Source organism: Streptomyces sp. NBC_00158 (assembly GCF_045160885.1).
GTDB lineage: Bacteria > Actinomycetota > Actinomycetes > Streptomycetales > Streptomycetaceae > Streptomyces.
Window position 1 is genome coordinate 4567672 of the sequence record NZ_CP108161.1, and the last position, 56981, is coordinate 4624652.

The following is a 56981-nucleotide window of genomic DNA, read 5'->3' on the forward strand; positions in this document are numbered from 1 at the left end:
TTCCTCTACATCGGAACCTTCGGTTCCTTCATCGGCTACAGCTTCGCCTTCGGGCTCGTCCTCCAGACCCAGTTCGGACGCACCCCGCTCCAGGCCGCCTCCCTGACCTTCATCGGCCCGCTCCTCGGCTCCCTCGTCCGGCCCGTCGGCGGAGCGCTCGCCGACCGCTTCGGCGGGGCCCGGATCACCCTCGCCACCTTCGTGGCGATGGCTGCCGCGACCGGAGTGGTCCTGCTGGCCTCCGTACGCGAATCCCTGCCGGTGTTCCTCGTCGGCTTCACCGCGCTGTTCGCCCTCAGCGGGCTCGGCAACGGCTCCACCTACAAGATGATCCCCGGCATCTTCGCCGCCAAGGCCCTCGCCCGCGGCCTCGACGGCGAAGCCGCCGCCGCCCACGGAAGGCGGCTCTCCGGCGCCTCCATGGGACTCATCGGAGCCGTCGGCGCGCTCGGCGGCCTCGCCATCAACCTGGTGTTCCGCTCGGCCTTCCTCGACTCCGGCTCCGGAACGGCCGCCTTCACCACCTTCCTCGGCTTCTACGCGGTGTGCTGCGCCGTCACCTGGGCGGTATACCTTCGCCGGCCCGCCGCCGCCCCGGCCCCCGCCGCCGACGGGCAGGGGGAGAGGAAGCCGCAGCTCACCTCGGTGTGAGGTGTGCGGTGTGAGTGTGCGGTGTGAGGTGTGAGAGGTCACCGGGCTGGTTGCGGGCCGGTTAACTGGCCCGAAATGCGGTGGAACCGAGCCTGACACGACGCGTTGGCAGGCTCGGAACATCCCCGACGCAAACCTTCTGGGCAAGGCAGGTCACCACGATGGACGACGCTACGCACGGCCCCCTCGCCGGATTCACCGTCGGAGTCACCGCCGCCCGCCGGGCGGACGAACTGATCGCCCTGCTCCGCAGGCGCGGAGCCGCCGTCATCCACGCCCCCGCCCTGCGGATCGTGCCCCTCGCCGACGACAGCGAGCTGATGGCCGCCACCAAGGAACTCCTCGACACCCCGCCCGACGCCGTCGTCGCCACCACCGCCATCGGATTCCGCGGCTGGATCGAAGCCGCCGACGGCTGGGGCATCGGCGAACAGCTCCTGGAGCGCCTGCACACCACCGAACTGCTCGCTCGCGGCCCCAAGGTCAAGGGCGCCGTACGGGCCGCCGGGCTCGTGGAAGCCTGGTCCCCCCAGTCTGAATCGCTCGCCGAGGTACTGGACCGGCTGCTCGCCGGCGGCGTCGCCGGACGCCGCATCGCGCTCCAGCTGCACGGGGAACCCCTCCCCGGGTTCGTGGAAGCCCTCCGCGACGGCGGGGCCGAGGTGGTGCCCGTACCGGTCTACCGGTGGATGCCGCCCGAGGACCTCGCACCCCTCGACCGCCTGCTCGACGCCATCGCCGTCGGATCCGTCGACGCCGTCAGCTTCACCTCCGCCCCGGCCGCCGCCTCCCTGCTGTCCCGGGCCGCCGAACGGGGACTGCGCGAAGCGGTCCTGGAAGCCCTGCGCGGACCCGTCACCTCGGCGTGCGTGGGACCCGTCACCGCGCTGCCGCTCCAGGCCGAAGGGATCGAGACCGTACAGCCGGAGCGGTTCCGGCTCGGGCCGCTGGTACAGGTGCTGTGCCGCGAACTCCCCGGCCGGGCACGGGTACTGCCCGTCGCCGGACACCGCCTGGAGATCCGCGGGCACGCCGTCCTCGTCGACGACGGGCTGCGCCCCGTCCCGCCCGCCGGCATGGCCCTGCTGGCCACGCTCGCCCGGCGGCCCGGCTGGGTGGTGTCCCGGGCGGAACTGCTGAGGGCGCTGCCGGGGGCGGGCACCGACGAACACGCCGTCGAGACCGCCATGGCCCGGCTGCGGGCGGCCCTCGGGGCGCCGCGGCTGATCCAGACGGTGGTCAAGCGGGGGTACCGGCTGTCGCTGGACGCCGGGGAGGGCGAGGGCTGGAGCACGGGCGCGGAGGTCCGCTAGCGGGAGCCCACGGAGGGGTCCGATAGCGTGATCCGATGATCATCAACGGGGTGGAGATGAAGGGCCTGGCGGTCGGGCACGCCGCCGGACTGGCCGACGTACTGACCCGCAACCGGGCCGCCATGAAACCGTACGAGCCCCTGCGGAGCGAAGCCTTCTACACCGAGGCCGGGCAGCTGGCACGCATCGAGGGGATGCTGGAGGAGCGCGACGGGGGACGGCTCGTGCCGTACGTCTTCGTGGAGGCGGCGAGCGGTGCCGTGGTCGGCGCGATGAACCTCGGCAGCATCGCGCACGGGCCCCTGTGCAGCGGCGGCGTCGGCTACTGGATCGACCGGGCCTGGCACGGCAAGGGCCTGGCCACCGCCGGACTCGCCGAGGTCCTCCGGGCCGCCCGCGAGGACCTCGGGCTGCACCGGGTGGAGGCGCAGACGCTCGTCGACAACCGGGCCTCCATACGGGTCCTGGCCAAGAACGGCTTCACCGAGATCGGACTCGCCCCCCGGTACCTCCACATCGACGGAGCCTGGCGCGACCACCGCCTCTTCCAGCGGGTCCTGCACGACGAGGCCCCCTCCGCCTAGGGCCGCCCCGCCCCGCGCGGGGGCTTCCGCTTCACGGCCGTCGGCGGCACTCTGGGGAGGCGGTCCGGCGGTCCGGTCCCACGGCGACGAGGCGGTGACGGGCATGTGGTTCGACTCCGGGCGGGTCTGTCTGGACCTGCTGGCGACGGACGGCCTCGAAGGGGCCGGTTCCGGATGCGGAGAGGGCATCCGCGACACCGACGAGCTGCGGCTGTGGCTCGTCGGCGCCGGCCTGGTCCCCGACCGGACCCCGCTCGGCCGGCTCGGGCCCGACTGGGTGGAAGCCTTCCGCGCGCTGCGCGACGACGTGGGCACCCTCGTACGGGCCGAACTGGCCGGCACCGGCCCGGAGGAGGCCGCACTCGCCCGGGTGAACGCGGCCGCCGCAGGACCACCCCCGGGCGTGTGCGCGGTACGGGACCAGGAGGGCCACCTCGTCCGGGAACTCTGCGGCGGGGTGGAGTGCGCCGGGATGCTGGCCGCGGTCGCCCGGGACGCGGTGGAGCTCCTCACCGACCCCGGCGACCTGGCCCTGATCCGGTCCTGCGAGGGCGACGGCTGCGCCCGCCTCTACCTCGACACCTCCCGCGGCCACCGCCGCCGGTGGTGCTCCAGCGAACTGTGCGGCAACAGGGAACGCGTGGCCCGGCACCGGAGGCGGGTGCGGGAGGTGGCGGGGGTGGAGGGGTAGGGGGGCGCGGTGGGGGCCCGGTATCTGCCCCTCGAGGGGGTGGGGTTGGGCGGTGCCCCCTCGGGCGGTCTCTGAGCGGCCTTGGGGGTTTCCCGTCAGTCCCATCGTCCTTCCGTGTCGGGCCGGCCCGTCAAGGGCGCTCCCTTCGGTCGCGTCGCTTCGCGATGGCCTTCGGCCACCCTTGACAGACCGACCCGCCCCGGAAAGCCGAAGAACTGCCGGGAAACCCCCAAAAGAACGGTCACGGGGGGAGGAGGGGAGGAGCGGGTCAGTCAGTGCCGAGGCGAGGGGCCGGGAGTCGGCCCGGCGGGCATCCGGGTCCTCGGATGTTCTGATTCCGGGCCGGGTGCGCGGCTACCCGCACGAAAGGCCGATCAGAGCGACCTGCGGAGCCCCCAGGCGCGTCGGATCGCTACGCGCTCCTCTCGTTCGGCGTCCGACGACCGTCCTGGGCTGATAACCGCACCAAAGGACGATCAGAGCGGCCCGGGGAGCCGACGGGCGCGCCAGATCGCTACGCGCTTCTCAGATCTCGGCGGCTGGCCGCCGTCCGGGGCTGGTATCCGGTGACAATGGGCAGTCGGCGTCGCCAGGGTGCCTGGACGATCACGACTGCGATCGCCGGGTACAGAGCAGGAGCCCTGTGTCGTGACTGCACACCCCACCCACTTCGCGGTACCTCCGATGCCGCAGTGCACGCCTGTGGCACTGCGGCTTGCCATTCAGGAACACGCGCCTCATTTGCTGGTGGACTTCGACTCCCACTGGCTGCGGGTGATCGGGCCGGCCTTCGAGGCGGCGTTCATGCGGCTGTGGTGGACTGAGTACGCCATCGTTCGAGACCCGGGCTTGGAGGAGCGCCTACACGTTCTCGAAGCTCGTGCTGCGGGATGTGAAGACCCTGCCGAGTCGGTCCGGCTCCTGGCCGAGTACAGCCGGCTGCGTCGGGGCGCGTGGGCCGTGGAACCGGGGCATTGAGGCGCCCGAGCTCACCCACCGGCAGCGCGCGGCCTAGGATTCGGGGCGTGAACGACACGACACGTGGCATACGGATCCGGCCCGGCCGTCTCGCGGACTCGGGGGTCGTGCTCGGGATGCTCGACGGGGCCGTTGCTTGGATGAACTCCCGTGGGAACACCGAGCAGTGGGGGACCACCCCGTACTCGCAGAAGCCCGGCGGGGTGGAGCGGGTCGAGCGGTACCTGACCGAGAACGCGCCGTGGATCGCGGAGCTCGACGGGGTTCCCGTCGGGGCCATGGTGCTGGACTCCGGGCCCAGTCCGCAGATGCCGATCCCGGCGGCCGGGGAGGCCGAGGTGTACGTCCGGCTGCTCGTTTCCGACCGGGCGCGGGTCGGTGCGGGCATCGGGGCGGCTCTGCTGGCGCATGCCGGTGACGAGGCGCGGCGGGCCGGTCTGGGGTTGTTGCGGGTGGACTGCTGGGCGGGTGGCGGGGGCGAGCTGGTCGCCTTCTACGAGCGCAACGGCTTCACCCCGACCGAGGCGTTCCTGTCGGGTGACTGGCCGGGCCAGGTGCTGGCCCGCCGACTGGTCTGAGTCAGCTCGCGGGTTCGACGTTGGTGATCGCGGTGGTGAACTCGCGGCCGGACGCGCCGCGGATGTAGGCCAGTTCCACCCAGTGCTCGTGGAGGTCCGAGTCCGAGACGTTCTCGTGGATGACGGCCATCAGCACCCCCTCGGCGCCGGAGGCGGCGTCGCGCACCTGCCGACGGAGGAGCCGGTGGGGGACGTACTCGTAGCGGTCGGTCGTCGCAGGGCTCATGGGTGGCTCCTCGCTCCAGGGGGACGGTCAACTCCCGCACGGTCACCGGTTGGTGTGACGAGGTAACCGCGCGGGCCCCCCGCGCGAGTACCGTTGGAGCGTCGGAGAAGCATGCAAGCCATGCACCTGTGGGGAGTTGCTCATGGCGCGACGCTCACGCACACCCAACACCGGCCTGCCGACGCTCCTTGAGCAGGCCGGATGGTCAAGAAGCCAGTTCGCCTCGATCGTGAACCGCATCGGCGCGGAGGCCGGTCTCCTGCTCAAGTACGGGCAGCCCGCCGTGTCGCAGTGGGTGGCCGGACACCAGCCGAGGCCGCAGGTCAGGGCGCTGATCATCGAGGCGTTCGAACGGAAGCTGGCACGGCCGGTCACCTACGCCGAGGCGGGGCTCACGCTCCCCGGCGGGGCGGCGGAAGCGGACACTGTGCGGGAACTCGTAGACCTCGGAAGGGCCGACATGGATCCGTCCCGACGCCGTGTGATCGCGGCCGGAGTCTTCTCCGCAGCACTCAGCATCCCGCTGTTCCCGACCCTCGCGCGGGCCGACGGCCCGGACCCGGCAGGGCCCGGGAAGGCGACGACACGGGTCGGGCAGGCGCAGGTGACCGCCGTGGAGGCGATGACGGACCGGATCGCCGACATCCTCGACGAGCTCGGCGCGGGCCACGCCCGGCCGATGGCGGCGGCGTTCCTCGTGAACACCGTCGGCCCGTGGCTGAAGGCCGAGGCGGCGGCCCCGGTGCGGCGCAGCCTGCTCGCCGCCGCCTCGGACCTCGTCTACCTGACCGGGTGGATGGCGATGTACGAACGGCAGCACCGGCTGGGCCAGGACTACTACGTGTCCGCGCTCAAGCTGGCCGGGGAGGCGGAGGAGCACGTCACGTACTGCCGGACCCTGCGCGGCATGTCGCTCCAGGCCTCCAACCTCGGCTACGGCAGGCGGGCCCTGGAACTCGCCGACTCGGCGGCGGAAGCGGCACCCTCCGCCGGCCCGCGCCTGGTGGCGTTCCTGCGCGGGCAGCAGGCCCACGGCGCGGCCATGGTCGGAGACAAGCGGCAGGCCTTCGTCCGCCTGCGGGAGGCCGAGGAGGCCCTCGGCAGGGCCGACGACCGCCGGGAGTCGATCGGCGGCTACGACCGCACGGCCTACCTGTTCCACGTCGCGCACGTCCTGAACGAGACGAAGGACGTCCCCGGATCGGTCCGCACCCTGCGCGAATCGATCCGGCTCCAGCCCGCCAACGAGCGGCAGGGCCGCTTGCACGCGTACGGGGTCCTCGCCCAGCGGCAGCTGTCCATCGGCCACGTCGAGGCCGCCTGCGAATCGTGGGGGCGCTTCCTGGACGAGTACGAGGCCCTGTCCTCGGCCCGGGGAGACGAACACTTCGAGGTGATGAACCTCCGCCTCCGCCCCCACGCCACCGTCCGTGCCGTACGAGACCTCCGCGAGCGCGCCCACTTGGTGGGCACCCTCAAGGCCTGACGACTCCAAGGAGGGCGCAGCCCACCCCGGCACACCCCGCCCCGGCGAAGACTGCGCCCTCCCTTCCTGAACTGCTCTGTTCGTCCTCTCGTGCGGGTATCAGCCACAGGCGGTCGCCGGACGCCGAGACGAGAGGAGCGCGTAGCGATCCGTCGCGCCGACCGGCTCCCTGAGCCACGCCGGTCGTCCTTTGGTGCGGGTATCAGCCCAGGACGGTCGTCGGACGCCGAGACGAGAGGAGCGCGTAGCGATCTGGCGCGTCTCTCGGCTTCCCTGGGGGCTCTGATCAACCTTTGGTGCGGGTAGCCGCGCACCTGGCCCCGAATCGGGACTTTGAGGGCCCGGATGCCGGGCCGGCCGACGCCCGGCCCCTCGCCTCATCGCTGACGTACCCGCCCCTCACCCTCTCCCCCGTGACCGTTCTTTTGGGGGTTTCCCGGCAGTTCTTCGGCTTTCCGGGCCGGCCCGACACGGAAGGACGATGGGACTGACGGGAAACCCCCAAACCAACCCGGATCCCGCCCGAGGGAGCACCGCCCCCCACCCCACCGCCCCGAACCGTGTCCCCCGAACCGCCCGTCTCCCAAGACCGGCGTGCGGAGACGGGCCGGATTCGCGTACGGTTGACGGTCGCCCATGCACGTCAGAAGGGGGCCTTGGTGGCCGCGCAGAATGCCGCTGTCGACAGCACGGCGGATTCCGTCCGCGATCGGGAGATCGCGGTCGAGCAGACGCATCTCGATCAGGTGTACCGACGCCTTGAGGAGAAGATCCACGAGGCCGAGTTCCTCATGAACGACGCCGCCAAGCGCGGCCAGGTCGGGACGCCCGGGGCGCTCGCCGAGCGGGACGCGCAGGTGTTCCGTGCCGGGATCCACCTCAACCGGCTCAACAACGAGTTCGAGGACTTCCTCTTCGGCCGGATCGACCTCGTCCTCGGCAAGGAGAGGGAGCGGGGCCCCGACGGGGCCTACACCTCCATCGATCCCGCCGACGACGCGATCCGCGCCGACCTCACCGCCGACATCGCGGAGACCCTGCACATCGGCCGCATCGGCGTGCTCGACTCCGACTACTCGCCCCTCGTCATCGACTGGCGCGCCCCCGCGGCGGCGCCGTTCTACCGTTCGACCCCGAAGGACCCCGGCCGCGTCATCCGCCGCCGGGTGATCCGTTCCAAGGGCCGCAAGGTGCTCGGTGTCGAGGACGACCTGATGCGTCCGGAGGTCACCGCGTCCCTCGACGGCCGGGAGCTGCCCGCCATCGGCGACGGCGCGCTGATGGCCGCCCTCGGGCGGGCCCGTACGCACACCATGCGGGACATCGTGTCGTCCATCCAGGCCGAGCAGGACCTGGTCATCCGGGCCCCCGCCGCCTCCGTCGCGGAGGTGGCCGGCGGGCCGGGCACCGGCAAGACGGCCGTCGCCCTGCACCGGGCCGCGTACCTCCTCTACCAGGACCGCCGCCGCTACTCGGGCGGCATCCTGATCGTCTCCCCGACCCCTCTCCTCGTCGCCTACACCGAGGGCGTCCTGCCCTCGCTCGGCGAGGAGGGCCAGGTCGCCATCCGGGCGCTCGGCTCGCTCGTCGACGGCGCCGAGGCGAGCACGTACGACGACCCGCCCGTGGCCCGGATCAAGGGCTCCTCCCGCATGCTGAAGGTGCTCCGCAAGGCGGTGCGCGGCGCGCTGGAGCTGGGCGACGCGCCCGAGCGGCTGCGCGTGGTGGCGTTCGGCCGGCGCGTGGAGCTGGAGGCGCCGGAGCTGAACCGGATCCGGCAGAACGTGCTCGGCGGCACCGCTCCCGTGAACCTGCTGCGCCCGCGCGCCCGCAAGCTCCTCCTCGACGCCCTGTACGCGAAGACGGGCGCGTCCGGCCGGCACAGCGATCCGGAGCTGGCGGCGGAGCTGCGCAGCGCGTTCGACGAGGACATCTCCACCGAGGACGACTTCCTCGGCTTCCTGAACGCCTGGTGGCCGGAGCTGACCCCCCGCCGGGTGCTGGCGGCGATGGCGGACGAGCGGCGGCTGGGCCGCTGGTCGCGGCGGGACCTGAACCCGCGCGAGACGCGCCAGCTGGCGCGTTCGCTGCGCCGGGTCGGCGCGGACGGCTCGGGACCGCTGTCGGTGCACGACGTGGCGCTGCTGGACGAACTGAACCAGCTCCTCGGCGCGCCGGCGCGGCCCAGGCGGAAGCGGGAGATGGACCCGTTGGACCAGCTCAGCGGGCTGGAGGAGCTGATGCCGACCCGTGAGGAGACCCAGTGGGAGCGGGCCGAGCGGATCGCGGCCGAGCGGACCGAGTACGCGCACGTGATCGTGGACGAGGCGCAGGACCTGACGCCGATGCAGTGGCGGATGGTGGGCCGGCGCGGCCGGACGGGTACCTGGACGGTGGTCGGGGACCCGGCGCAGTCCTCGTGGACGGACCCGGACGAGGCGGCGGCGGCGCGGGACGAGGCGCTCGGTTCCCGGCCGCGCAGGCGGTTCACGCTGACCGTGAACTACCGCAACCCGGCCGAGGTCGCCGAGGTGGCGGCCCGGGTGCTGGAGCTGGCGATGCCGGGCATGGAGCCGCCGACGGCGGTGCGCTCGACGGGTCTGGAGCCCCGGTTCACGGCGGCCGGTGAGGACCTGGGCGCGACGGTGCGGGAGGAGACCCGGCGGCTGCTGGAGCAGGTGGACGGCACGGTCGGCGTGGTCGTGGCCATGGACCGGCGCGCGGAGGCCGCGGGCTGGCTGGCGGACCTGGGCGAGCGGGCGGTGGCGCTGGGCAGCCTGGAGGCGAAGGGCCTGGAGTACGACGCCACGGTGGTGGTCTCCCCGGCGGAGATCGCGGAGGAGTCCCCGGCGGGCCTGCGGGTGCTGTACGTGGCGCTGACGCGTGCGACGCAGCAGCTGACGGTGGTCTCGGCGGCGGGCGACAAGCCGGGCGCGGACGGCGTCCCGGAGCTCCTGCGCCCCTGATGCCCGCCCCGGCCGCCCCGGCGGGCCCGTCAGCCGCTGACGTGCCCGCCCGCAGCCGCCCCCGCCGCCCCGGCGGGCCCGCGCACAGCCATCCCGCCGGGCCCGCCCACGGCCCCGGCAGGCCGGCCCGCGGCCCCGCCCACGGCGCCCCGCCGCAGCCCCGCCGGAGCCGTGACGGAGCCGTGGCGGAGATCCGCCGGGGCTGCCCGGGACGCGCCGCTGCGCTGACCGTGCGTGACCTCCGCCGGCACCCCGTACGACCTGCCGCGGCCCGTCCCCGGACGGCTCGCGGCCAGGCGCGTGATCCGGGGTGTCCAACTCGCGGGAGGGGGGATCGCTTCCGGCGATCCTTTGTTAGCCTGGGTACGACACCGGCTCGATCCAAGCCCCCGGGCCCAACCTTCGTCGCTTAGAGCGACCACTTGCCGCGAGGCGAGCATGGCGGGTCGGTGTCTTAGTCGTGAACACCAGGTCCGCGCCCTCCACCGAGTGGGGGGCGCGGACCTGTTTTGTATTAACCCACCATTCCAGGCGGCCAACTTCTCTCGTATGGTGGAAGAGTCTTTCCGAAATTTGTAGCTGGTTACCTTGTACCGGCTGGTAGGTGGGACGATCGGACAACAGGTCCTGCCCGCCTGCCCATCGCTGGACGGTGTCGGGCCGGATCCGTGTACAGCGAAACCAGGGACAGAAGAGGAAACACGGCCATGGCAACGGCGCCCAGCGTCTCGTATTCGATGACGGTCCGCCTGGAAGTGCCCGCGAGCGGAACCGCGGTCTCCCAGCTCACCACCGCCGTGGAGTCTTCCGGAGGGTCGGTCACCGGCCTCGACGTCACCGCCTCCGGGCACGAGAAGCTCCGCATCGACGTCACCATCGCCGCCACCTCCACCGCGCACGCCGACGAGATCGTCGAGAAGCTCCGCGGCATCGAGGGCGTCAGCCTCGGCAAGGTCTCCGACCGAACCTTCCTGATGCACCTCGGCGGCAAGATCGAGATGTCGTCCAAGCACCCCATCCGCAACCGTGACGATCTCTCGATGATCTACACCCCGGGCGTGGCCCGCGTGTGCATGGCCATCGCGGAGAACCCCGAGGACGCGCGCCGCCTCACCATCAAGCGCAACTCCGTCGCAGTCGTGACCGACGGCTCCGCCGTCCTGGGTCTCGGCAACATCGGCCCGATGGCCGCGCTGCCCGTCATGGAGGGCAAGGCCGCCCTCTTCAAGCGCTTCGCCGGCATCGACGCCTGGCCGATCTGCCTCGACACCCAGGACGCCGACGAGATCGTCGCCATCGTCAAGGCCATGGCCCCGGGCTTCGCCGGCATCAACCTGGAGGACATCTCCGCGCCGCGCTGCTTCGAGATCGAGGCCCGCCTGCGCGAGGCCCTCGACATCCCCGTCTTCCACGACGACCAGCACGGCACCGCCATCGTCGTCCTCGCCGCCCTCACCAACGCACTTCGCGTCGTGGGCAAGGCAGTTGAGGACGTCAAGGTCGTCATGTCCGGTGCCGGCGCGGCCGGTACGGCCATCCTCAAGCTGCTCCTCGCCGCGGGCGTCAAGAACGCCGTCAGCGCCGACATCCACGGTGTCGTGCACGCCGGCCGCCCCGACCTGGTCGACGCCGCGCCGGACTCCCCGCTGCGCTGGATCGCCGACAACACCAACCCCGAGGGCTACACCGGCACCCTCAAGGAGGCCGTGGTCGGCGCCGACGTCTTCATCGGCGTCTCCGCCCCGAACGTGCTCTCGGGCGAGGACGTCGCGGCCATGGCCGAGGGCGCCATCGTGTTCGCGCTCGCGAACCCGGACCCGGAGGTCGACCCGGCCGTCGCGCGCCAGACCGCCGCCGTCGTGGCCACCGGCCGCTCGGACTTCCCGAACCAGATCAACAACGTGCTGGTCTTCCCCGGCGTCTTCCGCGGCCTGCTCGACGCCCAGTCGCGGACCGTGAACACCGACATGATGCTGGCCGCCGCGACCGCCCTCGCCGACGTGGTCGGCCAGGACGAGCTGAACGCGAACTACATCATCCCGTCCGTCTTCAACGACAAGGTCGCCGGAGCCGTCGCGGGCGCCGTCCGCAAGGCCGCGCAGGCCGCCCAGGCCCCCGCTGTGACGGGGCCCACGGCCTGACACCGGCGCGTCGCGGGATGCGGGCCCGGCAGGGCGCCCATAGGGTTGCGGGGATGCCCGCGTGGCCCGCGGTCCGCATCCACCGGAGCCACCCACCGGAGCCCCGGGTGCGGACGGAGCGTCACCGCGGCGTGACTGTGGCGCTTTTCGTGTGACCCTGGCGGGTGCCGGATTGGCTTTCCCGCCGCTGGTGGGGGCAGGATGCGTAACCGGGCGAGAGGGTCTGACGTTCAGACCCGGGTCCGGGGACTGTCCTAGGGCCCTGGCAGCATCGGCTTCGATCTCACGCCTCTAAGGCAAGTTGAACACGGGAGTACAACATGAACCGCAGTGAGCTGGTGGCCGCTCTGTCCGAGCGCGCCGAGGTGACCCGCAAGGACGCCGACGCCGTTCTGGCCGCGCTCGCCGAGACCGTCGGCGAGATCGTCGCCAAGGGCGACGAGAAGGTCACCATCCCCGGCTTCCTGACCTTCGAGCGCACCCACCGTGCCGCTCGCACCGCGCGCAACCCGCAGACCGGCGACCCCATCCAGATCCCGGCCGGCTACAGCGTGAAGGTCTCCGCGGGCTCCAAGCTCAAGGAAGCCGCCAAGGGCAAGTAGTACCGCCCTTGTGCCGAGGGCCGCAGAGGCCCTCGGGACGGCAGTGGTACGTAGAACGGCCGAGGGCGGCCACCCCGTACGGGGTGGCCGCCCTCAGGCCTTTCCAGGGCCCCGCAGGGGGCCCGGCAGGGGCCCCGTGGGGCCCCCGCGGGGGGATGATCAGACCAGGTCGCCGTTGGGCAGCTCGACCTTGGCGCCGAGCTCCTGGAGCTTCTCCATGAAGTTCTCGTAGCCGCGGTTGATCAGGTCGATGCCGTGGACGCGCGAGGTGCCCTCGGCCGCCAGCGCCGCGATCAGGTACGAGAACCCGCCGCGCAGGTCGGGGATGACCAGGTCGGCGCCCTGCAGCTTGGTGGGGCCGGAGACGACCGCCGAGTGCAGGAAGTTGCGCTGGCCGAAGCGGCAGGCGCTACCGCCCAGGCACTCGCGGTACAGCTGGATGTGAGCACCCATCTGGTTCAGCGCGGAGGTGAAGCCGAGGCGGGACTCGTAGACCGTCTCGTGCACGATCGACAGGCCCGTGGCCTGCGTCAGGGCGACGACCAGCGGCTGCTGCCAGTCGGTCTGGAAGCCGGGGTGCACGTCCGTCTCCAGCGCGATGGCCTTCAGCGGGCCGCCCGGGTGCCAGAAGCGGATGCCCTCGTCGTCGATCTCGAAGGCGCCGCCGACCTTCCGGTACGTGTTCAGGAAGGTCATCATCGAGCGCTGCTGGGCGCCGCGCACGTAGATGTTGCCGCCGGTCGCCAGGGCCGCGGAAGCCCAGGACGCGGCCTCCAGACGGTCCGGGAGCGCCTTGTGGTTGTAGCCGCTCAGACGGTCGACACCGGTGATCCGGATGGTCCGGTCGGTGTCCACGGAGATGATCGCGCCCATCTTCTGCAGCACGCAGATGAGGTCTTCGATCTCCGGTTCGACGGCGGCGTTGCTGAGCTCGGTCACGCCCTCGGCCAGGACGGCCGTCAGCAGGACCTGCTCGGTCGAGCCGACCGAGGGGTAGGGCAGGCGGATCTTGCACCCGCGCAGGCGCTGCGGGGCCTCCAGGTACTGGCCGCCTTCGCGCTTCTCGATGGTCGCGCCGAACTGGCGGAGCACGTCGAAGTGGAAGTCGATCGGCCGGCCGCCGATGTCGCAGCCGCCCAGGCCCGGGATGAAGGCGTGGCCGAGGCGGTGCAGCAGCGGGCCGCAGAAGAGGATCGGGATGCGGGAGGAGCCCGCGTGCGCGTCGATGTCGGCGACGTTCGCGCTCTCGACGTAGGTCGGGTCGAGGATCAGCTCGCCCGGCTCTTCGCCGGGGCGCACGGTGACGCCGTGCAGCTGGAGCAGACCGCGCACGACCCGCACGTCACGGATGTCGGGAACATTGCGCAGCCGGCTCGGCTCGCTGCCGAGCAGGGCGGCCACCATGGCCTTCGGCACGAGGTTCTTCGCACCGCGGACACGGATCTCGCCCTCGAGCGGGGTTCCGCCGTGGACAAGCAGGACATCGTTGCCGGTCATGGATCTCGCGTTCCGGAGTGGATGGGCAGGGGACCAGACGTAAGGGTAAGGGCCACCACCCCCATGTTTGTATGGGTGACGGGGCCGTAGGACTGTCATGAATACGGCACAGCACCCTCGGTGTCCGCCAGGTAGCGGAGTGTTGCGTTCCGGCGTGCGGGGCGGCGCGCGCTCCTCTCTGCCGCCGTGCGCCCTGAGCTGCGCTTGATCCGGTACCGCCGCCCGCTCCCCCCGAGGGGCGATTGTGCGAGATCATGTGCCCATGACCGAGGTGTCCTCCCTCACAGGGCGGCTGCTCGTGGCCACCCCCGCCCTCGCGGACCCGAACTTCGACCGCGCGGTGGTGCTGCTGCTCGACCACGACGAGCAGGGCTCGCTCGGCGTGGTCCTCAACCGGCCCACCCCCGTGGACGTCCGCGACATCCTGCTCCCCTGGGCCCCGCTGGCCGGCGATCCGGGGGTGGTGTTCCAGGGCGGCCCCGTCGCACTGGACTCGGCCCTGGGGGTCGCCGTGATACCCGGCGGGGAAGGCCCGCTCGGCTGGCGCCGGGTGCACGGGGCGATCGGCCTCGTCGACCTGGAGGCCCCGCCCGAACTCCTCGCCACCGCCCTCGGGGCCCTGCGCATCTTCGCCGGGTACTCCGGCTGGGGCCCCGGCCAGCTGGAGGACGAGCTCGGCGACGGCGCCTGGTACGTGGTCGACTCCGAACCCGGCGACGTCTCCTACCCGGACCCCGAACGGCTGTGGCGGGCGGTGCTGCGGCGACAGCGCAGCGAGCTCGCGATGGTCGCCACCTATCTGGACGACCCGTCGCTGAACTGAGCCCGGCGGGGTTCAGTACCCTGGATTTATGAGCACTCTTGAGCCCGAGCGCGGGACTGGTACGGGGACCCTCGTAGAACCGACGCCGCAGGTTTCCCACGGCGACGGCGACCACGAGCGCTTCGCCCACTACGTCCAGAAGGACAAGATCATGGCGAGCGCGCTCGACGGCACCCCCGTCGTCGCGCTCTGCGGCAAGGTCTGGGTCCCGGGCCGCGACCCGAAGAAGTACCCCGTCTGCCCCATGTGCAAGGAGATCTACGAGTCCATGGGCGCCGGCGGCGACAAGGACAAGGGCGGCAAGGACAAGTAGCAAGGTCCTGACTTCCGCCGCCGAAGGCCCCCGATGCGCGTGAGCGCGTCCGGGGGCCTTCGCCGTGCGCGCGGGGCGGGTTAGGGTCGGCGCGACGAGCGTCGCCCCGCGGGACGGGTGCCGGGCGGGACCGCCGCGGACCGGCCGCCGCCGCCTCCGCGCGGGCGACCGGCCGGCTGCCGCGGAGGGCTGACGCATGGACCTGATCCCGCTCCCCGAGAGCGCCGTCCCCGATCCTGAGGGACGCCGCCACACCTTCGGGCCCGAACCCGTGCTCGACGCCGGGCCCGGCACCGGGGGCGTCGCGCGCTGGCTGCGCCGGGAGGTCGGCGCCGCCACCGGATGGGCCCTGCCCGCGCCCGCCCCCGGCGCGCGGGGCGACGTACGGCTGCGGATCGCGCCCCGGGGAGCGGACGGGGGAGCCGGCGGGCTGCGGCCCGAGGCGTACCGGCTCGACATCGGCGCCGGCGGCGTGGAACTGACCGGCGGGGACGCCGCCGGGCTGTTCTGGGGCGCCCAGACGCTGCGTCAGCTGCTCGGCCCCGACGCCTACCGGCGGGCCCCGCTGCGGCCCGGACGGGCCTGGAGCCTGCCGTACGCGGCGATCACCGACGCCCCCCGCTTCGGATGGCGCGGCCTGATGCTCGACACCGCCCGGCACTTCACCCCCAAGGACGGGGTGCTGCGCACCATCGACCTGCTCGCCGCCCACAAGCTGAACGTGCTCCACCTGCACCTGACGGACGACCAGGGCTGGCGGATCGAGATCGAGCGCCACCCCCGGCTCACCGAGGTGGGCGCCTGGCGGGCCCGCAGCCGGTGGGGACACCGGGCCTCCCCGCTGTGGAACGAGACCCCGCACGGCGGCTTCTACACCCACGACGACATCCGCGAGATCGTCGCGTACGCGGCCGAACGGCACGTCCGCCTCGTCCCCGAGATCGACGTGCCCGGCCATTCGCAGGCCGCCATCGCCGCCTACCCGTGGCTGGGCAACACCGACGTGGTGGACACCGCCGCGCTGGGCGTGTGGGACGACTGGGGCATCAGCAAGAACGTCCTCGCCCCGACCGAGCGGGTACTGCGCTTCTACGAGGGGGTCTTCGAGGAGCTGCTGGAGCTCTTCCCGGCCGAGGTCTCGCCGTTCGTCCACGTCGGCGGCGACGAGTGCCCCAAGGAGCAGTGGCGCTCCTCGCCCGCCGCGCAGGCGCGCATCGGCGAACTGGGCGTGGACGGGGAGGACGGGCTGCAGTCCTGGTTCATCCGGCACTTCGACGGCTGGCTCGCAGCCCGCGGCCGCCGGCTCATCGGCTGGGACGAGATCCTGGAGGGCGGACTCGCCGACGGCGCCGCCGTGTCCTCCTGGCGCGGCTACGCGGGCGGCGTCGCCGCCGCCGAGGCCGGGCACGACGTGGTGATGTGCCCCGAGCAGCAGGTGTACCTGGACCACCGTCAGGCGGACGGCCCCGACGAGCCGATGCCCATCGGCTACGTGCGCACCCTGGAGGACGTCTACCGCTTCGAGCCGGTGCCGCCGAAGCTGTCGCCGGAGGCCGCCGCGCACGTGCTGGGCGCCCAGGCCAACGTGTGGACCGAGGTGATGGAGAACCAGGCCCGCGTGGACTACCAGGTGTTCCCCCGGCTCGCCGCCTTCGCCGAGACGGTGTGGTCGCGGCTGCCGGAACCGGAATCCCGTGACTGGGACGGGTTCGAGGCGCGCGCGAGCGGCCATCTGGCACGCCTGGACGCCCTCGGGGTCGACTATCGGCCACCGGCCGGACCGTTGCCGTGGCAGCGGCGTCCCGGGGTCGTGGGACGCCCGATCGAGGGCGCGCCCCCGATCGTGTGACCCGGGGGCACGGGGGCGCTCCGGCGCCGCCTGTCCGGAAGCGGAACTCTTCGGGAACCTTTGGAACTCTCGCTCAAAGGAGGCCGATACGGGGAAAAACGGACGTTCGGGTGGAGGGTGGACGGACCCTGCCGCGGGCGGTGCCAGGCCCGCCCGCACGTCCCGCCCGCAGGTCCGGCCCGGTCGCGCGCGGGCGGCTCCGGTGCGCGGTCCGGCGCCCGGTACGCGGGCGACCCTCGCGCCGGGCGGTCCCGAAGATGTGCCAGAGTTGCCACGTCCCGGCGGTGAGCACGTACCGTACGGCGGACAGGCGTGAGCGCCGGGACCGGGACATCGGGAAGGGGCAGCCGGGTTGACCACGCACGCACCGCACACACCGCATTCGGCTCAGGGGCCGCACGCACCGCACTCGGCTCTCGGGCCGCAGGCGGAGCGGGCGCAGTCCGTGATGCTGCCGGCCTCGCTCGACGAGGCCGTCGCGGCACTCGCCGCCATGCCCGCGGCCGTGCCCGTGGCGGGCGGCACCGACCTCATGGCCGCCGTCAACGCCGGGCTGCTGCGCCCCGCCGCCCTGGTCGGCCTCGGCCGGATCAGCGAGATCCGCGGCTGGCAGTACCAGGACGGGCACGCGCTCCTCGGCGCCGGACTGACGCACGCCCGGATGGGACGGCCGGATTTCGCCGCTCTGATCCCGGCGCTGGCCGCCGCCGCCCGGGCCGCCGGCCCGCCGCAGATCCGCAACGCGGGCACCCTCGGCGGGAACATCGCCTCGGCCGCGCCGACCGGAGACGCCCTGCCGGTGCTGGCCGCACTGGAGGCGGAACTGGTCATCGTCGGCCCCGGCAGCCTCGGGGACACCGGATGCTCGCAGCGCGAGATCCCCGTCTCCCACCTGCTGGCCGGCCGCGACATGCTCCGGCCCGGCGAGCTGATCGGCTTCGTGCGGGTGCCGCTGCTGCACGCCCCGCAGGTGTTCCTGAAGGCCACGGGGCGTACCGGCCCGGGCCGCGCGGTGGCGTCCGTGGGACTCGTGCTGGACCCGGCGCGCCGCGGTGTGCGGTGCGCGATCGGCGCGGTGGCCCCGATGCCGCTGCGGCCGCTGGAGGCCGAGCAGTGGGTGGCCTCGCTGATCGACTGGGACGGGGACCGCAGCCTGGCCCCCGAGGCGCTGGAGGCCTTCGGCGAGTACGTCGCGGCCGCCTGCGTGCCCGACCAGGGGGAGCAGGTGTCCTCGGCGGTACTGCACCTGCGGCGGACGGTGGCCGTGCTGGCGCGCAGGGCCCTGGGGAGGGCGCTGACCTCATGAGCGAGAACGAGAACGTGAGCGGAACGACGGGGAACGCGGGGCAGCCCGCCGGGGCCGGCAACGGCTGGGGCTGGGAGCCGGTCCCGCAGGGCGGCGAGTACGACAACGAGGCCACGGCCTTCGTGCAGCTCCCGCAGGAGATGCTGGACGCGCTCGACAGCGGGGAGCCGCTGGCGGCGCCCGGGCACGGCTTCGTGCCGCCGCCGATGATCGTGCCGCTGGGGTCGGGCAGCGCGGACCCCACCGCCACCGGCACCTGGACGATGCCGGTGCAGTGGCCGGACGCCGGTTCGGGGACGGCTCCCGGGGCGGGCGCCGGCCCGGGCGGCGGTGCCGCCGCGCAGGCGCCCGCCCGCGCGCCGATCCCGGCCTCGATCCCGCTCCCGGCGTCGGTGGCGGCCGCCTTCGCGCCGCCCGCGGGCGAGGCGGAGGCCGAGCAGCAGGGCGCCGCCGCGCACGCGGAGCAGCCCGGCGGCGGGACGCACGGCACCCTGGGGGGTGCGCACGGCGCCCTCGGGGGCGGGCACGGCACGCTGGGCGGGGGGCTGCACTTCGACCCGTCGGGCGGTGGCCTGCACGGGGAGCTGTCGGGTGGTTCCCTGCACTCGGACACGTCCGGTGGTTCCCTGCACGGGGACACGTCCGGTGGTTCCCTGCACGGGCAGCTGTCGGGTGGTTCCCTGCACACGGACACGTCCGGTGGTTCCCTGCACGGGGACCCCGCGGGTGGTTCCCCGCACGGGGGCTCGTCGGGCGGTGGCCCGCACGGGGGCGCATCCGGTGGTGCCCTGCACGGGGAGCCGTCGGGTGGGCCGCACGCCGAGCCGCAGGGCATGCCGCACGGCGCCCCGCACGGCGGTGCGCCGCACGCCGGGCCGGCCGCCGGCGGGCCGCACGGGACGCTGGGCGGCGGGCTGCACCTCGGCCCGCAGCCCGACCCCTACTCCGGCCCCCACACCGACCCGGATCCCGGCGCGACCGCCGAGTGGCACTTCCCCGAGGCGGTGCACCGCCCGGAGGACGCGATGGCCACCGGGCAGTGGACGCTGCCCGGCGGCTCCGGCGACCCCGCCCCGGACGGCGGCTGGGCCCGGCCCGACCCGGCGCTCCCGCCCGGCGGGGCCTCCGCCCCCTGGGCCCCGCCCGTGGCGCCCGAGGCGGCTCCCGGGGTGCTGCTGAGCTCCGGCGTGCTCCCGGGCGGCGCCGCCGGCGCGCCCGCGGGCACCCCGTCGGCCGGACGCGGTCCCAGGGTGCTGGGCGGCCCCGGCGTGGGCACCCCGCTGCCCGAGGGCTACCTCCAGGCCGGGCCGGAGCCCGAGGCCGTGCCCGAGGCGGCCCCGGACATCGAGGCCTCCCACGGCCCGGCCGAGATGCCGGCCGGGATGCCCGCGGAGGGCGAGCGGCCGCGTCCCGTGGAGGCCGACGGCGCCGACGGGACCGCCGCGCCCATGGAGCCCGCCGCGACCGCCGGGACGGCCGCGACCGCCGGACACGGCTTCGCGGAGCCCCCGGCCGCGGCTCCGGCCGAAGCCGAGGCCGCGCCCGTGCCGGGTGACGGCGGTGCCGACGGCGCCGTACCGGCCCCGGCCGAGGGCGACACCGGGAGTTTCCCGGTCCAGGAGACGTCGTACGAGGAAGAGCGGATCCCCGCCGTCGCCCAGCACGAGCACCCGTCGGCGTCGTACGTCCTCCGGGTCAACGGCGCCGACCGGCCCGTCACCGGCGCGTGGATCGGCGAGTCCCTGCTGTACGTGCTGCGCGAGCGCCTCGGCCTGGCCGGCGCCAAGGACGGCTGCTCGCAGGGCGAGTGCGGAGCCTGCGCGGTCCAGGTCGACGGGCGGCTCGTCGCCTCCTGCCTGGTCCCGGCGGCGACGGCGGCCGGCAGTGAGGTGCGCACCGTCGAGGGCCTCGCGAGCGGCGGGGAACTCTCCGACGTGCAGCAGGCGTTGTGCAGGTCGGGCGGGGTGCAGTGCGGGTTCTGCGTGCCCGGCATGGCCATGACCATCCATGACCTGCTGGAGGGCAACCACGCCCCCAGCGACCTGGAGACCCGCCAGGCGCTGTGCGGCAACCTCTGCCGCTGCTCGGGCTACAAGGGCGTCATCGAGGCGGTCCGCGAGGTCGTCGCCGAGCGCGAGGCGAACGCGGCGGAGGCCGAGGCGCTCATCCCGCACCAGGCGCAGCCCGGTGAGGGCGGGATCCACCCGGCGCACCCGGCGGCACACGGGACGGAGGGCTTCGACCCCTTCGGCTCCAACCCGGGATCCGGCGTGTTCGACGCCGGCCGGCCGGCCTACGACGGCGGCCAGCCCGGCTTCGACGGCCAGCCCGGCTTCGACGGCCAGCCCGGCTTCGACGGCCAGCCCGGCTTCGACGGGCAGCCCGGCTTCGGCGGCCAGCCCGGCTTCGACGGGCAGACGGGCCCGAACGGGACCGACGGCCGGGGCGGCCCGCTCGGCCTCCCCGGACCGGACGGATTCCCCGGACCGAACGGTCTCCCCGGACCGAGCGGTCCCACCGGCCCCGACGGACTCACCGGCCCCGACGGATTCAACGGCCTGAACGGATTCGGCGGGGACCAGCACAACGGAGGCATGGCGTGAGCGGTCAGGACGCGGCCACGGCGACGGCCGGCACCACCACGACCACCACCATGGCGACGGTCAGCCTCGGCACCGACGGCGACGCCGAACAGCCGCGCCCCCTGCGCGGAATCGGCGTCTCCGTCCCCTCCGCGGACGCCCGCGCCAAGGCGGAGGGCACCTTCCCCTACGCCGCCGACCTCTGGGCCGAGGGCCTGCTGTGGGCCGCCGTGCTGCGCTCCCCGCACGCCCACGCCCGCATCCGCTCCATCGACACCTCGGCCGCGGCCGAGATGCCCGGCGTGCGCGCCGTCATCACCCACGCCGACGTCCCCGGCGCCGCCACCCACGGCCGGCGCATCGCCGACCGGCCGGTCTTCGCCCACGACGTCGTACGCCACCACGGCGAGCCCATCGCCGCCGTCGCCGCCGACCACCCCGACACGGCACGCCTCGCGGCCGCCGCGATCATCGTCGAGTACGAACTCCTCGACGCCGTCACCGACCCCGAGCAGTCCTTCGGCGCGGCCCCGCTGCACCCGGACGGCAACCTGATCCGGCACATCCCGCTGCGCTACGGGGACCCCGAGGCGACGGGCGAGGTCGTCGTCGAGGGCCTGTACCGGATCGGCCGCCAGGACCCCGCTCCCATCGGCGCCGAGGCCGGCCTGGCCGTGCCCCGGCCCGACGGCGGCGTGGAGATCTACACCGCCTCCACCGACCCGCACACCGACCGCGACCTCGCCGCCGCCTGCTTCGGCCTGGAACCGGACCGCGTCCGCGTCGTCGTCACCGGCGTCCCCGGCGCCACCGCCGACCGCGAGGACGCCGCCTTCCAGCTCCCGCTCGGCCTGCTGGCCCTGCGCACGGGCTGCCCGGTGAAGCTGGCCGCCACCCGCGAGGAGTCCTTCCTCGGCCACGCCCACCGGCACCCGACCCTGCTGCGCTACCGCCACCACGCGGACGCCGAGGGCCGGCTGGTCAAGGTCGAGGCCCAGATCCTGATGGACGCCGGCGCCTACGCCGACGCCTCCGCCGAGTCCCTCGCGGCGGCCGTGGCCTTCGCCTGCGGCCCGTACGTCGTCCCGCACGCCTTCGTCGAGGGCTGGGCGGTCCGCACGAACAACCCGCCCTCCGGCCACGTCCGAGGCGAGGGCGCGATGCAGGTCTGCGCCGCGTACGAGGGCCAGATGGACAAGCTCGCCGCCGCCCTCGGCATCGACGGCGCGGAGCTGCGCCTGCGCAACGTCCTGGCCACCGGCGACCTGCTCCCCACCGGCCAGACCGTCACCTGCCCCGCCCCCGTCGCGGAACTCCTCCGCGCCGTCCGCGACTTCCCCCTGCCCTCCCTCCCCAAGGACACCCCGGAGGAGGAGTGGCTGCTGCCCGGCGGCCCCGAGGGCGCGGGCGAACCGGGCGCCGTGCGGCGCGGCGTCGGCTACGGCGTCGGCATGGTCCACATGCTCGGCGCCGAGGGTGCGGACGAGGTCTCCACCGCCACCGTGAAGGTGGTCGGCGGCACCGCCACCGTCATCTGCGCCGCCGTCGACACCGGCCAGGGCTTCGCCACCCTCGCCCGCCAGATCGTCCAGGAGGTCCTCGGCATCGACGAGGTGGCCTGCGCCCCCGTCGACACCGACCAGCCGCCGGCGGGCCCCGCCGCCCACGGCCGGCACACCTGGGTCTCGGGCGGGGCCGTCGAGCGGGCCGCGAAGATGGTCCGTACGCAACTCCTCCAGCCCATGGCCCACAAGCTGGGCATGTCCACGGAACTCCTCCAGATCCAGGACGGCCGGATCACCTCGTACGACGGGGCCTTCTCCATGACGGTCTCGGAGGCCATAGAGGGCAAGGAGCTCTGGGCGACCGCCCAGTGCCGCCCCCACCCCACCGAACCGCTGGACGAGCACGGCCAGGGCGACGCCTTCGTCGGCCTCGCCTTCTGCGCGATCCGCGCGGTCGTCGACGTGGACATCGAGCTCGGCTCGGTACGGGTCGTGGAACTGGCCGTCGCCCAGGACGTCGGCCGCGTCCTCAACCCCCGCCAGCTGGAGGCCCGCATCGAAGCGGGCGTCACCCAGGGCGTCGGCGCGGCCCTGACGGAGAACCTCCGCTCGGTCGCCGGCCTGGTCCGCCACCCCGACCTGACGGGCTACGCCCTGCCGACGTCCCTGGACGCCCCGGCGGTGCGGATCGTCCGCCTGGTGGAGGAGCGGGACGTGGTGGCCCCGTTCGGCGCGAAGGCGGCGAGCGCGGTGCCGGTGGTGACCACCCCGGCGGCGGTCGCCTCGGCGGTCCGCGCGGCTACGGGCCGCCCCGTGAACAGGATCCCGATCCGGCCGTCGGCGGCGGTCGCGGCGCCGGCGCCGGCGCCGGGCGCGTAGCGGCGGGCGCCGGTGGAGAACGCGAGGGCCCTCGCGGTCGAGTACGAGTCGATGACCGCCTACAAGAAGCGGGTCGACGCGTTACTGAGGACCCTCGACGGCTCGGAGGCCGACGCCGGCAGGCTGGCCCACGGCACCCTGCCGACGGGCACCCTGGGCACGGGCTTCGCGGAGGCGGACGCCCTGTTCGCGGCGTACGCGACGGTCCACGGCGAGCTGCGGAAGCTGTCCGCGGGCCTGGCGGGCCAGATCGAGGCGCTGGGCATCGCCGTCCGGACGGCGGGCCGCGGCTACGGCGGCGTGGACGAGGAGACTCAGGCCCGGATGCGGGCCCTCGTCAAGGACTCGAAGGACGCCTACGTCCACTCCCGCGACCCCCTGGCCCGCGGGCAGGGCGACGACGCGGCCGCCAGGCAGCAGGGCAGGGGCACGATCTGATGGCACCGCCGCCGCGGACGGACTTCGAGGGCCGCTCGCACGAACAGCTGCTCGCGATGCTCGCGTCGCTCGACCCGGAGACGGTCAGGGCGCGGGCGACGCAGCTGGCGGAGGCGGCGGCCGCGATCAGGGAGATCGGCGACAGCCTGAAGAAGCACCGGGTCGCCGGCTGGGAGGGTGAGGCCGCGCACGCCTTCCAGGACTGGGTGAACCGCGCGGGCAACGCGACGCTGCTGCTGGCGGACTACGGCGCGGCGGGCGGCCGGTGGATGACGCAGGCGGCGCAGACGATGATCGAGGTCCGGGCCAACACCCCGGAGTACGACACGGCGTCGGCCGAAACCCTCGCGGCGGCGCACCGCTACCACAACGACCCGGACGCCCAGCGGCTCGGCCGCACCGCGTACGCAAAGCTGACGACGGACCACCAGCAGGCGGTACAGCAGCTGACGAAGCTGGCGCAGTCGTACGAACTGGCGACGACGGAGATGAACCGAGCCGAAATCCCGACGTACCCGCCGCCGCCGGCCGATTTCGTGCCGCCAGCTGGGGTGGAGCAGGGAACCTATCTCGCGCGACCGGGTGACGACTCTGTAAGTGCTGGTGCGGTTGGCTCTGGCCGAGGGGCCTACTCGTCGCCGGTGAGCGGTCTCTCGCATGAGTCCAGCCACGTGTCAGGCCGTCCGATGCTGCGCGACAGCATGGTGCTTCCCGCGGCAGGGCCCCCGCCGACCGTACTCCCAGACAGTGGTGCGTACGTGAGTCTTGACCGTACCGCTGTTCTCCCGGACAAACCTCTGCCACCGCCCACAGGCCTGCCTGTTGCTCCTGGCCCAAGCACCCTTGGCGACGGCTGGAATCCTCCCAGTGCTTCTGTTTCACCTTTGACGCCTCCATCAGCTGGCAGGGGGGCACTGCCAATCACACAGCCGCCTGTTGGAATTGGTGGGAAGATTGGCAGCATTCCGGAGTTATCTCCCCGAGACAGCGGGATCGTAGGCGGACGGCCGATCGCCACCGGCGGCCCGAGCGCAGGTATCCCACGTGGCACGGTCATTGGTGCGGACGGGCATTACGGCGGTGGGCGCGCCGTGCCCGGGATGATGGGCGGTGCGTTCGGCAGCCCGTATCGCTCTCCGGGCACCCCTCCGACCGGTCGACGTCTGGAAGCGGATCCCGTCGGTGGCCGTCAGGCGGCATCTGGCAGCCAACCGTTCACGCAGGGTGGTTCGGGTCTCGTACGCGGCGCAGGAATTGGCGCGGTGGGGCATGGTGGCATTGCTGCACCGCCTCCAGGCCGAGGGCGGGGAGGTCAGACGGGGGGTCGCCCTGACTATTTGGTCGAAGACGAAGAGACTTGGCAGAGCAACCGTCGTGTTGTCCCGCCGGTGATCGACTGAGCGAAACGGATGTTCAGGAGATGCGCACGCGAAAGGTGGTCTCGGCCCTCCTGGGTTTGCTGCTTGCTGGAATTGCCGCGACCCCAGCCCACGCGGAAACGGTGCGGTCCAGGCAGTGGCACCTCGAAGCCATGAAGGCCGACGAGGCGTGGAAGATCAGCACGGGTAAAGGTGTCACCGTTGCGGTGATCGATACCGGCGTCGCCCCCATCCCCGAACTTGAGGGTCAGGTCCTGCCCGGAAAGGACTTCGCCCCAGACGGGATCGCGGGCGATGAGCGCACTGATTATGAGAGCCACGGCACCAGCATGGCTGCGATCATCGCCGCCAATGGGAAGGGGCCTGGGGGGGTGGGCAGTGCCATCGGGCTTGCTCCTGGCGTGCAGATCTTGCCGCTGCGTGTGGATCTGCATGGCAATGGCGTTTCCCGGGATACGACCCTGAAGGATGCGATCAGATTTGCTGCCGATTCAGACGCCAAGATCCTCAATGTCGCGATGATCGGGTGGCCCGATTCGGATGAACTATCCAACGCGGTCAAGTACGCGCTGGCAAAGGGCAAGCTGATCTTTGCTGGCGTTGGTAACGACGGTCACGACGAGATTTACTTTCCATCTGGAACGCCAGGAGTGGTGGGCGTTGCGGCAGTTGGCCACGACGGGGCGGCGACCAAGGAGTCGCAGCACAACGCCGCAGTGGACCTGTCCGCGCCCGGAACAGACATCGTCACCGCGTGCAGCGGCGGTACGGGCCTCTGCACAGGCCACGGCACAAGTGACGCCACAGCCCTAACCTCGGCCTCCGCCGCCCTCCTCTGGTCCGTCCATCCCACCTGGACCAACAACCAGATCCTCCGCGTCCTCCTCAACACCGCCGGCAAGCCCGTCGACGGCACCGCGCGCAACGACTACATCGGCTACGGCGTCGTCCGGCCCCGGATCGCCCTCCCCACCCCCGGCGACCCCGGCCCGGCGGACGTGTACCCGTTGCCCGACCTCGCGGCAGCCGCGGCGGCAGCATCAGGTGCCCCTGTTCCCTCGACCGGGGGAAAGATCACCTCGCCGCCCCCGCCCCACGCCGGGCCTGCGGTAGACAAGGGCAACGGCGACGGCGACGGCAGCGGCAGCTGGATCGCCCTCGGGCTGGGGGCCTGCGTCCTCATCGGCGGGGCGGTCGCCGCAGTCGTCGTACGACGGGCCGGGCGCTGACGCAGTCACGGGCAGACACGGAGCGGGGAGCACACGGGATGTCCTTCGAAGAGGAGTGGTCCGCCGCGCGGGCCACCGCCGCGGCCAACATCTCGACCCGCCTCAACACGGCGGCGGCAGCCACCGGCCCCGCCGACCTCACCCTCAACCAGGACCACATCGGAGCCATCGGCAGCGAGGCGTACAAGCTGCACTCCCGCCTCCACGTCGACGGCCGCCACGCCGCCACCGCCTCCGCCGAGGCCGCCACCGCGCTCTCCCGCGAGGGCTTCGGCAGCGGGGCCGCGCTCGCCAAGGCGAACACCCGGTGGGAATCGCAGGTCAAGACCCTCGCCGCCGCCTGCGCGCAGATCTCCAACGGCCTGAACCACGCGCTCTCCTCCCACCGCGCGGACGAGCAGTGCCTCTACGCCGAGTTCACCACCTCCAAGCTCGACGCGTACCTCAAGTAGCCCCCGTGGTGACGTACGAGAACGCGCTGAACGCCCCGGTCGACAAGCTCGCCACCGCCGTCCGCGACTGGCAGGCCATGGCGGCCAAGCTGGAGGAACTGGCCGAGGCCGCCCGCAACGGCATGAAGGCCAAGGCCGACAAGGCCGAGTGGAGCGGGGTCACCGCGGGCGTGGCGCGGCCGTTCGTCGCCAAGACGGCCAAGGAGTTCGAGGACGCCGCCAAGGCGGCCGAGGGCATCCACCGGGCCCTCGCCCAGGGGCACGACACCTTCAGGTCCTCCCGCGACCGGCTGAGGAGGATCGCCGAGGAGGAGGCCCCCGCCGCCGGGTTCCGGGTGGACGGGAAGGGGAAGGTCGAGGCGTTGCCGCTCGCCACCGAACAGGAGCGGAACGCGGCGCGCCACGACCCCGACTACCAGGAGTCCCTGCGCGTCAACCTCCCCCGCTGGCAGGCGAAGGTGGACGCGGCCGTCGACGCCTGCGACGACGTGGACCGCTCCCTCGCCCGCCTCCTCGGCGCCAACGTCGCCGACGGCCACGACTTCAGCGCCCCGAAGTACGCCGGCCTGACCGCCGAGCAGGCCGGCCGCGCGACCGACCTCGCCCGCAAGGGCCGCGACCTCTCGCACACCGAGCTGGCGGAGCTCAACGAGCTGCTGGGCGACAACGCGGCCAAGGCGGAGTTCTCGACCGCCTTCTACGGGAACCTCGGCCCCGAGGGGGCGCTCCGTTTCTTCGGGCAGATGTCGGCCGACACGTACTCGTACGGCGAGCTCGACGAGCAGCGCCTGACGGACGTCCGGGAGCTCCAGCGGAACCTGGGCCTCAACCTGGCCACCGCCACCCGCTCCACGGCCGAACCGCACCTGCCCGACAGCTACGCCCAGGAGCTGCGCAGGCTCGGCACCCAGCACGTCCCGCTGGGGCGGTACGAGCAGAACCCGCCGCTCGGGTACCAGCTGCTCGGCGGGATCATGCGCTACGGGAACTACGACCCCGGGTTCCTGGTACCGATCGCCGAGCACGCCACCCAGATCCACGCCAAGGACCCGGACTTCTTCAACCGGGGCCGCCAGCTGGGCAGCGGCTACGGCAGGAACATGCTGAACCCGTCCGGGATCAACGGCGCCGGCTACGACCCGGTGGTGAGCTTCCTGGAGGCCCTGGGCCACAGCCCGGCGGCCGCTGCCGAGTTCTTCGACCCGGATCCGCCTCGTCCTCATCACGCCTACAACTTCGACGGCACCGTGAAGCCCGGCACCCCCGACCTGGGCAGGGACGCGGCCGGCAAGCCGGTCGCCACGTACCTCGACTTCTTCGCCGACGAGGAGTACCGCGCCACGATCGACATGGAGGGCGTGAACCCGGACGACCTCGCGAAGACCCGGAAGTACATGCCCGACGCCCTGGGCCACGCCCTGGAAGCAGCCACCCTCGGCCACGCCTGGGACGACCCCCGGCCGCAGCTCCACCGCACCGGGGGAGGGGCCCGGGTGATGGAGGCCGTCGCCCTGAAGTACGGGGGCGACGCGGAACTGCTCAAGCACCACGAGGTCCTCGCGGACAGCCTGGGGCACATGACCGCCGGGTACGTCGACGACGTGAACCGGGCGCTGGACGACGAGGGGGAGCAGAGCGTCTTCGCTCCGCGGGCCGGTGACGGGCAGGCGCACGCGGAGTTCGGGCGCGACGGCGCCCGCGACCTGCTCGCCGCCCTCGGCCAGCACCCCGACGCCTACGCCACCGTGTCCACCGCCGAACGCGTCCACTCGGCGAGCGTTCTGGAGCATCAGGTGGCCCACGGCGCGGTCGACGAGGGCCAGGCCCGGGCGGTGGTCCGTACCGGCGCCGAGGCGCAGGGCATCCTCGACGAGTCCCGGGCCGCGCAGGTCCGGGAACTCGGCGAGAAGCAGCACAAGGCGTACGAGAAGGCGCACGAGCGGAGCTCGCACTGGGTCGAGTTCGGCACCACTGCCGTGATCGCCGCCGGTGTGGCCTTCCTGCCCGCCACGGCCGCCGCGGCCGGTGCGGCGGCGGTGGTCGTCCCGCTGGCCGTGGACACCGGCAGCGGTGCCGTGGAGCAGGCCGCCTCGGGAGTCATCGGAGAGTGGTCCGACGAGGCCAAGGAGAAGCACGAGGACGAGGTCGCCGGGAAGACGCACGCCTCCAACAAGGCGATGTTCCAGGCCGGTGAGCACAGCGCCGAGGCGCCGATGCGGCAGTTCGTGAGGCGCCACGGCATCGACCCCAACGGCGACTTCGGCAACGACCTCGTCGAGGCGGTGCGGATCGGGTACGGGTCCGGCAACTCCATCGCGCGGCAGCAGGGCCACGAGGCACAGACGAAGCCCGGCGAGTAGGCCCGGGAGCAGGCCGGGAGTACGCCGAAGGCCGTCCGGGGCTCTTGGCCCCGGACGGCCTTCGTGCTGCCGCGCAGAAGCCGTGACCGGAATCGAACCGGCGTAACCCGCTTTGCAGGCGAGTCCCTCAACCACTCGGGCACACGGCTGGGTGTGTGGTGACGAGTACGAACGTACGGGGGCCCGGGGTGGCCGGGGAAGGGTGGCGCGGGGGCTGCAACGTGACTGCCATGCCGCGTTCACACGGGCTCGCGGACCTAGGTCGGGCGGACGAGGCGGGATCCGCCTAAATGACAGGGGCGAGAGCGGGCTGTGGACCTTACTCTGGGGCGATGAGCGCCCTTGAACCCCGGATAGCCGATGCCAGCGACGCCGCCCCGCCACCGCAGGGCGGCATTCTCGGGCCGGCGTACCGGGCGCTCAGCGTCGGGATCATCTCCGTGATCTTCCTGATCGCCTTCGAGGCCACCGCCGTCGGGACGGCGATGCCCGTCGCCGCGCGGGAGCTGGACGGGATCGGGCTCTACGCCTTCGGGTTCTCCGCGTACTTCACCACCAGCCTCTTCGCCATGGTGCTGTCCGGTCAGTGGGCCGACCGGCAGGGGCCGCTGCGGCCGCTGACCGTGGGGATCGGGGCCTTCGCCGCCGGGCTGGTGTGTTCCGGGACCGCGCAGCTGATGGGGGTGTTCGTCCTCGGGCGGGCGGTGCAGGGGTTCGGGGGCGGGCTGGTGATCGTCGCCCTGTACGTGGTGGTCAGCCGGGCCTACGAGGAGCGGCTGCGGCCCGCGATCATGGCGGCCTTCGCCGCGAGCTGGGTGGTGCCCTCGATCGTCGGGCCGCTGGCCGCGGGGACGGTCACCGAGCACCTGGGCTGGCGGTGGGTGTTCCTCGGGATCCCCGCGCTGGTCGTCGTACCGCTGATGGTGGCGCTGCCCGCGATCCGGCGCACCGCTTCCGGGCCGGTGGACCCCGCCTCGCCCGTCGCGTTCGACCGGCGGCGGATCCGGCTGGCGCTCGGGATCTCGCTGGGCGCCGGGCTGCTCCAGTACGCCGCCCAGGACCTGCGGTGGCTGTCGCTGCTGCCGGGTGTCGCGGGCGCGGCCCTGCTGGTGCCGGCGGTGCTGGGGCTGCTGCCGCGCGGTACCTACCGGGCGCGGCGCGGGCTGCCGTCGGTGGTGCTGCTGCGCGGGGTGGCGGCGGGGGCGTTCATCGGGGCGGAGAGCTTCGTGCCGCTGATGCTGGTCACCCAGCGCGGCCTGAGCCCGACCTGGGCGGGCTTCTCGCTGGCGCTGGGCGGGGTGACGTGGGCGCTGGGCTCGTGGGTGCAGTCGCAGGGCCGTACGGCGCCCTACCGGGAGCGGCTGATGGTGACCGGGATGGTGATGGTGGCCGTGGCCATCGCGGCGGCCCCGGCGGTGCTGGTCGAGGCGGTGCCGGTGTGGACGCTGGCGCTCGCCTGGGCGGTGGGCTCGCTCGGGATGGGGCTGGTGATCGGCTCGACCAGCGTGCTGCTGCTGAAGCTGTCCGCGCCGGAGGAGGCGGGCGCGAACTCGGCCGCGCTGCAGATCTCGGACGCGCTGGCGAACGTGGTGCTGCTGGCGGCCGGGGGCGCCGCGTTCGCCGCGCTGGGCGGCGGGGCCGTGGGCGCGGGGCACGTGGCCGCCGCCTCGGAGGGTGCCTCGCACCCGGCGGCGTTCCTCGTCGTGTTCCTGCCGATGGCCTGCGTGGCCCTGGTGGGGGCGTGGGTGGCGACCCGGCTGGACCCGGTGCCGGAGGGGGCGGACGCCTGAGGCCGGCCGCCTGCGGAAAAGGGTGTGGGGCGGACCGGCCCCGCTGGTTACGCTCCGCACGTGAACGTTGACGTGAACACGAACCCGAATGCGAACGGGCTGGTCCTCCCGCTGTCCGACGGCGAGCGCGCCGAGCTGGCCGACCTCGCCGACGCCACCGCCACGACCCCCGAGGCCCTGGCGCTGGAGGCCGTACGGGCCCACCTGCGCCGGGAGCGCGAGCGCGTCGGGTCCGAGGCCTCGCGGCTGGCGGAGCGGCACGCCGGACTCCTGAACCGGCTCGGGCAGTGAGCGCCGCCCCGGTCAGGCACCTGACCCTCGCCGAGGTCCTGGACCTCGCCCGGCACGCCTGCCTGGCCCGGGACCAGCCCGTGGAGCTGCGCGCCCCCGGGCTGCTGGAGTCGGCGGTGCACCGGCCCCGGGCGCGCATGTTCGGGGTTCCCGCCTACGAGGACCTCTACGAGCAGGCCGCCGCGCTGCTGCACGGCATCGCCGTGAACCACCCCCTCGTCGACGGGAACAAGCGCACGGCCTGGCTCGCCGCGGCGGCCTTCCTCGCCGTGAACGGGGTGGATCTCGCCGACGCCGACCAGGAGGCCGCGTACGCCCTGGTCATCGACGTCGCGGCCGGGCGGGAGGCCGATCTCGCCTTGATCGCCGGGCGGTTGAGCTCGCTGTGACGCGTGCGCGGCGGAGGGTGGGGGACGCCGGGCGTCGTGTGTGACCCTCGCCGCACCCGCCGAGGTCACGGGCCTGTCCCTCCGCGAGGGGCGGGCCCGCGCCGGTAAGGTGGCCCGGTTGTCCTACGTACGACCACCACGTCGGCGGGGACGGCCACGACTGCCACGACCGCCGAGAGCAACGAACCGGAGACCGTGACTACTACCGCCTCCCACCACCTCTCACCCGCCTTCCCCGGCCGTGCCCCCTGGGGTACCGCCAGCAAGCTGCGAGCCTGGCAGCAGGGTGCGCTCGACAAGTACGTCCAGACCCAGCCGCGGGACTTCCTCGCGGTCGCCACCCCCGGCGCCGGCAAGACCACCTTCGCGCTCACCCTCGCCTCCTGGCTGCTGCACCACCACGTGGTCCAGCAGGTGACCGTGGTCGCGCCGACCGAGCACCTGAAGAAGCAGTGGGCGGAAGCCGCCGCCCGCATAGGCATCCGGCTCGACCCCGAGTACTCGGCCGGGCCGCTGAGCAAGGACTACCACGGCGTCGCCGTGACCTACGCGGGCGTCGGCGTGCGCCCGATGCTGCACCGCAACCGCTGCGAGCAGCGCAAGACCCTGGTGATCCTCGACGAGATCCACCACGCGGGCGACTCGAAGTCCTGGGGCGAGGCCTGCCTGGAGGCCTTCGACCCGGCGACCCGGCGCCTGGCGCTGACCGGTACGCCGTTCCGGTCGGACACCAACCCGATCCCCTTCGTCACGTACGAGGAGGGCAACGACGGGATCCGGCGGTCCTCCGCCGACTACACCTACGGCTACGGCAACGCCCTCGGAGACGGCGTCGTCCGGCCAGTGATCTTCCTGTCCTACAGCGGCAACATGCGCTGGCGCACCAAGGCCGGCGACGAGATCGAGGCCCGCCTCGGCGAGCCGATGACCAAGGACGCCATCTCGCAGGCCTGGCGCACGGCGCTGGACCCGCGCGGCGACTGGATGCCGAACGTGCTGCGCGCCGCCGACCAGCGCCTGACGGAGGTCAGGAAGGGCATCCCGGACGCCGGCGGGCTGGTCATCGCCGCCGATCAGGACGCGGCGCGCGCGTACGCGAAGCTGATCCGGGAGATCACCGGGACCAAGGCGACCGTCGTGCTCTCCGACGACACGGGCGCCTCGAAGAACATCGACACCTTCAGCGCGAACGACGACCGCTGGATGGTCGCGGTCCGCATGGTGTCCGAGGGCGTCGACGTACCGCGCCTCGCGGTGGGCGTGTACGCGACGACGATCTCGACCCCGCTGTTCTTCGCGCAGGCCGTCGGCCGCTTCGTGCGATCGCGCAGGCGCGGCGAGACGGCGTCCGTGTTCCTTCCGACGATCCCCTACCTCCTCGGCTTCGCGAACGAGATGGAGGTCGAGCGCGACCACGTCCTCGACCGCCCGAAGAAGGCGGGCGAGGACGACGACCCGTACGCCGAGTCCGAGAAGGAGATGGACGAGGCGAACCGGCAGGAGGACGAGGACACCGGCGAGGACGAGCAGATGTCCTTCGAGGCCCTCGAATCCGACGCCGTCTTCGACCGGGTGCTCTACGACGGTGCCGAGTTCGGCATGCAGGCGCACCCGGGCAGCGAGGAGGAGCAGGACTACCTCGGCATCCCGGGGCTGCTGGAGCCGGACCAGGTGCAGCTGCTGCTGCAGAAGCGGCAGTCGCGGCAGATCGCGCACAGCCGCCGCAAGCCGGACGCGGAGTCGGACCTGCTGGAGCTGCCGGCCGAGCGGCGGCCGGTGGTCTCGCACAAGGAGCTGCTGGAGCTGCGGAAGTCGCTGAACACGATGGTGGGCGCGTACGTCCACCAGAGCGGGAAGCCGCACGGGGTGATCCACACGGAGCTGCGCCGGGTGTGCGGCGGGCCGCCGAGCGCGGAGGCGACGGCGGGGCAGCTGAAGGAGCGGATCAAGAAGGTGCAGGAGTGGGCCACCCGGATGCGGTGAGCCTTCCCTGAGAACGGGAAACGGGGTCCGTGCGCGGGTTGCGCACGGACCCCGTTCTCGTGGGGCCTTACCGCTTAGGCGGTCGGGCGGCGACGACGGCCGGTGCCGGCGACGAGGGCCGCACCCATGGCGAGGGCGACACCGCCGGCGCCGAGCGCCCAGCTGGTGGCGGCGTCGGCACCGGTCTCGGCGAGCTCGCCGCCGGTGTTGGTGCTGCCGCCGGTGTTGCCGGAGCCGGTGTTGGTGTCGACGATCGGCGTGGTGGTGCCGCCGCCGTTCGGCTTGGTGTTGTTGCCACCGCCGGTGTTGCCACCGGTGTTGCCGCCGGTGTTGCCACCGCCGGTGGAGCTCTTGACGATCTTCGACTCGACGATGGTCGTGTCGGACCACACGTCGTCGTCCACGTTGCTGCCGCCGGTGCCGATGACGACGATGTCGCTGACCGGGGCGCCCGCGCTGAACTTGACGCGGACCTGGAGGTCGACCTTCTTGGCCGGGATGGAGATGTCGTCGGTCAGCAGCGCGACAGCGGCGCCGCCCTCGCCGATGATCTCCACGTCGTGCCAGGAGCCCTGGTGGAAGACCTGGACCTGGACGTCCTTGGCGGTCAGCCCGCGGGCCTCGGCGGCGACACCCAGGACGAGCACGTAGCTCTCCTGCGCCTTGCCCTTCGAGTTGTCGACCGTGTAGGTCAGGTTGGTCCAGCCGCCGCCCGCCTTGAAGGAGCTCGGGACACCGCCGATGCCGATGACCGGACCGGTCGCGACCAGGTCCTCGTCCTCGTCCTCGACCTGCGGCGCGGGGGCCGGAGCCGGCTTGGCCGGGGTCTCGGCGGCGGGCTTGGCCGGGGCCGGGGCGGGCTTCGCCGGGGTCTCGGCGGCCGGGGCCGGCTTCTCCGCGGCGGGCTTCGCCGGGGTCTCGGCGGCGGGCGCGGCGTCTTCCTTCGGCGCGGCGTCCGGCGTCGTGACGGCCGTGTTGTTGGCCTCGTCCGCCATGGCGGGCGTGGCCATGAGGACCGTCGGGCCGACGACAGCTGCGGCGGCCACGACGGCCATGCGCTTCAGCTTCACTGTTGCTTCTCTCCCCTTGGTGTGCGTCCGAGGCACATTGCGCCCCGCCCCCCCAACATCTTTTTGAACACGATCAGAGTAATGGCCGTGTAAACCGATTTTCGGTCAGGGGACATTACGAATCGATACAGCCCCGGGCAGAAAACGCCTTAAACCGGCAGTAGGCGCCCGGATTCTGGACGAGGCCTTTCGCTCAGCGGACTCGCTCGCTACTGTCCCCGCATCGAACGCCCCGTGGCAGCGCCGCCGCGGGAGCGCAGCCGGTGCCTTGGCCGCTACCGGCGGCCTCTCCGTGCGTCGCCGAGGGACCGGCAGCGCTGCACCGTGTGAGAGTCACCGCCGCCCACCTAATACAGAGGGAGAGGCGTCGTGACCGCGGAAACCTCCCAGACTCTCGACCGGGGACTCAGAGTCCTCAAGCTGCTCGCCGACACCGACCACGGTCTGACCGTCACCGAGCTCTCCAACCGCCTCGGTGTCAACCGCACCGTCGTCTACCGCCTGCTCGCCACGCTGGAGCAGCACGCCCTGGTCCGCCGCGACCTCGGCGGCCGGGCCCGCGTCGGGCTCGGCGTCCTGCGCCTGGGCCGGCAGGTCCACCCGCTCGTGCGCGAGGCGGCCCTGCCCGCGCTGCGCTCCCTCGCCGAGGACATCGGGGCCACCGCGCACCTGACCCTCGTCGACGGCACGGAGGCCCTCGCCGTGGCCGTCGTGGAGCCCACCTGGACCGACTACCACGTCGCCTACCGGGCCGGTTTCCGCCACCCGCTGGACCGCGGCGCGGCCGGCCGGGCCATCCTGGCCGCCCGTCAGGGCTCGCTCATCGAGCCCGGCTACACCCTCACCCACGGCGAGCTGGAGGCGGGCGCCAGCGGCGCCGCCGCACCGCTCGTCGGCATCACCGGCCTGGAGGGCAGCGTCGGCGTCGTGATGCTGGCCGACGCCGTGCCGGAGCGGGTCGGGCCCCGCGTGGTCGACGCGGCCCGCGAGGTCGCCGACGCCCTGCGCTGAGCCGCCGTCGGGCCGTCGCCGTCACCGCCGCACCGCTCCTTCCCGCCGGGCCGCCAGGCCGTCGCGGGGAGGCCGCGGCGGTCCGGCTCCGGGCCCGCCGGAACGGGCAGGGCCGCCCGGGTCGGTAGATTGGCCGGGTGCTCTCTCGCCTCACACGTCTGCCGCGTCCCGCCGCCCTGGCCGTCTGCGCCGCGCCCGTCCTCGGGCTGTTCGCCGTGGCCGCCCTCGCGCCGCTGCCCTTCGTGGTGGCGGTGCCGGGCCCCACGGCCGACGTACTGGGCTCCGACCAGGGCAAGCCGGTGATCACCATCACCGGCGCCCCGGTCCGCGACACCAAGGGCCAGCTCCGGATGACAACCATCCGCGCCACCGGCCCCTCCTCGACGATGAAGCTGCCCGAACTGGTCCGCCACTGGTTCAAGACCGACCAGGCGGTCATGCCCCGGGAGGCGGTGTATCCCTCGGGCGGGAGCGACAAGCAGATCGAGGAGCACAACCTGGAGGAAATGGCCCAGTCGCAGTCGGCCGCCGCGGCCGCCGCCCTCGGCTACCTCAAGAAGGACCCCAAGGACATCAAGGTCCAGCTCAACCTCGCCGACGTCGGCGGCCCGAGCGCCGGACTCCTCTTCACCCTCGGCATCGTCGACAAGATCGACGGCGACGGCAGCGGAGGCGAACTCACCGGCGGCCGCAGCATCGCAGGCACGGGCACCATCGGCGCCGACGGCGCGGTCGGCGCGGTCGGCGGCGTGGGTCTCAAGACGCAGGCCGCGCGCCGCGACGGCGCGACCGTGTTCCTCGTACCGAAGGCGGAGTGCTCGGACGCCAAGTCCGAGCTCCCCGAGGGCCTCCAGCTGATCCCCGTCACTTCGCTGACGGATGCGGTGAACTCGCTGCGGGCGCTGGACCGGGAGCCGGACTCGGTGCCGTCCTGCTGACGGAGGGCTTCGCGTCGAGGCCGCGCCAGGACGGGAAGACCAGCGGGGACAGCGTCGCCAGGAGGTAGACGGCGGCGAAGGCCAGCAGGGCCGTGCTCACGCCGGAGGCGTCGACCAGCAGGCCCGCCGCGAGTCCGCCCATCGGCATGGCCAGCTCGCCGCCCGCCATGCTCACGCTGGAGACCCGGCTGCGCATGTCCTCCGGCACCAGACCGGAGATCACGGTGGTCAGGATCGGGTTGAGCACGCCCGCGCCCAGGCCGGCCAGGGCCATGGTCACCGCGAGGGGCAGCGGGGTGTCGGTGAAGGCGGCGACCACGTAGCGGGTGGCCCCCGAGACCAGGAAGGCGCCCGCGAAGACCGCCCGGCGGGGGAAGCGCTCGCCCCAGACCCCGTAGAGCAGGGCCCCGAGCAGGGCGAAGCCGCCGAAGAGGGAGACCATCAGGCCGAGGGTGGTGGCGCCGCCGAGGTCCTCGCGGCCGTGGACCGGCAGGAGCACGGAGGACCAGCCCTGGTCGAGGCCGTTGGTCACCATCACCATGAGCGTGATGCCCAGCAGCAGCCGCGACCGGATCAGGAACCGCCATCCCTCGGCCAGCTCGGCGCGGTAGGCGGCGAACGAGGGCTTCTCGGCGGTGCGTTGCGGTTCGGCGGCGGGGACCCCGCGCAAGAAGGCGGAGACCAGGAGGGCGGAGGCGGCGAAGGTCGCCGCGTCCAGCAGGAGGACCGTGTCCGCGCCGAAGGCCGTGACCAGGACGCCCGCCACCGCGGCCCCGAGCATCCGGGCCCCGCGGGAGACGGCGTCGTAGAGGCTCGCCGCCCGGGCGACGGTGGTGCCGGCGTGCTCGGCGAGGCTGGGCAGCAGGACGTAGCGGGCGGTCAGGCCGGGGGTGTGCACGAGGCCGCCGACCGCCATCAGCGCGCACAGCATCCAGAAGTCGAGGAGGCCCGCGTGGTGGAGGAGGGGGATCGCCCCGATCGACGCGGCGCAGATCACGTCGGAGGCGGCGGAGACCCGGCGGCGGCCGATCCGGTCGATGACCGGACCGCCGACCAGGGCCGCGACGACGACCGGGAGGGTGGCGCAGAAGGCGACGATCCCGGCCCGGCCGGCGCTCCCCGTGGTCTGGAGCACGAACCACGGGACGCCGATCAGGGTGAGTGAACTGCCGGCGATGGAGATGGTGTTGGCGGCCAGGACGGCCGTGAAGGGCCGGCGGCTCATGCGGCGTGGTGCCGCACGCGGGCATGGGCGGGAACCGGCTGGAGCAGCCGGGTGCCGATGGCGACCAGGGCCTCGCCCAGCCGGTTGCGCAGGGCGGGGAGGGCGGGGGAGCCGGCGGGGGCGGCTTCCCGGGCGAGGCGCCAGGCGGCGGCCTCGGCGGCCAGTTCGGCGGTACGGGCGGTGTGTATCCGGGCGTGGGTGAAGGTGTGCATGGCGGGACTCCTTCTGCGGATGCTTCGGATTCTGCGGAGCGGGGGAGGGCTACTCGGCGGCGCGGCGGGGGAAGGCGTGGGTGTGGAAGCGGACCGTTTCCACGTCCGCCGGGTTCTCCGCGGGCGGCAGGTCGCGGTAGCTGTTGATCAACTCGTGGAGTTTGTGGACCAGTTCGTGGGTCTGCTCGGCGGTCAGCCGGAGGGTGAAGTCGCTGAGGTCGCTGGAGCCGCGCCAGGCCGGCGACCAGTCGACGGACTCGCCGAGCCAGGAGGTCAGCTCCTGCGTGTGGATCTTCATGATCTCGGCCAGGAAGACCTCGGCCGCGCCGCGCGTCTCCGGGCTGTCGTCGAAGCTCAGCGAGTCGTCGAGCCTCGTGCCGTCGTGGGAGGGCTTCCACCAGCGCTCGCGGCCCTTGCCGTGCTCCGGTGCCTCTTCGATGAAGCCGTGGGCGGCGAGCTGGCGCAGGTGGTAGCTGGTGGCCCCGCTGGACTCGCCGAGCCGCTCCGCCAACTGGGAGGCGGTTGCCGGGCCGCTCATGCGCAGGGCGCGCAGCAGCTGTATGCGCAGGGGGTGGGCGAGGCCCCGCAGGGAGCGGGAGTCCAGCGTACGGACCTTGGGCGGCTGCGGCTCCCCCGGAGGGGTTTCGGCGTTCTTTTCGGGCATGCCTCAACGATAGGGTTGCAAAGGTTTCTATGCAAGGGTTTCTTTGCAACGTCTTCTTTGGAACTCTGGGAGCGGGGGGTGCGGCGGGCTCAGCCGTCCGCGGCCGCCTGCTCCACCAGCGGGATGATCCGCAGCGGCACCGGGTTCTCCATGACGATCGCCGTCGACGCCCGCACGATCCCCTCGAAGCCCACCACCCGGTCGATCACCCGCTGGAGGTCGGCGTTCGACCGAGCCACCAGCCGGCACAGCATGTCCCCGTGCCCGGTCGTCGTGTGCAGCTCCAGTACCTCCGGAACCCCCGCCAGGTGCGCCCGTACGTCCGCCCCCTGCCCCTGCTTGATCTCCAGCGTGGCGAACGCCGTCACCGGATACCCGAGCGCCGTCGGGTCCACCTGCGGGCCGAACCCGCGGATGACCCCGTTCGACTGGAGCCGGTCCAGCCGCGCCTGCACCGTCCCGCGCGCCACGCCCAGCCGCCGCGAGGCCTCCAGCACGCCGATGCGGGGCTCGCGGGCCAGCAGGACGATGAGGCGGCCGTCGAGTTCGTCGATGCCCATGGAAGCCTTCCCTCGATCGGCTGGTCATACTGCACAGATCTCTCAGTCATCCTCGGGCTTCGCTGGGCATTGTGTACAGAAGAAATCGAAACTATTGCGCAGCTTGTGGAAGCGCGGGAATCTGCGCTCATGACTGAGACCCTGGACACCACCCCGCAGACCGCGCGTGAGGCAGACCCCTTCCCGGTGAAGGGGATGGACGCGGTCGTCTTCGCCGTCGGCAACGCCAAGCAGGCCGCGCACTACTACTCGTCCGCCTTCGGCATGAAGCTCGTGGCTTACTCCGGACCGGAGACCGGCAGCCGCGAGACCGCCAGCTACGTCCTGACCAACGGCGCCGCGCGGTTCGTCCTGACCTCGGTCATCAAGGCGACCACCGACCACGGCCGCTTCATCGCCGAGCACGTCGCCGAGCACGGCGACGGGGTCATCGACCTCGCCATCGAGGTCCCGGACGTCCGCGCCGCCTACGCGTACGCCGTCGAGCAGGGCGCGCGCGGCCTGGAAGAGCCGTACGAGGTCAAGGACGAGAACGGCACCGTCGTGCTCGCCGCCATCGCCACCTACGGCCAGACCCGCCACACCCTCGTCGAGCGCGTCGACTACACCGGCCCCTACCTGCCGGGCTACGTCGCCGCCCAGCCGATCGGCACCCCGCCGGCCAAGCGCACCTTCCAGGCGATCGACCACTGCGTCGGCAACGTCGAGCTCGGCCGCATGAACGAGTGGGTCGCGTTCTACAACAAGGTCATGGGCTTCACGAACATGAAGGAGTTCGTGGGCGACGACATCGCGACCGAGTACTCGGCGCTGATGTCGAAGGTCGTCGCGGACGGCACCAAGAAGGTGAAGTTCCCGATCAACGAGCCGGCGATCGCGAAGAAGAAGTCGCAGATCGACGAGTACCTCGACTTCTACAACGGCCCCGGCGTCCAGCACATCGCGCTGGCCTCCAACGACATCGTCGCCACCGTGCGCACGATGCGGGCCGCGGGCGTGGAGTTCCTGTCCGTGCCGGACACCTACTACGACACCCTCGGCGAGTGGGTCGGCGACACGCGCGTGCCGATCGACGAGCTGCGCGAGCTGAAGATCCTCGCGGACCGCGACGAGGACGGCTACCTGCTGCAGATCTTCACCAAGCCGGTGCAGGACCGCCCGACGGTGTTCTTCGAGATCATCGAGCGGCACGGGTCGATGGGCTTCGGCAAGGGCAACTTCAAGGCGCTGTTCGAGGCGATCGAGCGGGAGCAGGAGAAGCGGGGCAACCTGTAGGTTGCGGCGCTGCCCTTCTTGACGCGCCGCTCGCGCGGCTCGGCCGCAGGCGGCCTCCCCGGCTTCGCGCCGCTGCGACAGCCTCCGGCCGTCGGATGCGGGGCGGGGCCGGTTCGGGTGGCGGGGGCCGGTGGGTCGGGTGCGGGTGGTTGGCCGCTGCGCGGGGCGAGGTCCCCTACCCTCCCTTCCACCGTTCCCAGGGGCTCCGCCCCTGACCCCGTACGGGCGCTGCGCGCCCGTCGCCTCAAACGCCGGCGGGGCTATCTGTAGCCCCGCCGGCGTTTGAGGCGCTGGGGGCACCTCCCAGCGGTAGCTGGGGGAGGGTCTGGGGGCGGAGCCCCCAAGGGGTCCGGGCGCAGCCCGGGGAACGGGCGAAGGGCGGGTAGGGGAGTGGCCCCGCGCAGCGGCGGGTTACGTGCCGGCCGGGGAGGGCTTCGGCTTCGGCGCCGCAGGCTTCGGCTTCGGCTTCGGGGCCGCCGCGGGCTTCGGCGCCGCGGGCCTCGGCTTCGGGAGTTCCGGTGCCACCCACGGAGTGCGCGGCTGCATGTTCTCCGGACCGCCCGCCGGCGGCTGCCCGACCGACGCCAGGGCCTCCTTCGCCAGCGGCCCCCGCACGGGGGAGAACACCGGGTTCGTGCGCAGCGACATCTGCAGGCTCCGCCGCGCCGCCGCCTCGTCGCCCAGCCCGCGCTCGATCACCGCCCGGTGGTAGGAGAACTCCGCGCTCCGCAGCCCCAGGTCGGTCGCCTTCTTCGCGTACTCCAGCGCCTGCGCGTCCTCGCCGCCCTTGTGCAGTGCCCACCCCAGCGCGTCGGCCACCTGCACGCTCTTGTGCCGGCCCCACTCCGCCGACAGGCGCTGCACCGCCCGGCCCGGATCGCCGTGGTCCGCCTCGTACAGGCCGAGGACGACCTCCTCGTTCACCCCGTTCGCACCGCCCGCCGCCGCCAGCACCGCCAGGGACCGGTACTGCGCCCGAGCCTCCTCCGGCCGCTCCAGCGAGTCCAGCAGCTCGCCCAGCTCCAGCGCCAGCCCCGGCAGCGGGGTGCGGCCCAGCGCCAGCCGGTAGTCCCGCACCGCCTCCCCGCCCCGCCCCAGCGCGGCCAGCGCCCTGGCCCGGCCGCCCAGCGCCTCGCCCTGCCCCGGGTCGGTGCGCAGTGCCGCCTCGTACTGGCGCAGCGCCTCCGACGGGTCGCCGCGCTCCCACGCCAGCTCCCCGAGCCGGAACAGCACGTACGCCTTCTCCGCAGGGGCCTTCGCCTCGCCGCCCGCCGCCTCCAGCGCCACCACCGCGTCCTCGCGCCAGCCCCGGTCGCGGTAGACCTGCGCCGCCCTCAGGTGCGCGGCCAGGCCCGGCCGGAGCTCCAGCAGCCGCTCCATCGCCCGCTGCGCGGCCTTGTAGTCGCCGAGGCCCGTGTACGCGTCCACCAGGACCGGGTACGCCGTCCAGCGCCGCGGCGCCTGCGCCCGTACCAGCTCGCCCCACTTCCGCGCCGTCGCGAAGTCCCGCCGGGCACCGGCCAGCGCGCCCATGCCCGTCATCGCGTCGAAGTTGCCCTTCTCGGCCGGGCGGACCTCCAGCGACCGCTTGAGCGCCTTCTCCGCCTTCGGGTACCAGGCGGAATCGGCCGTCCGCCGGGCCTGTTCCAGGTACGCCGAGCCGAGCACCGCCCACGAAGCGTCGTCGTCCGGATGCGCGGCGACCCACTTCTCCCGGTCCGTCACCAGCGCCGTCAGGTCCACCGCCGCCGCCGGGGCGCCCATGCCCACCGCCGAAGCGGCCCGTTCGCTCGGCCCCGGAGGGCGGGCGTCGTCCCCGGTGCGGGCCGGGCGGATCAGCAGGGCCCCGGCGATCAGGACCACCGCGACCGCGGCCGCCACGACCGTCTTGCGTCCGGTGAAGGTCACGGGCGGCGCGGGCTGCTGGGATTGCTCGTCGAAACCGTGCATGCGCTCACTGTGCGTCAATATGAAGAGCCCGCCGAGGTGTCCGAAGCCGGTCGCGGCCGTGTTCACACCGATGGCCCCGGCTGCCACTCTGGCCACATGGATGACGATCTCATTGTGCGACTCGGCGAAGGACTGCCGCCCGAAGCGCTGCTGACCGACCCTCAGGTGACCGCCTCCTACGCCCGCGACACCGCCGGTTTCTGCGACGCCGGCACCCCCGCCGCCGTCGTCCTGCCGCGGACCGTGGAGCAGGTGCGGCACGTCATGCGCACCGCCACCGCCCTACGGGTCCCCGTGGTCCCGCAGGGCGCCCGTACGGGCCTCTCCGGGGCCGCCAACGCCTCCGACGGCTGCATCGTGCTGTCCCTCGTCAAGATGGACCGGATCCTGGAGGTCTCCACCGTCGACCGGATCGCCGTCGTCGAACCGGGCGTGGTCAACGCCGTCCTCTCGCGGGCCGTCGCCGAACAGGGCCTCTACTACCCGCCCGACCCCTCCAGCTGGGAGCAGTGCACCATCGGCGGCAACATCGGCACCGCGTCCGGCGGGCTGTGCTGCGTGAAGTACGGGGTCACCGCCGAGTACGTGCTCGGGCTGGACGTGGTCCTGGCCGACGGGCGGCTGCTGCGCACGGGGCGGCGTACCGCCAAGGGCGTCGCCGGGTACGACCTGACGCGGCTGTTCGTCGGCTCCGAAGGCACGCTCGGGGTGGTGGTCGGGGCCGTCCTCGCCCTGCGGCCGGCGCCGCCGCGACAGCTGGCGCTCGCCGCCGAGTTCCCCTCGGTCGCCGCCGCCTGCGAGGCCGTCTGCGCCGTCATGGAGGCCGGACTGACGCCCTCGCTGCTGGAACTGATGGACCGTACGACCGTCCGCGCCGTCAACGCCCTCGGGAAGATGGGCCTGCCCGAGACCACGGAGGCGCTGCTGCTCGCGGCCTTCGACACCCCGGACGCGCCCGCCGACCTGGAGGCCGTCGGCAGGCTGTGCACCGCCGCCGGGGCGGGGGCCGTCGTACCCGCCGAGGACGAGGCGGAGTCGGAACTGCTGCTCCAGGCCCGCCGGATGTCCCTCACCGCCCTGGAGGCGCTCCGGCCCGCCACGATGATCGACGACGTGTGCGTGCCGAGGTCGCGGCTGGCCGAGATGCTGGACGGGACGGCCGTCATCGCCACGGCGTACGAACTCCTCATCGGCGTCTGCGCGCACGCGGGCGACGGCAACACCCACCCGGTGGTCTGCTTCGACCCCGCGGACGAGGACGAGACGCGGCGGGCCAGGGAGTCCTTCGACGAGATCATGGCCCTGGGGCTGTCCCTGGGCGGGACGATCACCGGGGAGCACGGGGTGGGGGTGCTGAAGAAGGAATGGCTCGCCCGTGAACTCGGCCCGGTCGGGCTGGAGATGCAGCGCACCGTCAAGCAGGCCTTCGACCCGCTCGGGCTGCTGAACCCCGGCAAGCTCTTCTGAGGCCCGGTCCGCGGTCCCGGTCCCTGCTCCGGTCCCTGCTCCGGTCCCTGTTCCGGTCCCTGTTCCGGTCTCGGTTCCGGTCCCTGTTCCGGTCTCGGTTCCGGTCTCGGTTCCGGTCTCGGTCCCCGTCCCGGTTTCGGCGCCGGTCACAGGTCACCGTCCGCGGACTCGTCCGAGGGCCACGGGTCGCGCAGCCACAGCTCGTCGGCGGGCGTGGGGGTGAGCAGCACGGCCAGGGCGGCGTCCAGGCCGAGCCGCTCCGCCTCCGTCCCCGGCGGGACCACGCGCAGGGTGCGCTCCAGCCAGGCCGACACCGCGCAGGCCGGGGCCTCCAGGAGGGCGTCGCCGTCGGGGGAGGACAGCGCCATGCACAGGACGGACTGGCTGTCGATCTTCACGGGCCAGATCCGGACGTCTCCGTGGCCGCACGGGCGGAACACGCCCTCGACGAGCAGCTCGCGGGCGAAGGTCCAGTTGACCGGGGTGCTGGAGCCGGTGTGGAAGGTGACGTGGACGGCGTACGGGTCACTCGCGAGGTACAGCAGCTTCGCGGGGACGGGAATGCTGCGCTCGGGGGACAGGACCAGCTTCAGTTCGAGTTCGCGCTCGATGACGGGGTGGTTCATCGCGGCCTCACTTCGGTGCGTTCGTCGGCGGACGCGGGACGGTTCTCGCCCCGCACGAGGAGAGAGCCCGCTCGTGCCCGGGTATGACGCGGTTTTCCGCACCGAATGTCAGGTTGGCCGAAACCTGTCGGCTGACCGGATTCCGTCGGCTGGGGTGAGGGTGGGGCGAGGTTCGCCCGAACGCTTGGAATCTCCCGTTACCGGACCTGCCGGGAGGGGGTTCTTGGCTATGGTCCTCCCCTTGGGTCCTCCCCTGCACAAGCCTCAAGCCACGATCGGAGTTGGGGACATTGACGGCCTCCCCTGGTGACGGAGAGCACGCGGCCCGCGAGGGCTACTACCCCGACCCGTCCATTCCCGGGTACGTCCGGTACTGGAACGGCGCGTCCTGGGTCCCGGGTACGAGCCGTCCCGCCGTTCCCGCTGCCGTCCGGGTGGAGGAGACGGGGCCGGTCTTCCTGGACGAGACCTCGATGACGGAGGCCCTGCGGGACCCGGGCCCGGCCGCCGCTCCGGGCGGGGCATGGGGGTACGGCGCCGAGGCGGCCCCCCGCCCGGGCCCCGGGGCCGGGCACGCCCCCGCCCCGGAGGCGGGGAACCCCGCCGGGCCGGGGGACGGCGGCCGGGGCCGGCCGGACGGGGCCGCACCGGAGGCGGGCCGCGCCCCGGGCGGGTGGCAGGTCGATCCGGTGCACCAGGCCGGCTTCGGCGGGCCCCGCGACGCGCGGGTCTCCTGGGGCGACCCGGCGGAGCCCGAGCCCGCCCGGCCCGCCGGGATCTCCCTCGCCCGGCCCGCGGCCGCCGCCACCGCGCAGCGGCTCCCGGCGCAGGCCGCCGCCGAGAGCGTCGGCATCCTGTCGGCCCGCCCGCCGGCCTGGCCCGACGCCCCGGGCACCGGAGCCTCGGGCCTCACCTCCAGCTGGCCGGAGGCCGCCCCGGAGGCCCCTCAGCAACGCCCGCAGCCCCAGCCGCAGCCCCAGGCCCAGCCGCACCCCGTACGCCGCGCCCCCGAGCCGGAGCACCGGGCCGCCGAGCGCGCCCCCGAGCCGGTACGCGCCCCCGAGCCCGAACCGTGGGACGCCCGGCCGGAGCGCCGTGCCCCCGCGGCGGAGCGCCGTGCCCCCGCGCCGGGGCGGCGGGCCCCCGGGGCGCACGAGGCGGCCGCGCCCCCGCGGTCCCGCGCGGCCGCCCCCACAGCCCCGCCGGAGGCGCCGGAGCGGGCACAGGAGCCGGCGCCGGCCGTCCCGGAGGACAGCCGGGCCGTCTTCGAGCGGATGGCGGAGCGGGCCGTGCGCCCCGCCGGGCTGGGGCGGCGGGGGACGGCACGGCTGCTGGACTCCCTCGTGCACGCCGCCGTCGCCGCGGCCGTCGCGCTGCCCGTCGTACCCCGGGTGACGGCCCATCTGGAGGCGAAGGTCGACGCCGCCCGGGCGGGCGGGCGCACCACCACCGTGTACCTGCTCGACGCCACCACCGCCGGGTACCTGGGCCTCGTGCTCGGTGCCGTACTGCTCTTCGGGGTCCTCTACGAGGCCCTGCCCACCGCCCGTTGGGGCCTCACCCCGGGCAAGAAGCTGCTCGGCGTGCGCGTGCTGGCCGCCGCCACCCTGCGCCCGCCCGGCTTCGGCGCGGCTCTGGGCCGCTGGCTGGTGTACGCCTTCCTGGGGGTGCCGGGCAGCCTGTGGTGCCTGGTGGACCGGCCCCGCCGACGGGCCTGGCACGACCGCGCGGCCGGGACGTTCGTGACCCGCTGAGCGGCCCGCCGCCCGACCGCCGCCCGATGTCTGCCCGACCGCCGCCCGACCGCCCCCCGGCCTCCCCGGCCGGGCCCGCGGGCGCCGCAGCGGAGGCCCGTGCCCCGGACGGACGCGGCCGCGTTGCGGGCCGGACGGCGCCGGGTTCGACTCGGGCCATGAGCACCGACCAGCCGCCGCCGGGCGACCGGCCCGAGGACGACCCGTTCCTCAAGAAGCCCCAGGAGCCGACGCCTCCGTCGGGCGGTTCGCCGTACGGCTCGCCGCCCCCGCCCCCCGGTGGCGGCGGCTACCCCCCTCCGCCGCCCCCGCCCCCCGGCGGCGGCTACCCCCCGCCCCCGTACGGAGGCGGGCCCGGAGACCCGTACGGCGGCGGTGGCGGCTACGGCATGCCCGACCCGCTCGCCGGGATGCCCCCGCTCGCCGACTTCGGCAAGCGGCTCGCCGCCCGCGTGATCGACACGCTGATCGTCGGCGTACCGCTGTTCCTGATCCAACTGCCCTTCGGAACGCGGCGGTACGTCGTGGACACCGACAAGGGCGAGGACGTCACCGAGGTCATCACGAAGTCGTACGGCGGCACCGGCCTGGTGTGGACGCTGATCGCGATCCTCGCGTACGTCGGCTACGACTGGTGGTTCACGAAGAAGAACGGGCAGACCGTAGGCAAGAAGGCGATGGGCCTGCGCGTCGCGATGCTCAACGACGGCAGCGTGCCGCCGTCCGGCCCCGCGCTCGGCCGCGGCGCCGTGCTCTGGGTGCCGACGCTGGTCTGCTGCTTCTGCCTGTGGCCGCTCGCGCTGATCGTCTCGATGCTCGTCGACAAGCCGTACCGGCAGGCGCTCCACGACAAGGTGGCCAAGACGGTGGTGGTCACCTCGACCTGAGCCGGACTCCTTCGTACGAGGGCACGCGCGGGCGGCCGACCCCGGTGGGGGCCGGCCGCCCGCGCCGCTGTCCGGTCAGTGGTGGACGGGGTGGTCCGCAGGGGCCGTCCGGGGCTCGGGCACCCGGGAGGCACCCGCCCCCGCCGCCGCCCCGCCCCGCCCGGCGGAACCGCCCGCCGAACCCCCGGCCGCGTCCCCGGCCGCCGCCTGCGCCCCGCCCCGCCGGGCCGCGTGCCGGCCCCGCCGCCGCGGCAGCGGCACGGTGAGCGCGACGAGCAGCCCCAGGGCGAGGGCGGCGGCGGAGATGACGGCGACTCCGATCCCGGTGCTCGTCTGCGAGAGCAGCAGCATGGCGATCGTCGACACGACGACGGTGGCGGAGCCGTAGGCGAGCTGTGCGGCAGTCGGACGCGGCATGGCGTTTTCCGTCCTCAAGGCGTGGAGGGGGGAGTCGCATCGACAGATCGCGCACGCGTCAAGTGACTCCCGTGAGGGATGCCCGGACGGAGCAACAGGTAAGCGTGACCTTACCCACGGTGTCGGGGCACGGAGGGGCGCACGGCGTCGCACGACCGGTCGCGGGACCCGATATCCGGAGCCCTTCGCCCCGGATGAGCCCGTATGGCGACGGAACGTCCGAATAGCGGAACTCGCTGACCGCATAGTGCAGTTGTAAGGAAGAAGTCAAGGTCTGTCTTTTCTTTAGACTCTCCGGTCAAATGTCGTCACTTGAGACGCGCGCCGCGCGGAACCCCCCACTCCTACGGAGATGTTCCGACCCACGTCGCGGCCGCGGGAGGGGAACGACATCAAGTGACCGGTAACTCCACCAGGCGTCGCGCGCTGCGCGCCGCCGCCGTCGGCGTGACCCTGGCCGCCACCGCGGCATCGGGCGCCTTCTTCACCACGGCCCAGGCCACCACCGCGTGGGGCAACGCCCCGGCCGCGGACAAGCAGGACCCGAGCTCCCCCGCGAAGGAGCAGGTCCAGCACAACCTGGAGACCCCGTTCAGCAAGCAGAACGCGCAGGCGCGTGAAGCGGCCCTTGACCAGGTGCTGGCGGGCAAGAAGAACGTCGAGCAGCGCGGGGCCTCGAAGGTCGTCAAGCTCGACGACAAGAAGTACGTCGAGCTGGGCCGCGAGAAGACCGACAAGATCTTCACGATCCTCGTCGAGTTCGGCGACCAGGTCGACAACACGACCATGTTCGACCCGGACGGCCCCGGCCCGCAGCCGGCCGAGCCGAAGTACGGCGGCACCCCCGGTCCGCTGCACAACACGATCGCGCAGCCCGACCGCGCGAACAACAACAGCACGGCCTGGCGCAAGGACTTCAGCCGCGACTACTTCCAGGACCTGTACTTCGGTACGGGCCAGGGCAAGGACTCGCTGAAGACCTACTACGAGAAGACCTCCTCGGGCCGCTACTCGGTCGAGGGCGAGGTCGCCGACTGGGTCAAGGTCCCGTACAACGAGGCCCGTTACGGCTCGAACTGGTGCAAGCAGACCAACTGCTCCAACGTGTGGGACACCGTCCGCGACGGCGTCACCGCGTGGACCGAGGCCCAGAAGAAGGCCGGCAAGACCGACGCCCAGATCAAGGCCCAGCTGGCGCAGTACGACCAGTGGGACCGCAACGACTTCGACGGCGACGGCAACTTCAACGAGCCCGACGGCTACATCGACCACTTCCAGATCGTCCACGCGGGCGAGGACGAGTCGGCCGGCGGCGGCGCGCAGGGCAAGAACGCGCTGTGGGCGCACCGCTGGTACGCGTACGGCACCGACCTGGGCAAGACCGGCCCGGAGAACAACAAGGCCGGCGGCACCCAGATCGGCAACACCGGCATCTGGGTCGGCGACTACACGATGCAGCCGGAGAACGGCGGCCTCGGCGTCTTCGCGCACGAGTACGGCCACGACCTCGGTCTGCCGGACCTCTACGACACCTCCGGTGGCGGCGAGAACTCGGTCGGCTTCTGGTCCCTGATGTCGGCGGGCTCCTGGCTCGGCAACGGCAAGGACTCCATAGGCGACCTCCCGGGCGACATGACCGCCTGGGACAAGCTCCAGCTGGGCTGGCTGAACTACGACACGGCCAAGGCCGCGACGAAGTCCACCCACAAGCTGGGCGTCTCGGAGTACAACACCAAGGACAAGCAGGCGCTGGTCGTCGAGCTGCCGAAGAAGCAGGTCAAGACCGACATCGTCGCTCCCGCCGAGGGCTCCTCGCAGTGGTGGAGCCAGATGGGTGACGACCTCAAGAACACCCTGACCCGCTCGGTCGACCTGACGGGCAAGAAGTCCGCCGCCCTCTCCCTCAAGGGCTGGTGGGACATCGAGGCCGACTACGACTTCCTCTACACCGAGGTGTCCACGGACGGCGGCGCCACCTGGCACGCGCTGGCCGGCACCGCCGACGGCGCGGCCATCCCGGCCGACGCCTCCGGCAGCCCGTCGCTGACCGGCACCTCCGGCGCCTGGAAGTCCCTGAACTTCCCGCTGGACGCCTACGCGGGCAAGAAGGTCGACCTCCGCTTCCGCTACCAGACGGACGGCGGCGCGGGCGGCAAGGGCTTCACGGCCGACGCCGTCACCCTGACCGCGGACGGCGCCACGCTGTTCGCCGACGGCGCCGAGAACGGCGACAACGGCTGGACCGGCAAGGGCTTCGAGCGCATCGGCGGGGGCTTCACCAAGGAGTACCCGCAGTACTACATCGCCGAGAACCGCCGCTACGTCTCGTACGACTCCACCCTCAAGGTGGGCCCGTACAACTTCGGCTGGACCAACACCAAGCCGGGCTGGGTCGAGCACTACCCGTACCAGGACGGCCTGCTGATCTGGCTGTGGGACAAGTCCCAGAAGGACAACAACACCAGCCAGCACCCGGGCCAGGGCCTGATCCTGCCGGTCGACGCCAACGCCAAGCCGATGAAGTGGTCGGACGGCACCCTGCTGCGCAACAAGATCCAGCCGTACGACGCCACCTTCAGCGCGTACTCGACGGACGCGTTCACCCTGCACAACAAGGGCGAGTCGCTCTTCGTCAAGCCGAAGCCCGCGAACCTGGTCTTCGACGACCACAAGGGCAAGTACTACTACGACGAGAACCCGACCGGTTCGGTGAAGGTCACTGACACCAACACCAAGATCAAGATCGCGAAGGAGACCTACGACGGTCTCCAGATGACGATCGAGGTCGGCCCCGCCGCCAAGTAATTCGGTAAAGCCGCAGGTCAAAGCATGATCGGCCGTCGCCCTCTAGCGGGCGGCGGCCGATCGCGTTTAGATGCGGGGACGACTGTTCTTATTGACGGGGGAGCTGAGGATCATGCCCGGTGGAGGTTTCGTCAGATTGCCAGGCGGCAGCGTGGTGGTCGCGCTCACGCTGCCGAGGCCGTCCGGCGACGGCGGCGACGTGCGCGTGCTGGTGCACGCCGTGAACCGGGCCCGCGCCCTGACCAGGCTGCGGAACCTCGGGATGCGGGCCGTGTACCTGAGGGGCAACGCGCAGCCCCCCACCCCGGACGAGATCACCGCCGTCCTGCACCACCCCGACGGCCTCCTGTGGCGCGGCGCCCCGGACCCGGGGCAGGAGCTCTGGCACCCGATCCGCGCCCTCCTGGGCGGCTGAGGGGGCTCAGCCGCCCACGAGGGTGACCCCGGCCGCCCGGAGCTCCTCCAGCGCCTTCTCGGTGGTGTGGGGGGCCACGGCGGCCGTCAGGTCCAGCAGCACGCGGGTGGTGAAGCCGGCGCGGGCGGCGTCGACGGCGGTGGCCTTCACGCAGTGGTCGGTGGCGATGCCGACCACGTCGACCTCGCTCACGTGCCGCTCGCGCAGCCACTCGGCGAGGCCCCGGCCGTTCTCGTCGGCGCCCTCGAAACCGCTGTACGCGGCCTCGTGGGCACCCTTGTCGAAGACGGCGGCGACCGCCCCGGAGGCGACGGCGGGGGCGAAGTTCGGGTGGAACCCGACGCCCTCGGTCCCGGCGACGCAGTGCACCGGCCAGGAGGTCTCGTAGTCCGGCTCGGCCGGGGGCCGCGCGAAGTGCGACCCGGGGTCGACGTGGTGGTCCCGAGTCGCCACCACGTGCCGGTAGCCGGCGGTGCTCTGCCCGATCAGCTCCGTGATCGCGGCGGCGACGTCGGCCCCGCCGGTGACCGCGAGGCTGCCGCCTTCGCAGAAGTCGTTCTGTACGTCGACGACGATCAGTGCGCGGTGCATGTCGCGTGTCCTTAGCGTTGGCGTCTGTGGTTCGGTCGGCGGGGCCCCGCGGTGCCTCTTCCCCCGTTCGGCCCCGTCCCGAAACGGGACGGGGCCGACGGACGGTGCGCGTCTAGGCCACGGCCTAGGAAGGGGTCTCGGTCGGGATCACGGCCTCGCCCCGCGAGAGCTGCGTCGCCGAGAGCGGGAGCCCCGCCCGCGCCGCCCGGTGGCGGTCTCGCGCGGCCTCCAGCGGCTCGCGGGCCACCACCTCGCCCCCCTTCACCAGCTGCACCAGCAGCTGCGAGTCGGCGAGCGCGGCCGGCACCGGCCCGGTGCCGACGACCTCGGCCTCCGCGACCCCCTCGGAGTCCCGCCGGCGCGCCGCCCACTTGCGGCCGCCGACGGACGTCTTGCCGCCCGAGGACTTCTTCGCCACCGGTACCAGCGGCGCCTTCGGGTCCGCCGAGGCGGCCCGCGCGACCAGCTTGTAGACCATCGAGCACGTCGGGTGCCCGCTGCCGGTCACCAGCTGGGTGCCCACCCCGTACGCGTCCACCGGCGCCGCCGCCAGCGAGGCGATGGCGTACTCGTCGAGGTCGGAGGTGACCACGATCCGGGTGCCCGTCGCGCCCAGCTCGTCCAGCTGCTGCCGCACCCGGTGCGCGACGAGCAGCAGGTCCCCGGAGTCGATCCGGACCGCGCCCAGGTCCGTCCCGGCGACCTCCACCGCGGTCCGCACGGCCTCCGCGACGTCGTACGTGTCCACCAGCAGGGTGGTCCCGCCGCCGAGCGAGGCCACCTGCGCGGTGAAGGCGTCGCGCTCGCTGTCGTGGACGAGGGTGAAGGCGTGCGCGCTGGTCCCGACCGTCGGGATCCCGTACCGGAAGCCGGCGGCGAGGTCGGAGGTGGAGGTGAAGCCGCCGACGTACGCGGCCCGCGAGGCGGCGACCGCCGCCAGCTCGTGCGTCCGGCGCGCCCCCATCTCGATCAGCGGGCGCTCGCCCGCCGCCGAGGCCATCCGGGAGGCGGCCGCGGCGATCGCGGAGTCGTGGTTGAGGATGGAGAGGACGACCGTCTCCAGCAGCACGCATTCGGCGAAGCTGCCCTCGACCCGCAGGACCGGCGATCCGGGGAAGTAGACCTCCCCCTCCGGGTAGCCCCAGATGTCACCCGAGAAGCGGTACGACGCCAGCCAGTCCAGCGTCCGCATGTCGACGACGGCCCGCTCCCGCAGGAACTCCAGTACCGCGCCGTCGAACCGGAAGTTCTCCACGGCGTCCAGGACGCGCCCGGTACCGGCCACCACCCCGTAGCGCCGCCCCTCGGGCAGCCGCCGGGTGAAGACCTCGAAGACCGAGCGGCGTTCGGCGGTGCCGTTCGCCAGGGCGGCCTGCAGCATCGTCAGCTCGTAGTGATCCGTGAAGAGCGCTGTCGACGGCACGTCCACCGGCAGGCCCAGGTCCGCAGGGTTCATGTCACGGATGCTAGCGCACATCTCGTCAAAGTGACGAGATGTAGGGGCCTGTTTGTGCGACCGGCACGTCACAGTGGCAGCATGGGACGGGTGAGTGTTGCTCCCATTGAGATCGAACGCACCGAATCGGCCGAAGAGACCTTCGCGGTCCCCGAACCCGACGTCCCGTGGGTGACCCTGGTGCACAACGACCCGGTCAACCTCATGAGCTACGTGACGTACGTGTTCCAGGCGTACTTCGGATACCCCAAGGACAAGGCGACCAGGCTGATGATGGACGTCCACAACAAGGGCAGGGCGGTCGTCTCCAGCGGCACGCGCGAGGAAATGGAGCGCGACGTGCAGGCCATGCACGGCTACGGGCTCTGGGCGACCCTCTCGCAGGACCGCAACTGATGGGCGGCGTGTTCGAGCCCCTGAAGGGCGGCGGGGCCGCGGTGGCCCTGGACGAGATCGAGATCTCCATCCTGCGCTCGCTGGCCGTGCAGCTGCTGGAGCTGATCGGCCCCGGCGAGCCGGAGCCCGAGCCGGACGCCGACCCCCTCGCCGTGCTGTTCGCCGCCTCCGACGGCCCCACCGAGCCCCCGGCCGACCCGGCGCTCGCCCGGCTCTTCCCCGACGCCTACGGGGCCCCCGGCGGCCCCGGCTCCGGGGAGGACCCCGAGGAGCTGCGGGCCCGCTCGGCGGAGTTCCGCCGGTTCACCGAGAACGACCTGCGCACCCGCAAGCGGGAGGACGCGCTGGCCGTCGTGCGCAGCCTCGACTCCCTCGCCCCGGCCGGCGACGGCGCGGCGGTGCTGGAGCTGACCGGCGAGCTGCCGCTGCGCTGGCTCGGGGCGCTCAACGACCTCCGGCTGACCATCGCGGCCCGGCTGGACATCACCGAGGACGACGAGAGCGCGGTGCTCTTCCGGCTCCCGGACGACGACCCGCGCAAGCCGATGGTGATGGCGTACCTCTGGCTCGGCGGCCTCCAGGAGACGCTCATCGAGACCCTCTGAGGGCCCCCGCCGCGGGGCCGTCCGCTCCGCGGATGTCAAGGACGCGTGAGCGTTCGCTCAGCGGACGCTCAAATCCGGATAACGATCAGATCACCGCCATGCGGTGATCTGACGCTTTTCCGCCGCCATGTCCTGATATTGACGTGCCCTGCGCCACTTTTCCGCCCTTCTCCCGCCCGCGGGCACGTGATAGATCTTCACGACCGCCGACGGGACGCCACCCATGTCCCCCGGCCCGCTTGAACCGGCTGACCGCCGGCGTGCAACTCCATCCGTATCCGGGGGGATCGAGGAACCCGATCCGCAGCCGTTCGAGGCGCGGGTCGGCGTGGAGAAAGGCGCACCAAGACATGACCTCTGTGCAGGTCGAGCAGAACGACAGGACGCCCGGCGAGGGCGGTCAGGGCGAGGGCGACGGGGAGGGTTACCACCGGGCGCTCGGAGCCCGCCAGATCCAGATGATCGCGATCGGCGGAGCCATCGGCACCGGCCTCTTCCTGGGCGCGGGCAAGGCGATCTCCAAGGCCGGACCGAGTCTGATCCTGGCCTACGCCATCGCCGGACTGGTCATCTTCTTCATCATGCGGGCCCTGGGCGAACTGCTCATGTACCGGCCCGTGTCCGGTTCCTTCTCGGACTACGCCCGCGAGTTCCTGGGCCCGTTCTGGGGCTACGCGACCGGCTGGACCTACTGGCTGTTCTGGGTGGTCACCGGCATCACCGAGGTCACCGCCGCCGCGAAGTACATGTCGTACTGGACGAACGACAGCTTCCCGCAATGGGCGTACGCGCTGATCTTCACCGTGATCCTCTACGCCGCCAACCTGATCTCCGTGAAGCTCTTCGGCGAGCTGGAGTTCTGGTTCTCCATGGTCAAGGTCACCGCCATCGTCGGCATGATCCTGATCTGCGCCGGCATCCTCACGATCGGCTTCTCCGACGCCGCCGCGACCGCCTCCGTCTCCAACCTCTGGAACGACCGGGGCTTCTTCCCCAACGGCATCGGCGAGACGCTGATGACCCTGCAGATCGTGATGTTCGCCTTCCTCGCGGTCGAGCTGGTCGGCGTCACCGCCGGCGAGTCCAAGGACCCCGCGAAGACGCTGCCCAAGGCCATCAACACCGTGCCGTGGCGCATCGCAGTCTTCTACGTCGGCGCGCTCATCATGATCATGTCGGTCATCCCGTGGTCCAACTTCAAGGCCGGCGAGAGCCCCTTCGTCCTCGCCTTCGAGAAGATGGGCCTCGGCATCGGCGCCGCCATCGTCAACTTCGTGGTGCTGACCGCCGCCCTGTCCTCCTGCAACTCGGGCATGTACTCCACCGGCCGCATGCTGCGCGACCTCGCGCTCAACGGCCAGGGACCCAGGTTCTTCACCAAGCTCACGAAGAACGGCACCCCGCTCGCCGGCACCACCTTCTCCGCCGCGCTGATGCTGGTGGGCGTCTGGATCAACTACGTCGCCCCGGGCAAGGCCTTCGACTACGTGGTCTCCTTCGCCACCATCTCCGGCATGTGGGCCTGGGTCATGATCCTGGTCTGCCAGATCCGCTACCGCGCCAAGGCCGACCGCGGCGAGCTGCCCCAGTCCGCCTTCCGCGCCCCCGGCGCCCCGTGGACCAGCTGGTTCGCCCTGCTCTTCATCGGCATGGTCATCGTGATGATGGGTGTCGACAAGGACTCCCGCGTCTCGCTGTACTGCGCCCCGCTGTGGGGCCTGATCCTGGGCGTCTCCTACCTCGTCCTGAAGGCCCGCAACCCGCAGGGCGCCGCCTTCAACAAGGTCACCCGCTGACCCGCTGAACGCGGTTCCCGGCCGCCTGCCGCGGCCGGGAACCCGCCCCCGGGCCCCGCGCCCAGGGCGGCGTGTCCACCATTCGGGCCCTCCCGTACCAGCCCTCGGTACGGGAGGGCCCGTCTGCTTATCCTGTGGCTCATGCTGACCCTCACCCAGGCCCTGTACGACCAGATCGTCGAGCACGCCCGCAAGGACCACCCGGACGAGGCGTGCGGCGTCGTGGCCGGCCCGGCGGGCACCGGCCGCCCCGAGCGGTTCATCCCGATGCTCAACGCGGCCCGGTCGCCCACGTTCTACGAGTTCGACTCGAAGGATCTGCTCAAGCTCTACCGCGAGCTCGACGACCGGGACGAGGAGCCCGTGATCGTCTACCACTCGCACACCGCCACCGAGGCCTACCCCTCGCGCACCGACGTGACGTACGCGAACGAGCCCGGCGCGCACTACGTCCTCGTCTCCACGGCCGACCAGGACGGCCTCGGCGAGTTCCAGTTCCGCTCCTACCGGATCGTCGAAGGCGTGATCACGGAGGAAGAAGTGCAGGTCGTAGCCGCCTACTGACCACCATGTGAGCCGACGGCGTCCACGATGCGGGATCACACTCCAAACACGGGACCGGGAATCGTTAACATGACCGCATGGTTTCCCACGACGTGAGCATCGAGACGCCCGGCAGGCTGCTGCTCGTGGCGCGGCTGCACGTCGACCTGTGCCGCCTCGCCAGCGCCATCTGTCCTGCCGTCTGAGCACCGGGCCCCTTCCGCGCGGGGGCTGCACGAACGCGCGCCCGCACACCTCTTCGCCCCCTTCACGACACTGGAGCCTGCCATGGCCATCGAGGTCCGCATCCCGACCATCCTCCGCACCTACACCGACGGCGAGAAGGCCGTGAACGGCGAGGGCGCCACCCTCTCCGAGCTGTTCGCGGACCTGGAGAGCCGTCACAAGGGCATCGAGGCGCGCCTCCTGGAGGACGGCAAGCTGCGCCGCTTCGTGAACGTCTACCTCAACGACGAGGACGTCCGCTTCATCGACGGCATCGCCACCGCCCTCAAGGACGGCGACAGCGTCACCATCCTCCCGGCCGTGGCCGGCGGCTCGAAGTAATGCGCTACGACTCCCCGCTCGCGGCGGTCGGCAACACCCCGCTCGTGCGCCTGCCCCGGCTGTCCCCCTCGGAGGACGTCCGGATCTGGGCCAAGCTGGAGGACCGCAACCCGACCGGCTCGATCAAGGACCGCCCCGCGCTCCACATGGTCGAGCAGGCGGAGAAGGACGGCCGCCTGTACCCCGGCTGCACCATCCTGGAGCCCACCTCCGGCAACACGGGCATCTCGCTCGCCATGGCCGCGAAGCTCAAGGGCTACCGGATCGTGTGCGTGATGCCGGAGAACACCTCGCAGGAGCGCCGCGACCTTCTCGCGATGTGGGGAGCCGAGATCATCCCGTCGCCGGCCGCGGGCGGCTCGAACACCGCCGTGCGCGTGGCGAAGGAACTGGCCGAGCAGAACCCCTCCTGGGTGATGCTCTACCAGTACGGCAACCCGGACAACGCGGGCGCCCACTACGCCACCACC

At 72.8% G+C, this 56981-nt stretch carries 51 protein-coding genes and 1 tRNA gene (2 of these 52 only partly in view); 39 read left to right on the plus strand and 13 right to left on the minus strand.

Going from position 1 to position 56981, the window contains the following annotated elements; all coding sequences use genetic code 11:
• From OG553_RS21030 to OG553_RS21050, 5 genes are all read left to right on the plus strand, one after another.
• On the plus strand, positions 1-651 hold the 3' end of the coding sequence (locus OG553_RS21030; protein ID WP_405980467.1) for a nitrate/nitrite transporter. Its footprint begins 729 nt before the window's first position; the window shows 651 of its 1380 coding nt (coding positions 730-1380); its start codon lies beyond the left edge, outside the window; its stop codon occupies positions 649-651.
• Between the two features lie 161 nt (positions 652-812).
• The gene (locus OG553_RS21035; RefSeq protein WP_405980468.1) at positions 813-1964 is read left to right on the plus strand and encodes a uroporphyrinogen-III synthase; all 1152 of its coding nucleotides are present in this window, start codon (positions 813-815) and stop codon (positions 1962-1964) included.
• Between the two features lie 35 nt (positions 1965-1999).
• The gene (locus OG553_RS21040) at positions 2000-2548 is read left to right on the plus strand and encodes a GNAT family N-acetyltransferase (protein WP_405980469.1); all 549 of its coding nucleotides are present in this window, start codon (positions 2000-2002) and stop codon (positions 2546-2548) included.
• A 103-nt stretch (positions 2549-2651) separates the two neighbouring features.
• Positions 2652-3239, plus strand: coding sequence for a CGNR zinc finger domain-containing protein (locus tag OG553_RS21045; RefSeq protein WP_405980470.1), 588 nt, complete (start codon positions 2652-2654; stop codon positions 3237-3239).
• 1025 nt (positions 3240-4264) lie between these two features.
• Positions 4265-4795 carry a GNAT family N-acetyltransferase gene (locus OG553_RS21050; protein WP_405980471.1) on the plus strand — a complete coding sequence of 177 codons (531 nt, stop codon included), beginning with the start codon at positions 4265-4267 and terminating at the stop codon, positions 4793-4795.
• 1 nt (position 4796) lies between these two features.
• Here OG553_RS21050 and OG553_RS21055 read toward each other — a convergent pair whose 3' ends face one another.
• Positions 4797-5021 carry a hypothetical protein gene (locus OG553_RS21055; protein ID WP_405980472.1) on the minus strand — a complete coding sequence of 75 codons (225 nt, stop codon included), beginning with the start codon at positions 5019-5021 and terminating at the stop codon, positions 4797-4799.
• Positions 5022-5163: 142 nt separating this feature from the next.
• On the opposite strand from OG553_RS21055, the gene OG553_RS21060 reads away from it, so the two are divergent.
• The 4 genes from OG553_RS21060 (at position 5164) to OG553_RS21075 (ending at position 12216) form a co-directional block, all read left to right on the plus strand.
• A complete protein-coding gene (locus OG553_RS21060; protein ID WP_405980473.1) occupies positions 5164-6507 on the plus strand; it encodes a hypothetical protein in 1344 nt (447 codons plus the stop codon).
• A gap of 659 nt (positions 6508-7166) precedes the next feature.
• Positions 7167-9473 carry a HelD family protein gene (locus OG553_RS21065; protein ID WP_405980474.1) on the plus strand — a complete coding sequence of 769 codons (2307 nt, stop codon included), beginning with the start codon at positions 7167-7169 and terminating at the stop codon, positions 9471-9473.
• Between the two features lie 707 nt (positions 9474-10180).
• Positions 10181-11614 carry an NAD-dependent malic enzyme gene (locus tag OG553_RS21070; RefSeq protein WP_405980475.1) on the plus strand — a complete coding sequence of 478 codons (1434 nt, stop codon included), beginning with the start codon at positions 10181-10183 and terminating at the stop codon, positions 11612-11614.
• Positions 11615-11934: 320 nt separating this feature from the next.
• Complete coding sequence (locus tag OG553_RS21075; RefSeq protein ID WP_007264399.1) at positions 11935-12216, plus strand: HU family DNA-binding protein; 282 nt, start codon at positions 11935-11937, stop codon at positions 12214-12216.
• Between the two features lie 159 nt (positions 12217-12375).
• Here OG553_RS21075 and murA read toward each other — a convergent pair whose 3' ends face one another.
• On the minus strand, positions 12376-13713 hold the full coding sequence (murA, locus tag OG553_RS21080; RefSeq protein WP_007264398.1) for a UDP-N-acetylglucosamine 1-carboxyvinyltransferase: 1338 nt from the start codon (positions 13711-13713) through the stop codon (positions 12376-12378).
• A 262-nt stretch (positions 13714-13975) separates the two neighbouring features.
• Between murA and OG553_RS21085 the strand changes: the two genes are divergently transcribed.
• From OG553_RS21085 to OG553_RS21135, 11 genes are all read left to right on the plus strand, one after another.
• Positions 13976-14536, plus strand: coding sequence for a YqgE/AlgH family protein (locus OG553_RS21085; RefSeq protein ID WP_405980476.1), 561 nt, complete (start codon positions 13976-13978; stop codon positions 14534-14536).
• A 28-nt stretch (positions 14537-14564) separates the two neighbouring features.
• Positions 14565-14849, plus strand: a complete 285-nt coding sequence (locus tag OG553_RS21090; protein ID WP_007264396.1) for a DUF3039 domain-containing protein — start codon at positions 14565-14567, stop codon at positions 14847-14849.
• 196 nt (positions 14850-15045) lie between these two features.
• Positions 15046-16698, plus strand: a complete 1653-nt coding sequence (locus OG553_RS21095; protein WP_405980477.1) for a beta-N-acetylhexosaminidase — start codon at positions 15046-15048, stop codon at positions 16696-16698.
• 448 nt (positions 16699-17146) lie between these two features.
• Entirely contained in the window at positions 17147-18004 is an 858-nt protein-coding gene (locus OG553_RS21100; protein ID WP_405983096.1) for an FAD binding domain-containing protein, read from the plus strand.
• A complete protein-coding gene (locus tag OG553_RS21105) occupies positions 18001-20607 on the plus strand; it encodes a 2Fe-2S iron-sulfur cluster-binding protein (protein ID WP_405980478.1) in 2607 nt (868 codons plus the stop codon). Before OG553_RS21100 ends, OG553_RS21105 begins: the two co-directional genes overlap by 4 nt.
• A gap of 50 nt (positions 20608-20657) precedes the next feature.
• A complete protein-coding gene (locus tag OG553_RS21110) occupies positions 20658-22970 on the plus strand; it encodes a xanthine dehydrogenase family protein molybdopterin-binding subunit (RefSeq protein WP_405983097.1) in 2313 nt (770 codons plus the stop codon).
• A gap of 12 nt (positions 22971-22982) precedes the next feature.
• A complete protein-coding gene (locus OG553_RS21115) occupies positions 22983-23408 on the plus strand; it encodes a DUF2563 family protein (RefSeq protein WP_405980479.1) in 426 nt (141 codons plus the stop codon).
• Positions 23408-24808: a hypothetical protein gene (locus tag OG553_RS21120; protein WP_405980480.1), complete on the plus strand. Its 1401-nt coding sequence runs from the start codon at positions 23408-23410 to the stop codon at positions 24806-24808. The genes OG553_RS21115 and OG553_RS21120 overlap by 1 nt, the downstream gene beginning before the upstream one ends.
• A 20-nt stretch (positions 24809-24828) precedes the next feature.
• A complete protein-coding gene (locus OG553_RS21125; RefSeq protein WP_405980481.1) occupies positions 24829-26016 on the plus strand; it encodes a S8 family serine peptidase in 1188 nt (395 codons plus the stop codon).
• Positions 26017-26054: 38 nt separating this feature from the next.
• The gene (locus tag OG553_RS21130) at positions 26055-26468 is read left to right on the plus strand and encodes a hypothetical protein (RefSeq protein ID WP_405980482.1); all 414 of its coding nucleotides are present in this window, start codon (positions 26055-26057) and stop codon (positions 26466-26468) included.
• A 5-nt stretch (positions 26469-26473) separates the two neighbouring features.
• Positions 26474-28828 carry a hypothetical protein gene (locus tag OG553_RS21135; protein WP_405980483.1) on the plus strand — a complete coding sequence of 785 codons (2355 nt, stop codon included), beginning with the start codon at positions 26474-26476 and terminating at the stop codon, positions 28826-28828.
• 77 nt (positions 28829-28905) lie between these two features.
• Here the strand turns inward: OG553_RS21135 and OG553_RS21140 are convergent.
• Positions 28906-28977: transfer RNA gene (locus OG553_RS21140), tRNA-Cys, on the minus strand.
• Between the two features lie 183 nt (positions 28978-29160).
• On the opposite strand from OG553_RS21140, the gene OG553_RS21145 reads away from it, so the two are divergent.
• The 4 genes from OG553_RS21145 to OG553_RS21160 all read left to right on the plus strand — a co-directional run bounded on the left by OG553_RS21145 (position 29161) and on the right by OG553_RS21160 (position 33281).
• Positions 29161-30618, plus strand: a complete 1458-nt coding sequence (locus OG553_RS21145) for an MFS transporter (RefSeq protein WP_405980484.1) — start codon at positions 29161-29163, stop codon at positions 30616-30618.
• A gap of 60 nt (positions 30619-30678) precedes the next feature.
• Positions 30679-30909 (plus strand): hypothetical protein, encoded by a 231-nt coding sequence (locus OG553_RS21150; RefSeq protein ID WP_405980485.1) that lies wholly within the window; start codon positions 30679-30681, stop codon positions 30907-30909.
• On the plus strand, positions 30906-31298 hold the full coding sequence (locus OG553_RS21155; RefSeq protein WP_405980486.1) for a type II toxin-antitoxin system death-on-curing family toxin: 393 nt from the start codon (positions 30906-30908) through the stop codon (positions 31296-31298). The genes OG553_RS21150 and OG553_RS21155 overlap by 4 nt, the downstream gene beginning before the upstream one ends.
• 195 nt (positions 31299-31493) lie before the next feature.
• The gene (locus OG553_RS21160) at positions 31494-33281 is read left to right on the plus strand and encodes a DEAD/DEAH box helicase (protein ID WP_405980487.1); all 1788 of its coding nucleotides are present in this window, start codon (positions 31494-31496) and stop codon (positions 33279-33281) included.
• Between the two features lie 74 nt (positions 33282-33355).
• Here OG553_RS21160 and OG553_RS21165 read toward each other — a convergent pair whose 3' ends face one another.
• Positions 33356-34351, minus strand: a complete 996-nt coding sequence (locus OG553_RS21165; RefSeq protein ID WP_405980488.1) for an LPXTG cell wall anchor domain-containing protein — start codon at positions 34349-34351, stop codon at positions 33356-33358.
• Positions 34352-34720: 369 nt separating this feature from the next.
• On the opposite strand from OG553_RS21165, the gene OG553_RS21170 reads away from it, so the two are divergent.
• Both OG553_RS21170 and OG553_RS21175 read left to right on the plus strand, forming a co-directional pair.
• The gene (locus OG553_RS21170) at positions 34721-35362 is read left to right on the plus strand and encodes an IclR family transcriptional regulator (protein ID WP_007264382.1); all 642 of its coding nucleotides are present in this window, start codon (positions 34721-34723) and stop codon (positions 35360-35362) included.
• 137 nt (positions 35363-35499) lie between these two features.
• A complete protein-coding gene (locus tag OG553_RS21175; protein WP_405980489.1) occupies positions 35500-36300 on the plus strand; it encodes a S16 family serine protease in 801 nt (266 codons plus the stop codon).
• Here the strand turns inward: OG553_RS21175 and OG553_RS21180 are convergent.
• The 4 genes from OG553_RS21180 to OG553_RS21195 form a co-directional block, all read right to left on the minus strand.
• Positions 36227-37525, minus strand: coding sequence for an MFS transporter (locus tag OG553_RS21180; RefSeq protein WP_405980490.1), 1299 nt, complete (start codon positions 37523-37525; stop codon positions 36227-36229). The two genes, OG553_RS21175 and OG553_RS21180, sit on opposite strands and share 74 nt — an antisense overlap.
• On the minus strand, positions 37522-37737 hold the full coding sequence (locus tag OG553_RS21185) for a hypothetical protein (RefSeq protein WP_405980491.1): 216 nt from the start codon (positions 37735-37737) through the stop codon (positions 37522-37524). Before OG553_RS21185 ends, OG553_RS21180 begins: the two co-directional genes overlap by 4 nt.
• A 49-nt stretch (positions 37738-37786) precedes the next feature.
• Positions 37787-38401, minus strand: coding sequence for an ArsR/SmtB family transcription factor (locus tag OG553_RS21190; protein WP_405980492.1), 615 nt, complete (start codon positions 38399-38401; stop codon positions 37787-37789).
• Positions 38402-38490: 89 nt separating this feature from the next.
• Positions 38491-38961 carry an Lrp/AsnC family transcriptional regulator gene (locus OG553_RS21195; protein WP_405980493.1) on the minus strand — a complete coding sequence of 157 codons (471 nt, stop codon included), beginning with the start codon at positions 38959-38961 and terminating at the stop codon, positions 38491-38493.
• 129 nt (positions 38962-39090) lie between these two features.
• Here OG553_RS21195 and hppD point away from each other — a divergent pair, with 129 nt between their 5' ends.
• The gene (gene hppD / locus OG553_RS21200) at positions 39091-40236 is read left to right on the plus strand and encodes a 4-hydroxyphenylpyruvate dioxygenase (RefSeq protein ID WP_405980494.1); all 1146 of its coding nucleotides are present in this window, start codon (positions 39091-39093) and stop codon (positions 40234-40236) included.
• 411 nt (positions 40237-40647) lie between these two features.
• On the opposite strand, the gene OG553_RS21205 is transcribed toward hppD, so the two are convergent.
• Positions 40648-42186, minus strand: coding sequence for a tetratricopeptide repeat protein (locus tag OG553_RS21205; protein WP_405980495.1), 1539 nt, complete (start codon positions 42184-42186; stop codon positions 40648-40650).
• A gap of 96 nt (positions 42187-42282) precedes the next feature.
• Here OG553_RS21205 and OG553_RS21210 point away from each other — a divergent pair, with 96 nt between their 5' ends.
• Positions 42283-43653: an FAD-binding oxidoreductase gene (locus OG553_RS21210; protein WP_405980496.1), complete on the plus strand. Its 1371-nt coding sequence runs from the start codon at positions 42283-42285 to the stop codon at positions 43651-43653.
• Between the two features lie 146 nt (positions 43654-43799).
• Here OG553_RS21210 and OG553_RS21215 read toward each other — a convergent pair whose 3' ends face one another.
• Entirely contained in the window at positions 43800-44279 is a 480-nt protein-coding gene (locus OG553_RS21215) for an SsgA family sporulation/cell division regulator (RefSeq protein ID WP_405980497.1), read from the minus strand.
• Between the two features lie 290 nt (positions 44280-44569).
• Here OG553_RS21215 and OG553_RS21220 point away from each other — a divergent pair, with 290 nt between their 5' ends.
• Together OG553_RS21220 and OG553_RS21225 are read left to right on the plus strand one after the other, a co-directional pair.
• Positions 44570-46033 (plus strand): RDD family protein, encoded by a 1464-nt coding sequence (locus OG553_RS21220; RefSeq protein WP_405980498.1) that lies wholly within the window; start codon positions 44570-44572, stop codon positions 46031-46033.
• Between the two features lie 158 nt (positions 46034-46191).
• Positions 46192-46920 (plus strand): RDD family protein, encoded by a 729-nt coding sequence (locus tag OG553_RS21225; RefSeq protein WP_405980499.1) that lies wholly within the window; start codon positions 46192-46194, stop codon positions 46918-46920.
• A 75-nt stretch (positions 46921-46995) separates the two neighbouring features.
• Here OG553_RS21225 and OG553_RS21230 read toward each other — a convergent pair whose 3' ends face one another.
• Complete coding sequence (locus OG553_RS21230; RefSeq protein WP_405980500.1) at positions 46996-47337, minus strand: hypothetical protein; 342 nt, start codon at positions 47335-47337, stop codon at positions 46996-46998.
• Positions 47338-47733: 396 nt separating this feature from the next.
• On the opposite strand from OG553_RS21230, the gene OG553_RS21235 reads away from it, so the two are divergent.
• Both OG553_RS21235 and OG553_RS21240 read left to right on the plus strand, forming a co-directional pair.
• The gene (locus OG553_RS21235) at positions 47734-50142 is read left to right on the plus strand and encodes an immune inhibitor A domain-containing protein (protein ID WP_405980501.1); all 2409 of its coding nucleotides are present in this window, start codon (positions 47734-47736) and stop codon (positions 50140-50142) included.
• 112 nt (positions 50143-50254) lie between these two features.
• A complete protein-coding gene (locus tag OG553_RS21240; protein ID WP_042800953.1) occupies positions 50255-50557 on the plus strand; it encodes a hypothetical protein in 303 nt (100 codons plus the stop codon).
• A gap of 6 nt (positions 50558-50563) precedes the next feature.
• On the opposite strand, the gene OG553_RS21245 is transcribed toward OG553_RS21240, so the two are convergent.
• On the minus strand, positions 50564-51148 hold the full coding sequence (locus OG553_RS21245; RefSeq protein WP_405980502.1) for a nicotinamidase: 585 nt from the start codon (positions 51146-51148) through the stop codon (positions 50564-50566).
• A 124-nt stretch (positions 51149-51272) separates the two neighbouring features.
• The gene (locus OG553_RS21250; protein WP_405980503.1) at positions 51273-52604 is read right to left on the minus strand and encodes a nicotinate phosphoribosyltransferase; all 1332 of its coding nucleotides are present in this window, start codon (positions 52602-52604) and stop codon (positions 51273-51275) included.
• Positions 52605-52685: 81 nt separating this feature from the next.
• On the opposite strand from OG553_RS21250, the gene clpS reads away from it, so the two are divergent.
• The 7 genes from clpS to OG553_RS21285 all read left to right on the plus strand — a co-directional run.
• The gene (gene clpS / locus OG553_RS21255; RefSeq protein WP_405980504.1) at positions 52686-53000 is read left to right on the plus strand and encodes an ATP-dependent Clp protease adapter ClpS; all 315 of its coding nucleotides are present in this window, start codon (positions 52686-52688) and stop codon (positions 52998-53000) included.
• Positions 53000-53605, plus strand: coding sequence for a DUF2017 domain-containing protein (locus OG553_RS21260; RefSeq protein WP_405980505.1), 606 nt, complete (start codon positions 53000-53002; stop codon positions 53603-53605). The genes clpS and OG553_RS21260 overlap by 1 nt, the downstream gene beginning before the upstream one ends.
• A 350-nt stretch (positions 53606-53955) precedes the next feature.
• Positions 53956-55401 (plus strand): amino acid permease, encoded by a 1446-nt coding sequence (locus OG553_RS21265; protein WP_405980506.1) that lies wholly within the window; start codon positions 53956-53958, stop codon positions 55399-55401.
• Between the two features lie 141 nt (positions 55402-55542).
• Entirely contained in the window at positions 55543-55965 is a 423-nt protein-coding gene (locus OG553_RS21270; RefSeq protein WP_405980507.1) for a Mov34/MPN/PAD-1 family protein, read from the plus strand.
• 77 nt (positions 55966-56042) lie between these two features.
• Positions 56043-56150 carry a putative leader peptide gene (locus OG553_RS21275; RefSeq protein ID WP_312847437.1) on the plus strand — a complete coding sequence of 36 codons (108 nt, stop codon included), beginning with the start codon at positions 56043-56045 and terminating at the stop codon, positions 56148-56150.
• A gap of 82 nt (positions 56151-56232) precedes the next feature.
• Positions 56233-56511: a MoaD/ThiS family protein gene (locus OG553_RS21280; protein WP_405980508.1), complete on the plus strand. Its 279-nt coding sequence runs from the start codon at positions 56233-56235 to the stop codon at positions 56509-56511.
• On the plus strand, positions 56511-56981 hold the start of the coding sequence (locus tag OG553_RS21285; RefSeq protein WP_125816755.1) for a PLP-dependent cysteine synthase family protein. It continues 480 nt past the right edge of the window; the window shows 471 of its 951 coding nt (coding positions 1-471); it begins with the start codon at positions 56511-56513; its stop codon lies beyond the right edge, outside the window. The genes OG553_RS21280 and OG553_RS21285 overlap by 1 nt, the downstream gene beginning before the upstream one ends.

Bases quoted from the DNA above. Each gene is read 5' to 3' on its own strand.
- OG553_RS21120 (WP_405980480.1), top strand. From the start codon at position 23,408: ATGGCACCGCCGCCGCGGACGGACTTCGAGGGCCGCTCGCACGAACAG.
- OG553_RS21180 (WP_405980490.1), bottom strand. From the start codon at position 37,525: ATGAGCCGCCGGCCCTTCACGGCCGTCCTGGCCGCCAACACCATCTCC.
- OG553_RS21275 (WP_312847437.1), top strand. From the start codon at position 56,043: ATGGTTTCCCACGACGTGAGCATCGAGACGCCCGGCAGGCTGCTGCTC.
- OG553_RS21210 (WP_405980496.1), top strand. From the start codon at position 42,283: ATGGATGACGATCTCATTGTGCGACTCGGCGAAGGACTGCCGCCCGAA.
- OG553_RS21110 (WP_405983097.1), top strand. From the start codon at position 20,658: ATGGCGACGGTCAGCCTCGGCACCGACGGCGACGCCGAACAGCCGCGC.
- OG553_RS21280 (WP_405980508.1), top strand. From the start codon at position 56,233: ATGGCCATCGAGGTCCGCATCCCGACCATCCTCCGCACCTACACCGAC.
- OG553_RS21070 (WP_405980475.1), top strand. From the start codon at position 10,181: ATGGCAACGGCGCCCAGCGTCTCGTATTCGATGACGGTCCGCCTGGAA.
- OG553_RS21265 (WP_405980506.1), top strand. From the start codon at position 53,956: ATGACCTCTGTGCAGGTCGAGCAGAACGACAGGACGCCCGGCGAGGGC.
- OG553_RS21105 (WP_405980478.1), top strand. From the start codon at position 18,001: ATGAGCGAGAACGAGAACGTGAGCGGAACGACGGGGAACGCGGGGCAG.
- OG553_RS21095 (WP_405980477.1), top strand. From the start codon at position 15,046: ATGGACCTGATCCCGCTCCCCGAGAGCGCCGTCCCCGATCCTGAGGGA.
- OG553_RS21100 (WP_405983096.1), top strand. From the start codon at position 17,147: ATGCTGCCGGCCTCGCTCGACGAGGCCGTCGCGGCACTCGCCGCCATG.
- clpS (WP_405980504.1), top strand. From the start codon at position 52,686: ATGGGACGGGTGAGTGTTGCTCCCATTGAGATCGAACGCACCGAATCG.
- OG553_RS21195 (WP_405980493.1), bottom strand. From the start codon at position 38,961: ATGGGCATCGACGAACTCGACGGCCGCCTCATCGTCCTGCTGGCCCGC.
- OG553_RS21130 (WP_405980482.1), top strand. From the start codon at position 26,055: ATGTCCTTCGAAGAGGAGTGGTCCGCCGCGCGGGCCACCGCCGCGGCC.
- OG553_RS21205 (WP_405980495.1), bottom strand. From the start codon at position 42,186: ATGCACGGTTTCGACGAGCAATCCCAGCAGCCCGCGCCGCCCGTGACC.
- OG553_RS21215 (WP_405980497.1), bottom strand. From the start codon at position 44,279: ATGAACCACCCCGTCATCGAGCGCGAACTCGAACTGAAGCTGGTCCTG.
- hppD (WP_405980494.1), top strand. From the start codon at position 39,091: ATGACTGAGACCCTGGACACCACCCCGCAGACCGCGCGTGAGGCAGAC.
- OG553_RS21270 (WP_405980507.1), top strand. From the start codon at position 55,543: ATGCTGACCCTCACCCAGGCCCTGTACGACCAGATCGTCGAGCACGCC.
- OG553_RS21035 (WP_405980468.1), top strand. From the start codon at position 813: ATGGACGACGCTACGCACGGCCCCCTCGCCGGATTCACCGTCGGAGTC.
- murA (WP_007264398.1), bottom strand. From the start codon at position 13,713: ATGACCGGCAACGATGTCCTGCTTGTCCACGGCGGAACCCCGCTCGAG.
- OG553_RS21185 (WP_405980491.1), bottom strand. From the start codon at position 37,737: ATGCACACCTTCACCCACGCCCGGATACACACCGCCCGTACCGCCGAA.
- OG553_RS21040 (WP_405980469.1), top strand. From the start codon at position 2,000: ATGATCATCAACGGGGTGGAGATGAAGGGCCTGGCGGTCGGGCACGCC.
- OG553_RS21045 (WP_405980470.1), top strand. From the start codon at position 2,652: ATGTGGTTCGACTCCGGGCGGGTCTGTCTGGACCTGCTGGCGACGGAC.
- OG553_RS21055 (WP_405980472.1), bottom strand. From the start codon at position 5,021: ATGAGCCCTGCGACGACCGACCGCTACGAGTACGTCCCCCACCGGCTC.
- OG553_RS21145 (WP_405980484.1), top strand. From the start codon at position 29,161: ATGAGCGCCCTTGAACCCCGGATAGCCGATGCCAGCGACGCCGCCCCG.
- OG553_RS21230 (WP_405980500.1), bottom strand. From the start codon at position 47,337: ATGCCGCGTCCGACTGCCGCACAGCTCGCCTACGGCTCCGCCACCGTC.
- OG553_RS21125 (WP_405980481.1), top strand. From the start codon at position 24,829: ATGCGCACGCGAAAGGTGGTCTCGGCCCTCCTGGGTTTGCTGCTTGCT.
- OG553_RS21085 (WP_405980476.1), top strand. From the start codon at position 13,976: ATGACCGAGGTGTCCTCCCTCACAGGGCGGCTGCTCGTGGCCACCCCC.
- OG553_RS21260 (WP_405980505.1), top strand. From the start codon at position 53,000: ATGGGCGGCGTGTTCGAGCCCCTGAAGGGCGGCGGGGCCGCGGTGGCC.
- OG553_RS21190 (WP_405980492.1), bottom strand. From the start codon at position 38,401: ATGCCCGAAAAGAACGCCGAAACCCCTCCGGGGGAGCCGCAGCCGCCC.
- OG553_RS21060 (WP_405980473.1), top strand. From the start codon at position 5,164: ATGGCGCGACGCTCACGCACACCCAACACCGGCCTGCCGACGCTCCTT.
- OG553_RS21250 (WP_405980503.1), bottom strand. From the start codon at position 52,604: ATGAACCCTGCGGACCTGGGCCTGCCGGTGGACGTGCCGTCGACAGCG.
- OG553_RS21090 (WP_007264396.1), top strand. From the start codon at position 14,565: ATGAGCACTCTTGAGCCCGAGCGCGGGACTGGTACGGGGACCCTCGTA.
- OG553_RS21225 (WP_405980499.1), top strand. From the start codon at position 46,192: ATGAGCACCGACCAGCCGCCGCCGGGCGACCGGCCCGAGGACGACCCG.
- OG553_RS21245 (WP_405980502.1), bottom strand. From the start codon at position 51,148: ATGCACCGCGCACTGATCGTCGTCGACGTACAGAACGACTTCTGCGAA.
- OG553_RS21075 (WP_007264399.1), top strand. From the start codon at position 11,935: ATGAACCGCAGTGAGCTGGTGGCCGCTCTGTCCGAGCGCGCCGAGGTG.
- OG553_RS21240 (WP_042800953.1), top strand. From the start codon at position 50,255: ATGCCCGGTGGAGGTTTCGTCAGATTGCCAGGCGGCAGCGTGGTGGTC.